General features: G+C 49.1%; 33 protein-coding genes, 2 tRNA genes and 1 pseudogene (1 of these 36 cut by a window edge). 31 read left to right on the forward strand and 5 right to left on the reverse strand.

Going from position 1 to position 41804, the window contains the following annotated elements; translation table 11 throughout:
- From nusA to AC3WQT_RS05745, 11 genes are all read left to right on the forward strand, one after another.
- Positions 1 to 1485: the 3' portion of a transcription termination factor NusA gene (gene nusA / locus AC3WQT_RS05695; protein ID WP_110253861.1), read on the forward strand. The gene continues 75 nt to the left of window position 1, outside the view; 1485 of the gene's 1560 nt are visible here — the last part of the coding sequence; the start codon falls outside the window, past its left edge; it ends in the stop codon at positions 1483 to 1485.
- Between the two features lie 47 nt (positions 1486 to 1532).
- Positions 1533 to 4442, forward strand: a complete 2910-nt coding sequence (infB, locus tag AC3WQT_RS05700) for a translation initiation factor IF-2 (protein ID WP_492702828.1) — start codon at positions 1533 to 1535, stop codon at positions 4440 to 4442.
- A gap of 57 nt (positions 4443 to 4499) precedes the next feature.
- On the forward strand, positions 4500 to 4889 hold the full coding sequence (gene rbfA, locus AC3WQT_RS05705; protein WP_492702829.1) for a 30S ribosome-binding factor RbfA: 390 nt from the start codon (positions 4500 to 4502) through the stop codon (positions 4887 to 4889).
- A gap of 46 nt (positions 4890 to 4935) precedes the next feature.
- Positions 4936 to 5868, forward strand: coding sequence for a tRNA pseudouridine(55) synthase TruB (truB, locus tag AC3WQT_RS05710; protein WP_492702830.1), 933 nt, complete (start codon positions 4936 to 4938; stop codon positions 5866 to 5868).
- A 481-nt stretch (positions 5869 to 6349) separates the two neighbouring features.
- Positions 6350 to 8182 (forward strand): translational GTPase TypA, encoded by a 1833-nt coding sequence (typA, locus tag AC3WQT_RS05715; protein WP_492702831.1) that lies wholly within the window; start codon positions 6350 to 6352, stop codon positions 8180 to 8182.
- 121 nt (positions 8183 to 8303) lie between these two features.
- Complete coding sequence (locus tag AC3WQT_RS05720; RefSeq protein ID WP_492702832.1) at positions 8304 to 9173, forward strand: DMT family transporter; 870 nt, start codon at positions 8304 to 8306, stop codon at positions 9171 to 9173.
- Between the two features lie 103 nt (positions 9174 to 9276).
- Positions 9277 to 10641: a prephenate-dependent tRNA uridine(34) hydroxylase TrhP gene (trhP, locus tag AC3WQT_RS05725; protein ID WP_492702833.1), complete on the forward strand. Its 1365-nt coding sequence runs from the start codon at positions 9277 to 9279 to the stop codon at positions 10639 to 10641.
- A 76-nt stretch (positions 10642 to 10717) separates the two neighbouring features.
- Positions 10718 to 11548, forward strand: a complete 831-nt coding sequence (locus AC3WQT_RS05730; RefSeq protein ID WP_492702834.1) for an amidohydrolase family protein — start codon at positions 10718 to 10720, stop codon at positions 11546 to 11548.
- Between the two features lie 30 nt (positions 11549 to 11578).
- A complete protein-coding gene (locus tag AC3WQT_RS05735; RefSeq protein ID WP_492702835.1) occupies positions 11579 to 11908 on the forward strand; it encodes a DUF1294 domain-containing protein in 330 nt (109 codons plus the stop codon).
- Positions 11909 to 11997: 89 nt separating this feature from the next.
- Positions 11998 to 12429, forward strand: coding sequence for a GNAT family N-acetyltransferase (locus tag AC3WQT_RS05740; RefSeq protein ID WP_492702836.1), 432 nt, complete (start codon positions 11998 to 12000; stop codon positions 12427 to 12429).
- 72 nt (positions 12430 to 12501) lie between these two features.
- Positions 12502 to 12891, forward strand: coding sequence for a cupin domain-containing protein (locus AC3WQT_RS05745; protein WP_492702837.1), 390 nt, complete (start codon positions 12502 to 12504; stop codon positions 12889 to 12891).
- A 266-nt stretch (positions 12892 to 13157) separates the two neighbouring features.
- Here AC3WQT_RS05745 and AC3WQT_RS05750 read toward each other — a convergent pair whose 3' ends face one another.
- Positions 13158 to 13622, reverse strand: a complete 465-nt coding sequence (locus tag AC3WQT_RS05750) for a DUF2846 domain-containing protein (RefSeq protein ID WP_492702838.1) — start codon at positions 13620 to 13622, stop codon at positions 13158 to 13160.
- 507 nt (positions 13623 to 14129) lie between these two features.
- Here AC3WQT_RS05750 and dusA point away from each other — a divergent pair.
- From dusA to AC3WQT_RS05790, 8 genes and pseudogenes are all read left to right on the forward strand, one after another.
- Positions 14130 to 15131, forward strand: coding sequence for a tRNA dihydrouridine(20/20a) synthase DusA (gene dusA / locus AC3WQT_RS05755; protein WP_492702839.1), 1002 nt, complete (start codon positions 14130 to 14132; stop codon positions 15129 to 15131).
- Positions 15132 to 15385: 254 nt separating this feature from the next.
- Positions 15386 to 15913, forward strand: a complete 528-nt coding sequence (locus AC3WQT_RS05760) for a hypothetical protein (protein WP_492702840.1) — start codon at positions 15386 to 15388, stop codon at positions 15911 to 15913.
- A gap of 167 nt (positions 15914 to 16080) precedes the next feature.
- Positions 16081 to 16156: transfer RNA gene (locus AC3WQT_RS05765), tRNA-His, on the forward strand.
- 687 nt (positions 16157 to 16843) lie between these two features.
- Positions 16844 to 17656 carry a Crp/Fnr family transcriptional regulator gene (locus AC3WQT_RS05770; protein ID WP_492702841.1) on the forward strand — a complete coding sequence of 271 codons (813 nt, stop codon included), beginning with the start codon at positions 16844 to 16846 and terminating at the stop codon, positions 17654 to 17656.
- A gap of 136 nt (positions 17657 to 17792) precedes the next feature.
- Positions 17793 to 18224, forward strand: a pseudogene (locus tag AC3WQT_RS05775) (CHASE3 domain-containing protein); the annotation flags it as partial.
- 117 nt (positions 18225 to 18341) lie between these two features.
- Positions 18342 to 20459 carry a hybrid sensor histidine kinase/response regulator gene (locus tag AC3WQT_RS05780; RefSeq protein WP_492703124.1) on the forward strand — a complete coding sequence of 706 codons (2118 nt, stop codon included), beginning with the start codon at positions 18342 to 18344 and terminating at the stop codon, positions 20457 to 20459.
- A gap of 45 nt (positions 20460 to 20504) precedes the next feature.
- On the forward strand, positions 20505 to 21329 hold the full coding sequence (locus tag AC3WQT_RS05785; RefSeq protein ID WP_492702842.1) for a response regulator: 825 nt from the start codon (positions 20505 to 20507) through the stop codon (positions 21327 to 21329).
- Between the two features lie 36 nt (positions 21330 to 21365).
- Positions 21366 to 22655: an NRAMP family divalent metal transporter gene (locus AC3WQT_RS05790; protein WP_492702843.1), complete on the forward strand. Its 1290-nt coding sequence runs from the start codon at positions 21366 to 21368 to the stop codon at positions 22653 to 22655.
- Here AC3WQT_RS05790 and AC3WQT_RS05795 read toward each other — a convergent pair.
- Positions 22649 to 23383, reverse strand: coding sequence for a tetratricopeptide repeat protein (locus AC3WQT_RS05795; protein ID WP_492702844.1), 735 nt, complete (start codon positions 23381 to 23383; stop codon positions 22649 to 22651). The genes AC3WQT_RS05790 and AC3WQT_RS05795 overlap by 7 nt on opposite strands.
- Positions 23384 to 23459: 76 nt before the next feature.
- On the reverse strand, positions 23460 to 25583 hold the full coding sequence (locus tag AC3WQT_RS05800; protein WP_492702845.1) for a bifunctional 2',3'-cyclic-nucleotide 2'-phosphodiesterase/3'-nucleotidase: 2124 nt from the start codon (positions 25581 to 25583) through the stop codon (positions 23460 to 23462).
- 366 nt (positions 25584 to 25949) lie between these two features.
- On the opposite strand from AC3WQT_RS05800, the gene AC3WQT_RS05805 reads away from it, so the two are divergent.
- Entirely contained in the window at positions 25950 to 26909 is a 960-nt protein-coding gene (locus AC3WQT_RS05805; RefSeq protein ID WP_492702846.1) for a patatin-like phospholipase family protein, read from the forward strand.
- Between the two features lie 118 nt (positions 26910 to 27027).
- Here AC3WQT_RS05805 and AC3WQT_RS05810 read toward each other — a convergent pair whose 3' ends face one another.
- Positions 27028 to 27525, reverse strand: a complete 498-nt coding sequence (locus AC3WQT_RS05810) for a C40 family peptidase (RefSeq protein ID WP_492702847.1) — start codon at positions 27523 to 27525, stop codon at positions 27028 to 27030.
- A 292-nt stretch (positions 27526 to 27817) separates the two neighbouring features.
- Between AC3WQT_RS05810 and AC3WQT_RS05815 the strand changes: the two genes are divergently transcribed.
- The 4 genes from AC3WQT_RS05815 (at position 27818) to greA (ending at position 33536) form a co-directional block, all read left to right on the forward strand.
- Positions 27818 to 28222 carry a GlcG/HbpS family heme-binding protein gene (locus AC3WQT_RS05815; RefSeq protein ID WP_492702848.1) on the forward strand — a complete coding sequence of 135 codons (405 nt, stop codon included), beginning with the start codon at positions 27818 to 27820 and terminating at the stop codon, positions 28220 to 28222.
- Positions 28223 to 28545: 323 nt separating this feature from the next.
- Entirely contained in the window at positions 28546 to 29700 is a 1155-nt protein-coding gene (carA, locus tag AC3WQT_RS05820; RefSeq protein WP_492703125.1) for a glutamine-hydrolyzing carbamoyl-phosphate synthase small subunit, read from the forward strand.
- A gap of 4 nt (positions 29701 to 29704) precedes the next feature.
- Positions 29705 to 32923 (forward strand): carbamoyl-phosphate synthase large subunit, encoded by a 3219-nt coding sequence (carB, locus tag AC3WQT_RS05825; protein WP_492702849.1) that lies wholly within the window; start codon positions 29705 to 29707, stop codon positions 32921 to 32923.
- Between the two features lie 136 nt (positions 32924 to 33059).
- Positions 33060 to 33536 (forward strand): transcription elongation factor GreA, encoded by a 477-nt coding sequence (gene greA, locus AC3WQT_RS05830; RefSeq protein WP_110254249.1) that lies wholly within the window; start codon positions 33060 to 33062, stop codon positions 33534 to 33536.
- Between the two features lie 150 nt (positions 33537 to 33686).
- On the opposite strand, the gene AC3WQT_RS05835 is transcribed toward greA, so the two are convergent.
- Complete coding sequence (locus AC3WQT_RS05835; RefSeq protein WP_110253841.1) at positions 33687 to 34163, reverse strand: YhbY family RNA-binding protein; 477 nt, start codon at positions 34161 to 34163, stop codon at positions 33687 to 33689.
- A gap of 32 nt (positions 34164 to 34195) precedes the next feature.
- Here AC3WQT_RS05835 and AC3WQT_RS05840 point away from each other — a divergent pair, with 32 nt between their 5' ends.
- The 7 genes from AC3WQT_RS05840 to AC3WQT_RS05870 form a co-directional block, all read left to right on the forward strand.
- The gene (locus AC3WQT_RS05840) at positions 34196 to 34840 is read left to right on the forward strand and encodes an RlmE family RNA methyltransferase (RefSeq protein WP_492702850.1); all 645 of its coding nucleotides are present in this window, start codon (positions 34196 to 34198) and stop codon (positions 34838 to 34840) included.
- Between the two features lie 123 nt (positions 34841 to 34963).
- Positions 34964 to 36853: an ATP-dependent zinc metalloprotease FtsH gene (ftsH, locus tag AC3WQT_RS05845; RefSeq protein WP_492702851.1), complete on the forward strand. Its 1890-nt coding sequence runs from the start codon at positions 34964 to 34966 to the stop codon at positions 36851 to 36853.
- An 85-nt stretch (positions 36854 to 36938) separates the two neighbouring features.
- Positions 36939 to 37778, forward strand: a complete 840-nt coding sequence (gene folP, locus AC3WQT_RS05850) for a dihydropteroate synthase (RefSeq protein WP_492702852.1) — start codon at positions 36939 to 36941, stop codon at positions 37776 to 37778.
- A 14-nt stretch (positions 37779 to 37792) separates the two neighbouring features.
- Positions 37793 to 39139 (forward strand): phosphoglucosamine mutase, encoded by a 1347-nt coding sequence (gene glmM, locus AC3WQT_RS05855; protein ID WP_492702853.1) that lies wholly within the window; start codon positions 37793 to 37795, stop codon positions 39137 to 39139.
- 113 nt (positions 39140 to 39252) lie between these two features.
- A tRNA-Arg gene (locus tag AC3WQT_RS05860) sits at positions 39253 to 39329 on the forward strand.
- Positions 39330 to 39456: 127 nt separating this feature from the next.
- Complete coding sequence (locus tag AC3WQT_RS05865) at positions 39457 to 40458, forward strand: hypothetical protein (protein ID WP_492702854.1); 1002 nt, start codon at positions 39457 to 39459, stop codon at positions 40456 to 40458.
- Between the two features lie 466 nt (positions 40459 to 40924).
- Positions 40925 to 41804, forward strand: an 880-nt coding sequence (locus AC3WQT_RS05870; RefSeq protein ID WP_492702855.1) for an MCP four helix bundle domain-containing protein, incomplete at its 3' end; no start/stop codon positions are given.

The raw sequence follows: 41804 nt of genomic DNA on the forward strand, positions 1-41804 counted from the left end.
TCGCTGGAGCATGCTTTGGCGCAAGCGACAAAAAAACGTTTTCCCGGTGAAGTCGATATTCGCGTAGAAATCGACCGTGATACTGGTGAATTCAGGTCTTTCCGCCGCTGGCACGTGGTGCCGGATGAGGCAGGCCTGCAATTGCCAGATCAGGAAATCCTGCATTTTGAAGCAGTGGAAGATGATCCTGAAATTCAGGTTGATGATTACATCGAAGAAGAAATTGAATCGGTCGATTTTGGCCGTCGTTTTGCGCAAGATACCAAGCAAGTCGTCTTGCAACGTATCCGTGATGCAGAACGTGAACAGATCCTGGCTGACTTCCTGGAGCGTGGTGATTCCCTGGTAACGGGTACCATCAAGCGCATGGAGCGTGGCGAAGCCGTGGTTGAGTCCGGCAAGATTGAAGCGCGTTTGCCACGTGATCAGATGATCCCCAAAGAAAATCTGCGTGTTGGTGACCGTGTGCGTGCTTATATCTTGCGTATCGATCGCAATGCACGTGGCCCGCAAGTTATTTTGTCGCGTACAGCGCCAGAATTCATCATGAAACTGTTTGAACTGGAAGTCCCAGAAATCGAACAAGGTTCTTTGGTGATCAAGTCTGCCGCACGTGACCCTGGTGTGCGTGCAAAAATTGCTGTGTACACCGCTGACAAACGTATTGATCCTATCGGCACTTGTGTCGGTATGCGTGGTTCACGCGTACAGGCTGTCACTGGCGAGCTGGGTGGTGAGCGTGTTGATATCGTGCTGTGGTCAGAAGATCCGGCGCAATTCGTTATCGGCGCACTGGCACCAGCCAATGTTTCATCCATCATGGTGGATGAAGAAAAACACGGCATGGACGTGGTAGTGGATGAGGAAAACCTGGCAATTGCTATCGGCCGCAGCGGACAAAACGTTCGCCTGGCAGCTGAATTGACAGGCTGGCAAATCAATATCATGACTGCTGAAGAGTCTGCGAATAAAGCCGAGCAAGAAACTGCCGGTATCCGCAGCCTGTTCATGGAAAAACTCGACGTTGACCAGGAAGTCGCTGACATTCTGGTGGACGAAGGTTTTTCCAGCCTGGAAGAAATCGCTTACGTACCTATCAGCGAAATGCTGGAAATCGAAGCCTTCGATGAAGATACCGTCAATGAGTTGCGTAACCGCGCTCGTGACGCTTTGTTGACAGAAGCAATTGCTTCTGAAGAGGGCCTCGAAGGTATGGAAGATGAATTAGTCAATCTCGAAGGTATGACCCGCGTGACGGCAGGTAAGCTGGGTTTGGCTGGTATCAAGACCCTGGCGGCTTTCGCTGGATTGGCTTATGACGAATTTGGCGCGATTCTGGCATTGTCTGCCGACCGCACACGTCAATTAATTAAAGATGCATTTGAAGATGTGACCGATGATGAGATGAAACTCATCGACGCTAAATATGATGATCAGGCCAAGGCTTTGTTAGCCAAAGCCTGGAAACTCGTAGAAGCTAAGTAATTCACGGGTTTCAATCTCATAACGCGCACATAGAAAAAGAGGACTGAATGGCGAGTAACAATGTAGCCCAATTTGCCACCGAGCTAACGATGTCAGCAGATTTGCTGCTCACGCAATTGCGTGCAGCGGGCGTCAGTAAGAGCTCGACGTCAGATTCGCTGACAAAGGAAGACAAAGATAAGCTCCTGGAGCATCTGCGTCGTTCCCACGGCGTTTCTGCGGACACCGAAAAGAAGAAAATTACCTTGACTCGTAAGGAAACGACCGAGATCAAGCAAGCCGATGCGACTGGGAAGTCTCGTACCATTCAGGTTGAAGTTCGTAAAAAACGTACCTTCGTTAAACGTGATGATGCTCCAGCGGATGAAGCGCAGGCTCCTGCACCGGTACTGGATGCAGCAGAACAGGCTCGCCTTGATGAAGAAGCGCGCCACGAAGCAGAGCTGATTGCACGCCAGGAAGCTGAGTTGCTTGAAAAACAAGAGCGTCTGGCCAAGCTGGAAGCTGAAAAAGAAGCCCAGGCGCAAGCCATGCGTGAAGCTGAGTTGGCAGAAGCTGCTAAAGCAGAGGCTGAAAAAGCCAGGGCGGAGCAAGCCGCTGCTGCTGCCAAAGCGCTCAATGCCAGCGCTAATACCAAGCCTGCTGATGCCAAACCTGCAGAGGTAAAACCTGTGCCGGCTGCTCAAACTGCTCAAGCTGCCGCTGACGAAGACAAAAAACGTATCGAAGCAGAAGATGCGAAGAAAAAAGCGGTAGCCGACGCTAAAGAAGCGACTGAGCGTGCTGCTGCTACTGAAAAAGCCAGAAAAGCTGTGGCTGATGAAGTTGCGCAAATCAAAGAAATGATGAACGCGGCACGTCGCCCGGCCAAAGCACCGGAGCCTGCTCCGGTAGTAGCCCCCAAGGTTGCTGAAGGTACTTTGCACAAGCCTGCTGATAAAAAAGTGGCTGAGAAAAAGCCTGGTGCTGCAGTAGAGAAAAAAGACGAGAAAAAACCAGCTGTTGGCGACAAGAAGGCAATCAAATCTGCCAATGTGTCCTCCACCTGGCAAGAAGACGCAGCCAAGAAACGTGGCGGCGGTCTGAAAACACGTGGTGATACCTCCGGTGGCCGTGATGGCTGGAAGGGCGGTCCTAAAGGTCGTCGCAATAGTCATCATGATGACCGCGAAAGCAACTTCCAGGTGCCGGTAGAGGCCATCGTTAAAGATGTGTTTGTGCCTGAAACCCTGACCGTTGCTGAGCTGGCGCACAAGATGGCAGTCAAGGCATCCGAAGTCATCAAGCATTTGATGAAACTGGGCCAGATGTGCACGATCAATCAGGTACTTGATCAGGAAACAGCAATGATCCTGGTTGAAGAGATGGGTCATAAAGCCTTTGCTGCAAAACTGGATGATCCTGAAGCGATGCTGACGGACACCACAGAGCACGGTGAATATGAGTCCTTCCCGCGTGCACCTGTGGTTACTGTCATGGGTCACGTTGATCATGGTAAAACATCCCTGCTGGATTACATCCGTCGCGCCAAAGTCGCGTCTGGTGAAGCCGGTGGCATTACACAGCATATCGGTGCTTATCACGTAGAAACACCACGTGGCATGATCACCTTCCTTGATACACCAGGCCATGAAGCGTTTACTGCGATGCGTGCCCGTGGTGCCAAGGCGACGGATATTGTTATTCTGGTGGTGGCAGCAGATGACGGCGTCATGCCGCAAACCAAGGAAGCGATTGCCCATGCGAAAGCAGCTGGCGTGCCTCTGGTGGTTGCTATCAATAAAATTGATAAGCCGGGTGCCAATGCAGACCGCGTGACACAAGAGTTGATCGCTGAAAGCGTTGTGCCTGAAGAATACGGTGGTGATTCGCCATTCGTGCAAGTATCTGCGAAAACTGGTCTGGGTATTGATTCCCTGCTGGAAAACGTGCTGTTGCAAGCTGAAGTGCTGGAATTGAAAGCGCCGAAAGATGCACCTGCCAAGGGCCTGGTAGTTGAGGCGCGTCTGGATAAAGGTCGCGGTACTGTTGCCACTATCCTGGTGCAGTCCGGTACCTTGAAACGTGGTGACGTGGTTCTGGCTGGTTCAGCCTATGGACGTGTCCGTGCGATGCTGGATGAAAATGGCGCGAATATCTCCGAAGCTGGCCCGTCCATCCCGGTAGAGATTCAAGGTCTGACAGAAGTGCCGTCTGCTGGTGAAGAAGTCATGGTCATGGCTGATGAGCGTAAAGCGCGTGAAATCGCCTTGTTCCGTCAAGGTAAATTCCGTGACGTCAAACTGGCGAAACAGCAAGCTGCCAAGCTCGAAAACATGTTCGAAAACATGGGCGAAGGCGAAGTCAAGAACTTGCCTATCATCGTCAAGACCGACGTACAAGGTTCGCAAGAAGCGCTGGTGCAATCCCTGGTCAAATTGTCGACCAGCGAAGTGCGTGTACAGGTTGTGCATGCAGCAGTTGGTGGTATTTCCGAATCCGACGTCAACTTGGCGGTCGCGTCCAAGGCTGTCATCATCGGCTTTAACACCCGTGCTGATGCGTCTGCCCGTAAATTGGCAGAGTCTAACGGCGTTGACATCCGCTACTACAACATCATTTACGATGCGGTAGATGAAGTTAAAGCAGCTTTGTCCGGCATGTTGGCTCCAGAGAAGCGCGAACAAATCATTGGTATGGTCGAGATTCGTCAAGTCTTCGTGGTCAGCAAAGTTGGCGCGATTGCAGGCTGCCTGGTTACTGATGGCATGGTCAAGCGTACATCTTCTGTCCGTTTGCTGCGCAACAACGTGGTTACCTGGACAGGCGAGCTGGATTCGCTCAAGCGTTACAAAGACGATGCAAAAGAAGTCAAAGCCGGTCTGGAATGCGGTCTTTCACTGAAAGGCTACAACGAGATTCAGGTTGGCGATCAGCTTGAAATATTTGAAGTACAAGAGATAGCACGTACTCTGTAACTCAAGATAACCCCGGACTAGTTCCGGGGTTGTGGTTTATGGAGATGTAAGAAAATTATGGCAAAACATAGCAAAAATATCCCAGGTCGTGGCCTGCGTGTAGCAGACCAGATTCAAAAAGACCTGGCAGAAATCATCTGGTCTGAATTGAAAGACCCGCGTGTAGGCATGATCACGCTGACTGAAGTACAGTTGACCCCTGATTATGCCCATGCAAAAGTGTATTTCACGACACTGGTGGACGATCCTGTGGCCGTCAAAAATACTGTTGAAGCCCTGGTCAAGGCATCCGGCTTCCTGCGCAATCAACTGGGTTTGCGTCTGCGCATCCATACCTTGCCGCAACTGCATTTCGTGCATGACACATCTACCATCCGTGGCATGGCCATGTCGAAACTGATCGATGAAGCCAATGCCACCCGCGCCAAAGACGACGGCGAAGAGTAAATTCTGAACGATACATTGTGCGGCCTGGTGACAGGCTGCTGACAACATGACGACTCCGCAGATTAAAAGAAAGCGCGTGCCTGTGCACGGTGTATTGCTATTGGATAAGCCAGTTGGTTTTTCCAGTAATGATGCGCTGATCAAAGCCAAGCGCTTTTTAAATGCCGCCAAAGCCGGACATACTGGCACGCTTGATCCATTTGCCACTGGCCTATTGCCTCTGTGCTTTGGTGAAGCCACCAAGTTTTCCCAGGATTTGCTCGAAGCTGACAAGACCTATACTACGGTAGTGCACCTTGGCATCACGACCACAACTGGTGACACTGAAGGTGAAGTGCTGGAAGAAAAGCCGGTAGCAGTCAGCCTGGAGCAAATTCAGCATGCTTTACGGCAATTCACTGGCTCCATACAGCAAGTGCCGCCCATGTATTCAGCGCTCAAGCGAGATGGCAAGCCCCTGTATGAATACGCACGTGCCGGTATCACACTGGAACGCGAAGCGCGCAGTGTCATCATTCATGAGCTGGAACTGCTGGCTTATGAAGCGCCTTTCCTGAACTTGAAGGTGAAATGTAGCAAGGGCACCTATGTGCGTGTGCTGGGTGAAGACATAGGTGCGGCATTGGGCTGTGGTGCGCATTTGAAGGAATTGCGACGTATTGGTGTCGGCCATCTGGTGTTGGAGAAATCCATTACCCTGGAGTATCTTGAAAGCTTGCCAGAGCCAGAACGCCTGGCGTTGCTGGACCCGGTTGATGCCTTATTGTCCAGCTTTGCCCCGGTTTACCTGACCGATGAGCTGTCCCGCCGCTTCCTGCATGGGCAGCGTCTGCCATTAAATAAAGAAGAAGTCGTTTTACCCATTGAAACTGGCCGCGTTCGCGTCTATCGTGAATCGGACGGGCAGTTGCTGGGTTCTGCCCAGTTACAGGAATACGGCATACTCGCGCCCGAGCGCCTGATTGCCACTGAACACTAGGGTGTGTTGATATATCTTTTAGACAAAGCGTTCCCCTCATATCGCGGGCTGGCAATGTGATGGAGCAGGGATTGCGGGCGGCATGCTGCCCGCCTGCGCAACGATGTGCGCCTACCAGCGCACATGCGCCCTGCATGGGCGGTGCAGTCAGGGCTGGTGCCCCTGACAAGACGCAGAATCTTGCAAACCCTGCAGTCCAGCGTGCGATATGGGGAGAACCCGGAGGGAATGGGTCAGAAACCTCGCCTGGCGTTGTTGTGCGTCGCTCACTTGGCTCGCCAGGCAGCGCTCCGTACGCCTAGCCAGACAAGGTTTCTCACCCATTCGTTTGACTGAAAGATATGTCAGCACACGCTGATTGTGTCATCGCGCGGTAGCAACTCCTTGAAATAATAGGAGTTTTTCTACTTTTGCGCTGCAGCATGTTATAATCGCAGGTTATCCGATTTACCTCATAGATTTACCCAATAAGAACGCTATCATGTCTACTTCAAAACGCGCTATTCGTAACATCGCCATTATCGCTCACGTCGATCACGGCAAAACCACTCTGGTTGACCAGTTATTGCGTCAGTCCGGTACTTTCCGCGACAACCAGCAGGTTGATGCCCGTGTTATGGATTCGAATGATATCGAAAAAGAGCGCGGTATCACTATTTTGTCCAAGAACTGTGCTGTTGAATACAAAGGTACACACATCAACATCGTCGATACGCCAGGCCATGCTGACTTTGGTGGTGAAGTAGAACGTGTTTTGTCCATGGTGGACAGCGTTTTGTTGCTGGTTGATGCGCAAGAAGGCCCAATGCCGCAAACGCGTTTCGTTACGCGTAAAGCGCTGGCTCTGGGTTTGAAACCTATCGTTGTCGTCAACAAGATTGACCGTGAAAACGCTGATCCACAAAAAGCCGTTAATGCGACTTTTGAATTGTTCGACAAACTCGGCGCAACCGATGAGCAACTCGATTTCCCTATCGTCTACGCATCCGGCTTCAAAGGCTATGCAGGTCTGGAAGACTCCGTGCGCGAAGGTAATATGGAACCATTGTTTGACGCTATCCTGGAACACGTTCCTGCGCGTGAAGATGATCCAGATGGTCCTCTGCAATTGCAAATCACTTCTCTGGAATACTCTTCTTACGTTGGTAAAATCGGCGTTGGCCGTATCCTGCGTGGCCGCGTCAAGGCATTGCAAGACGTAGTCTGGATGAATGGTCCAGAAGACAAGCCAACCAAGGCACGTATCAATCAAGTATTGACATTCAAAGGCCTGGACCGCGTTCTTGTTGATGAAGCGCTGGCTGGTGACATCGTCCTGATCAACGGTATCGAAGAAATCGGTATCGGCTCCACCATCTGCGCACCGGACACGCCTGAAGGCTTGCCGATGTTGAAGATTGATGAACCAACTCTGACCATGAACTTCATGGTTAACAGTTCTCCATTGGCTGGCCGTGAAGGCAAGTTCGTGACGACACGCCAAATCCGTGACCGTCTGGAACGTGAATTGAAATCCAACATGGCTTTGCGCGTTGTGCAGGCTGAAGGTGATGATTCTACGTATGAAGTTTCTGGTCGTGGTGAGTTGCATCTGACCATCCTGATCGAAAACATGCGTCGTGAAGGTTTTGAGCTGGCAGTATCCCGTCCGCGCGTTGTTTTCAAAATGGTTGGTGACGTACGTCATGAGCCATATGAAAACCTGACAGTCGATGTCGAAGAAGCCAACCAGGGTGGCGTCATGGAAGAGCTGGGTCGTCGTCGTGGCGATCTGCAAAACATGGAACCGGACGGCAAAGGTCGTGTCCGTCTGGAATACCGTATTCCAGCACGTGGCCTGATCGGCTTCCAGGGTGAATTCATGACTTTGACACGCGGTACAGGCTTGATGAGCCATGTGTTTGATGAATACGCACCAGTCGACAACTCCAAAGGTGAACTCGGTGGCCGTCGTAACGGCGTACTGATTTCCCAGGATGATGGTGCAGCAGTTGCCTACGCTATCTGGAAATTGCAAGACCGTGGCCGTATGTTCGTCAGCCACAATGACCCAGTATATGAAGGCATGATCATTGGTATCCATTCCCGTGACAATGACCTGGTTGTGAACCCGATCAAGGGTAAGCAATTGACCAACGTTCGCTCTTCCGGTACGGATGAAGCGGTGCGTCTGGTTCCACCTATCCAGTTGAACCTGGAATACGCGGTTGAGTTTATTGACGATGATGAACTGGTGGAAGTGACACCTAAGAGCATTCGTCTGCGCAAGCGTTTCCTGAAAGAGCACGAACGTAAAAAGGCATCACGCGAATAAGCTGATTTCCTTTGACTGGTGCGGCTGGTAATTTTGCCGCACGAAGATCAACCCGTTTTGCTCTAGCCAGTCTGGCCAGGGTCAAACGGGTTTTTTTATTTGGATCCATATGCAAAATAAAATGTCTCACCGCAAAGCGGTGATGCTGATGATTTGCGCTGCTACTTTGTGGAGTATTGCCGGTGTATTTACCCGTCACCTCGAAGTTGCGCGTGATTTTGAAGTTACTTTCTGGCGCAGCTTTTTTGCTGCAGTCTTTATTGCTGGCGTCATGGTGCGGCAATACAAGTGGGCCTTCATCCCGCGCCTTAAATTGCTTGGTAAGATAGGCTTTCTGTCTGGTTGTATGTGGGCCACCATGTATAGCTGCTTCATGATCGCACTGACCATGACGACAGTCGCCAACACTTCCATCATGGAAAGCCTGTCGCCTTTGTTCACGGCATTGCTGGCCTGGCTGGTCTTGCACCAGCGCATACCAGCACGTACCTGGTGGGCGATTGCAGCAGCCTGCGTAGGCATGGGCTGGATGTTTGTCGGCAGCATTTCTGAAGTGGATGAGCGCGGTTTGATTGGTATGCTCATCGCCTTTGGCATACCCTTGGCGGCTTCGGCCAACGTCATCATTCTCAAAAAGGGCGGCCATGCGGTTGATTTGGTGCCTGCGGTGTTTTTGGGAGGTACTATTTCTGCGCTGATGATGCTGCCATTTGCCTGGCCTTTTCATGCCTCGCTGCATGATATTGGCATCCTGGCGATACTCGGTTTCTTTCAATTGGGTTTGCCTTGCATGCTCATGGTCAGGGCATCGAATAGCCTGACTGCTCCGGAGATTGCCTTGCTGTCTCTGCTTGAAGTTTTGCTGGCGCCGATCTGGGCCTGGCTAGGGGCAGGCGAGGTGCCAGCTACTGCCAGTATCTATGGTGGCATAGTCGTACTGGTTGCGCTGGTGTTTAATGAGTTGACTGCCATGCGCAGCAATGATGCCTGACTATGCATGGTTGATGTACATCAAATAATGGGTAGGTAAATTTTACCTGACTGCTAGCATGGCACTAAAATCGCGGACATTTTTCTTTTCGGATTTTCTTGCCATGCTCAAAGCCCCAGAACTTCTCTTGCCCGCCGGTTCGCTGGAAAAAATGCATGCCGCTTTCGACTTTGGTGCCGATGCGGTATATGCAGGCCAGCCACGCTATAGCCTGCGTGCCCGCAATAATGAATTTTCTACTCTTGATGTATTGCAGCAGGGCATAGATGGTGCTCATGCGCGTGGCAAGTTGTTCTTCGTCGCCAGTAATATCTTCCCGCACAATAGCAAGCTCAAAACCTATCTGCGCGATATGGAGCCGGTCATCAACATGAAGCCGGATGCGCTTATCATGGCCGACCCTGGTCTGATCATGATGGTCCGTGAGAAGTGGCCAGAGGTGCCTGTGCATTTGTCAGTGCAAGCCAATGCCGTGAATTGGGCGGATGTAAAATTCTGGAAAAAAATGGGTCTGACACGCGTCATTCTCTCGCGTGAATTATCGCTCGATGAAATAGAAGAAATTCGCCAGCAATGCCCGGAAATGGAGCTGGAAGTTTTTGTTCATGGTGCCTTGTGTATCGCCTATTCAGGGCGTTGCCTGTTGTCCGGCTATTTCAATCACCGCGATCCCAACCAGGGCACGTGTACCAATTCTTGTCGCTGGGATTACAAGGTCGAAAACGCCACCGAAAATGAAACTGGCGACCTGGCACGCATCCCGGTCGAGAGTATCCAGTTCAATTATCAGCAGGCGCTGGAAGAAGCCAATCAGTCTTTCTCTGCCATGGGCGATATGCCACGTCACCCGCTCGCTGACCGACCTTATCTGATAGAAGAGGGCGGTAAACCTGGTCAGTTCATGCCCATACTCGAAGACGAACATGGTACCTATATCATGAACTCCAAAGATTTGCGTGCCGTTGAGCATGTCGAACGCCTGGCAAAAATCGGTATTGATTCACTGAAGGTCGAAGGGCGCACCAAGTCCTTGTACTATGTTGCCCGCACTGCCCAAACCTACAGGTGTGCGATAGATGATGCTGTCGCTGGTCGCCCGTTTAACACTGACTTGCTGGGCCAGTTGAATGGTCTCGCCAACCGCGGTTATACCGATGGCTTTTATCAGCGCCACCATACGCAAGAACACCAAAATTACATGGAAGGTGTATCAAAGGCGCACCGCAGCCAGTATGTGGGGCAAGTCTTGCAAGTGACAGATGGTTGGGCAGAAGTCGAAGTCAAAAACCGTTTCGCTGTTGGCGATGAGATAGAAATCATTTCACCGAATGGCAATGAAATGATTAGACTCACCGAGATGCGTAATGCTGAAAATCAGCCCCTGAATATCATAGGTGGGGCAGGGCACAAGGTGCGTATTCCACTGGATGCCAGGCATGAAAAAGCCTTGATAGCCAGGATGTTGTAATCAGGGAGTTGACGCTTCCTTCATAGGGTGTATTCTTGATTCAAAGGGATATCAAATTTGGCACTGGAGCATGGCTATGAAAAGGCAACTACAGAGTTTCTTATTGACCTGCTCCTTGGTCATGATGTCGGCTGGTGCGGCAGCAGCAGAACCTTTGCCCATATTCGATGCCCACATGCATTACAACACCGAAGCGCGCAGCACCTGGTCGCCGCAGCGTGTTATTGCCTTGTGGCGTCAGCTTGGCATACGTGCCGTGTTGGCGACCAGTCGCCCGAATGATGGTACGCTGGATTTGATTGCGCAAAATGCGCCTGACATCAAGATCGTCCCTTTCCTGCGCCCCTACAGAGTGCAGCCTGACAGACATGACTGGTTTGCCAATCCAGAGATAGAGCGCTTCGTTGAAAAAGAACTGCAGCGCGGCATCTATCGCGGCATTGGTGAATTCCATATATTTGGCAAGGATGCTGATGCACCCTATATGGCAAAAATTGCCAGGCTGGCCAGGGCGCGTGACCTGTGGCTGCATGCGCATTCCGATGAAGATGCCATAGAACGTATTTTGCATCACGCACCCGGTGTAAAACTGATCTGGGCACATACTGGCATGAGTACTTCGCTCGATAAAGTCGAGGTCATGTTTGCGCAATATCCAAACCTGCTAGGTGAATTATCTTTTCGCTCCGATCTTGAGCAAAACGGCAGCCTGAGTCCGCAATGGAAGCGCCTGTTTTTGCGTTACCCCGACAGATTCGTGCTAGGCACTGATACCTGGGTGACTTCGCGCTGGGATGATGTACCGCAGTTGATAGCCTTTTATCGTCGTATGCTAAGCGAGTTGCCAACAGATGTTGCAGAGCGCATTGCGTATAAGAATGGACTGGCGATGTTTGGTCTGCAATAATCCGGGCTCTTTCATCCCCCGCGCGATGGCATGGATTTTTTTGATCAAATTGCAGAAGTCTTATCCTCAGGACATGCCGACCAGAAACTGCAACTGCTGGGCTTGGTTATCATCTATGTCGCCATGAGCATCATCACCCTGATCATGTATGGTCTGGATAAGGCGGCGGCACGCAAACGTGAGTCAAGGATCTCCGAACGTAGCTTATTATTGTGTGGTCTGGCTTGTGGCTGGCCAGGCGCTGTCCTGGCGCAAAAAATATTTCGCCACAAGACCATCAAGCCCTCTTTCCGGCTGGCATTTGCCGGTACGGTCATTTTGAATTGCCTCGCAATTGGCATGCTTTTATTCTGCTCATAAGCTCACTTGAACTTATTGATGTAATATTGTCTAATTACTAAAGATATTATTGCAAGATGCCGATATGTAGATATGTCAGCGAGGACAAGATGATGGATTTGAAATGGGTCACTGTGCAAGATGGAATCGATTGGCAGGCGCTGTCCGAGCTATACAGGATTGCTCCACTTGGCAATAAACCCGCAAAAAATCTGGAAATCGTGTTTTCCAACAGCATGTATAAATGCTTTGTGTATGCCGGTGATCAATTGGTGGGTGTCGGCCGCGCCCTGGCAGATGGCCTTGATTGCTCATATATCTGTGATATCGCTATCCATCCTGAGTTTCAGGGCATCAAGCTGGGTAAGGCTATTGTGGATCACTTGGTGGAGAAATCGCAGGGTCATAAGAAAATCATCTTGTATGCCAATCCTGGCAAGGAAGGTTTTTATCAAAAGCTGGGTTTCCACCCCATGAAGACGGCCATGGCTATTTTTGCAGACCATGCGCAAGCAGTGACTTCAGGCATTATTACTGAGTAAATCAGCTGATAGTTATTGGTCAGCAATACCAAATATTTTTGCAGAAAATCCATATTTTTAAGGAGGCTAAACATGAAAATAGAACCTCAAAAAACCTATGTCGCATTAGCTGCCGATGGTATGGCGACCGTACTGACCGAGGGCCCGGCGTTCTGGAACTTGCCTGAGTCAGATATTGAGGCTTTTGGCAAGCACTGGCTGATCAGTGAATTCAGTTGCGAAGCTGACTGGCCCACTTGGGAAATGCATCCACGCGCTGATGAATTCGTGTATTTGTTATCGGGACTTGCTGATTTCTTGATTGAGGTGGATGATGCCGTTCAGCATATACATATGAAAGCAGGGGAGGCGGTACTGGTACCCAAGGGGCGGTGGCATACGGCAAAAATTTTTGCGCCTAGCCGCATGCTATTTATGACGCGCGGTGAAGGTACGCAGCACAAGCCTGTGATTAAAGCCTGATTAAAGTGATTAGCAGTTTGGTTTATTTACTGTTGATCTAATTGGTAGAGTTCAGGATTGTGATTCCTGTTGTCGTGGGCCGGACCCATCACTGCCTCCCAGAAGGGGGGGGCGGGCATTATGGTCGATGAGGAAGGCGAGCGGATGATCTGGCCTGTGTTGCACAGATGCGGTGTCGTGAGACGCCGCATATCAGGATATTTAAATCCACTGCGGCGTCAAGCTCAACTTTCAGGTCGGGCGTTCTGGTTCGTTTGAATCTACAATTATCTTGCTGCGCTACATTTGCCTGGTTTGGCCATTTCTAGCTTGGAGATACTTATTTTACCTTGCTCTTCAGGGATGCTCTCTAACCCTGCGCCACCAACAAAGACACCCAACTTAATGTACTGTCGAATAAAATATTTTTTACCAGCCTCGAACATTAATTCAAGAGTATTTGGTGAAAACTCAGATTCTGTATCGACTTTATGTTTTTTCCCGCCCTCGACTTCCGTATAAAAAAATACATCTGGCGCACTCTCGCCTATGCATTTCCCATCAACCCATACGTCTTTTTTCAAAGCCTTGCCAACGAAACTGTCGCGATAAATATAAACGCCAGCATTACCTTGACTAGGCGGATTGAATTCTTTTGCCTTTGATGATTCAGCTTTTGAGGCCATATCCACAGATGCACACCCAGAAATGAGAAGTGTGGTTGCAATTGTGAGAACGGTGATGATCTTCATTGAGTTGTTACCTTGATTGATTGTTGAAAGTTTGAGTTGATGTGCGCGGTAAAGGCGAATTGATGTCCAGCGTTAAGCAGACCAGATCGCAGTCCACAGATTAAATAAAACGGACGCATTGTTAGCGATTCCTGGTCGAGCGTCAAGTTCGACGCTTCATTCGGCCTGTCCTTTTTGAGCTACATATCGTCCCCTTGCAGGGCGCATGTGCGCTTGCAAGCGTACATCGTACGCAGGCGTCAGCATACTGCACGAATTCCCTGCTTTACTCTTGCCAGCCCGTGTTATGAGGCAAACGCATCTCACCCTATTTATGAAATAAGTTCTAATGTTTTTCGAAGAATTGACGAAGGGATCGTGCTTTCTGTTGTCGTGGGGCTGTGCTTGCTTTGAGTGTATTCAAAGGCGATTTTCCCATCACAGGTTACAATACGGCATTGTGAATTGCCGTCTTGTTTTATTGTGAATACAAAAGCACTACCCCCACGCCGCGTATCCGTGGCCCCAATGCTGGATTGGACTGACAGGCATTGCCGCCAGTTCCACCGTCATATTACCCGCAACTCCTGGTTGTACACTGAAATGGTGACGACAGGCTCGCTCTTGCATGGTGATGTACAACGGCATCTGGAATTTAATCCAGGCGAACATCCGGTTGCCCTGCAATTGGGTGGTAGCGAGCTGGTTGACCTGGCGCATGCAGCCAGGCTGGGCGAGCAATGGGGCTATGATGAAATCAACCTGAATTGCGGCTGCCCTTCTGAACGCGTGCAAAAAGGTGCATTTGGTGCCTGCCTGATGGCAGAGCCGCAACTGGTTGCTGATAGTGTCAAGGCGATGAAGGATGTGGTCTCTATCGATGTCACGGTCAAGCACCGAATAGGCATCAATGAAGTGGATTCTTATGAATTCATGCGTGACTTTGTCGGCACCGTTGCTGACGCAGGGTGCAAGACCTTTATCGTCCATGCGCGCAATGCCATACTCAAGGGTTTGTCGCCCAGAGAAAACCGTGAAATCCCGCCGCTGAAGTATGACTATGCCTATCGCCTGAAAAAAGAATTTCCAGAGTTGGAAATCATCCTGAACGGTGGCATCAAAACCCTGGAAGACATGGACTTGCATCTGCAACATGTCGATGGTGTCATGATAGGGCGTGAGGCATATCACAATCCCTATTTCATGGCCAGCTTCGATGAGCGATATTATGGCGATACCACTCCGGTGAAGAGCAGGGAAGAAATTTTGCAGCAGATGATTCCCTACATCTATCATCAACTGGAATTGTATGGCAATGGTGGCAAAGGCTTGCGCCTGAATACCGTCATTCGTCATATGCTGGGCTTGATGATGGGTCTGGTGGGCGCGCGCGTGTTCCGTCAGATACTGTCTGATAGCAAGAGACTCGCTTCCGGCAAGCCTGAATTATTACTGGAAGCGGCCCTTGCCATGCAAAGCGTTACTGCATTTGACAGAAGCCAGGACACGCAAGCCTCTATTGCAGTGTAGCAAGTAGTGGATTTGTGTGGATCACTCAAGTCTGATACATGAGCTAATTTGTAAATCAAACGCGAGTATTCGTAAGAATTTGTAATACATCATTGAGTTGGGTTCTTGTCGGAATATATTGCTTATGTTTCATTGCACGCTCCTTCAACTCACTACCTCAGTGAGATTTCGCCTACGCATTCATATGCGTGGGCTTTTTTATGCCTGGTGTCATGCTCAGTGCCTGGGCTTGTGTCTTTTTAGGCAGGAATGATATGCACTCCATTAACTTGCGCAACATCGTCTTTTCCGCTTGTTTTACCCTGTTTACCTCCCTCTCATATGCAACACCAGTCATGGAAGTACGTCTGGACAGTTTGCTGGCCAAAGCAGGGGAGTTAAAGAAGGAGCTGAACCTGAATGCCAATCAGCAAGTGCTATGGCAGCAGACCGAGAGCAAATTGTCGACCATGCTACATCAGCGCGATGTACGCAGGAACCGTATGCAAGCAGAACTGGAGTTGCGCCTGGAGCAAAATAATATCGAATTGCGTGACCTGAACCCGCAAATTGAGCAAGAAGAGCAAACCACCGTGCAAGAAAATAAGCAAATGCGCGAACTGGTACTGACCTTGAACGACGCGCTGGATGATAGGCAACGCCAGGCTCTGCAAATGTTTGTCAATGCATCCTTGCGCACCACGGTAGACGCGCCTAAAGCCAAACGCCCCGATAATGGTGAAGCGCCGCAACGTAAAAGCGGCATGGGTAGGCAGCGTGAGGGCGGCAGCAGCAAATTCTGATGAATCAGTTATGCTGGGTGTGGGCGGTAAGGCAGGTAGCAGAGGCTGTGTTGGCATAAGTTAAATGGGCCTGCGCCTGATTGCCCAAGAATGCTATTGCCAGCAAGCCAAATTCCTCGTATAATGCGTAGCTCTCTTGCACTGCAATATTAGTGCGCGATACAGTGGTGGCCGTAGCTCAGTTGGTAGAGTCCAGGATTGTGATTCCTGTTGTCGTGGGTTCGAACCCCATCGGTCACCCCAGAATTTCACTAAGTAAATCAACTGCTTAGTATAAAAAGCCTAGTCTAAACACTAGGCTTTTTTGTTTTTTCTGGAATTTGATTTTCCGGTTTGTTCTTTACTCTGTGGAATGTAATTTTTCCTGTGGATAGTCATGTATTCAGTTGCTAATTCTCTCATTGCTATTACACGTTTCCCTAGGCTGTGGCGATTCTTGATTTTGATATAACTCGAATATTTAAATGTAATTTAGTGTGTGCACCTGATATATACCTGCTACTCTGTGAATAGTAACTCTGCTGTTCAAAACGGAAATGCTTTTTTGCAATTCTGATCAGCCATGTCTTGCAAAATCTTTTACTCTCAGGAGTGTCGGAAGCGATCTGATGAGGTCGTGTGAGCAGTCTTGCTCAAATTAATACCGGATTTGTTGTTGTATGTGCGCCAGCGTACATAGTTATAATTTGAAAACAGCGATAGTGGCGTTATCGAGATGCGACCAGTGCTTGAGATTCCTGATTGCGCATTCAATAAATTAAGCAGGCCAGACTGTTTAATTTTCTCTGCATTATTTTCTACGTGTTTGATATCGAGCAGATGCTTTAAGTATGGGTACCTTTTAGAAAAGGCGCGCAAGGCATGCTGAGCAGATTTTCTGGGTAGATGTGGTGTCTTTTACTTCGCTCTAAAATTATGCGGAAATTCGATATGGATAGTCAGATAGACCCGAATCAAAACCATTTGCTGGCAGCATTATTGGATACAGAATTTGATCGCCTGGCACCCCATCTGGAACTGGTTTCCATGTTGCTTGGTGATGTTTTATATGAGTCGGGTGGCAAGTTGCAGTATGTGTATTTCCCGGTGACGGCGATTGTTTCACTGCATTATTTGCTGGAAAACGGCGGTTCCTCAGAAATTGCCGGTGTCGGTAATGAAGGTCTGGTCGGTATTTCCCTGTTCATGGGCGGCGATACCACACCCAGCCGTGCGATAGTGCAGACAGGTGGCTTTGGTTATCGTCTTAAGGCCCATATCTTGCTGGAAGAATTTAACCGTGCCGGGCCGGTGTTGCGGCTTTTGTTGCGCTATACCCAGGCATTGATTACTCAAATGTCACAAACGGCAGTATGTAATCGCCACCATTCGGTCGAACAGCAGCTTTGTCGCTGGCTCTTGTTGACGCTGGATCGCATGAAGAGCAATGATCTGACCATCACCCAGGAGTTGATCGCCAATATGCTGGGTGTGCGGCGCGAAGGAGTAACCGAAGCGGCAGGTAAATTACAAAACTATGGCTTTATCAGTTATCGGCGTGGGCATATCACTGTCGTTGACAGAGGCGGGCTGGAAGAGCATGTGTGCGAATGTTATGGCGTAGTCAAAAAAGAGTTTGCCCGCCTGCTGTCGGATGTTTTGCAGCGTCAGGGGAAAGCCATGTCTGTCGCGCCTGCCGCAATTGTCAGGAAAACTGGCTATGTACAGGGCGGCGTACAGAGCAACACACAGAGCAGCATATAAAGCAACATGGGTTTGTAAATGCTGGTCTGAATTTCGAAATTTACTGAAGGTTTGCTGTGAATGAAAATATATGAAGGCAATCTCGGTAGAGCGTCTGACCTTAATCGGCTTTGGTATCACCTTGCTGGCCTTGTTGATGATAGGTGGTATTGCCTGGAATATCGCGGTACCTTTTGATGCAGTCAAGTCTATAGATCATACCCGCAAGGTGATAGATGACCTCAGCGAATTGAGTGTCAAACTGTCTGAGGCGGAGAACGGGCAAAAAGCATATTTCCTGACCAAAGAAGATCGTTTCATCAGCCAGCGTAACAGCCGGCTCAAAGACATGGCGATAGTCGTCCAGCATTTGCATGCTTTGACACTGGATAATCCCCAGCAGCAGGCACGCATACAGCAATTGCAAAAAGCTGTTGATGAGAGGCTGGTTATCATGCACGAAAGCCAGAAGCAATTTGATGTTTCTGGCTTTAACGCTGCCCGGGTCTTGTTTAATGCGGGCTTGCTGGCATCTGCCAAGGTGCAAAATATTTTGACTGAAGCGATTGTCGACGAGCAGGTGTTGCTCGATGAGCGTAAATTAAAAGCAGCATTCCGCATCAAACTGGTGGTAGGCAGCGTTGGGTTTTTACTGGTATTTTTATTGCTATGGGCTTTACAGATACGTCGCGCCACATTGGGTCGTATGGCTGGTGAGCAAACCTCACTCAAGGTGCGTGAAGTATTGCTTAAGATGGGGGCCTTGCAGGATGCCATTTTTAATAGCCAGAATTTTTCCATTATTGCGACTGATGCCCAGGGGCTTATCCAGATTTTTAATGTTGGTGCCGAACATATGCTGGGCTATGACGCTGCCGATGTCGTCAACCTGATTAGCCCCGCTGATATCTCTGATGCTGACGAACTCGCCGCCAGAGCAGCTGCGCTGAGTGCAGAATTCAATACCCCGGTTGCCCTGGGTTATGATGCGCTGATTTTTAAAGCGATGCGTAGCCTGGAAGACAATCATGAACTGACCTATATCTGTCGTGACGGCAGTCGTTTGCAGGCCATTGTTTCAGTCACGGCATTACGTGATGCGCAGGGGGTTGTCATAGGTAGTCTCTTGATAGGCACAGACAATACCGCACGCAAGCAAGTGGAGGCAGAGCAGGCCTTGTTGGATCAGCGTTTACGTGATCAGCAATTTTATACGCGCTCATTAATTGAAGCCAATATTGATGCCTTGATTACTACGGACTTGAATGGCGTCATCAGCGATGTTAATCACCAGATGGAAGCCATCACTGGGTGTACGCGCGATGAATTGATAGGTGCGCCATTCAAAAATTATTTTACCGAACCTGCGGCAGCAGAACTGGCGATGAAGCGTGCGCTGCAAACTGGCAAGGTCAGTAATTGTGAACTGACTGCGATTGCAAAAGACGGTAAGGAAACTGAAATTTCCTACAATGCCAGCACGATATACGATCGTGAACGCAGGTTGCAAGGCGTGTTTGCGTCAGCCCGTGATGTCACTGAATATAAATTATTTGAACAAAGACTGCAGAATAACAATATAGAACTGGAATTGGCCAAGGCTATTGCCGAAAAGGCGAATCTGGCCAAGTCGGAATTTTTATCGAGCATGAGCCATGAATTGCGCACACCGCTCAATGCAGTGTTGGGTTTTGCGCAATTGATGGCATCAGATAATCCACCACCGTCAGACAATCAAAAATTATCTATAGACCAGATATTGCAGGCTGGCTGGTATTTACTGCGATTGATCAATGAAATCCTTGATTTGGCGATGATAGAGTCTGGCAAGGTCAGTATTTCAAAAGAATCCATCTTGCTTGCCGATGTCTTGCTTGACTGCCAGTCCATGATAGAGCCACAGGCGCAGACGCGCGGCATAGAAATGATTTTCCCTGTCATAGACATGCCATTGTATGTATTTGCTGACCGTACCAGGCTCAAGCAAGTCATGGTGAATTTGTTGTCGAACGCGATTAAATACAATCAGCACGAAGGCTCGGTTACGGTCGAATACGCCATGCGTGGCGAGGGTCGCATACGTATCAGCGTCAAGGATGCTGGCAAGGGATTGTCGCCTGAGCAGGTGGCGCAGTTGTTTCAACCCTTCAATCGTCTGGGACAGGATGCAGGTAATGAAGAGGGAACCGGCATAGGTCTGGTCGTGACCAAGCAATTGGTTGAACTCATGGGTGGCGTGATTGGTGTTGAAAGCAATGTCGGTGTTGGCAGTGTGTTCTGGATAGAGTTGGCTTTGGCCTCTGCACCGGCTTTGCATGATGAAGGTATGGATGAATTTGTAACTGAACCATGTGGCGAACAGCAGGCAGTTCATGCATCAGCGCAACGTAGTTTGTTATATGTTGAAGATAATCCAGCCAACCTGGCTTTGGTAGAGCAATTGATTGCGCGCCGCAGCGATCTCAAGCTGTTGACGGCAGTGGATGCTCATTTGGGCATCAGCACGGCACAGATATGCAAACCAGATGTGATTTTGATGGATATTAATCTGCCTGGCCTTAGCGGTTTTGGTGCGCTCAAGATTTTGGCAAACGACCCGTTGACGGCGCATATACCCGTCATGGCCCTGTCTGCAAATGCCATGCCGCGTGATATCGCAAAAGGTTTGGATGCGGGCTTTTTCCGCTACCTGACTAAACCCATCAAGGTGAGTGAGTTCATGGATGCGTTGGATCTTGCATTGCATCATGCAAAAGAACATGGCCTGGATCGTAAGACGGGCGAATTGGACAGCAAGACACAAAAAGATGTCGTTGAGATTTGATCTGAAAATGTAGTATTGAGGTGACAACGATTTTGAAAGAATGAAATGCTTGAAACAGTCGAAATTCTCAAGGCCAGCATCCTGATCGTTGACGATCAAAAAGCTAATGTGATGTTATTGGAGCAAATGCTGCGTAATATTGGCTATACCAATATCACCACAACCATGGATGCACGTACCGTGTGCGCACTGCATATAGAGCACAACTATGACCTGATATTGCTGGACCTGCAAATGCCCGGCATGGATGGTTTTGAAGTCATGGAAGAATTAAAGAACATCGCAGCTGATGCCTATTTGCCGGTACTGGTGATTACTGCCCAGCCGGGACATAAGCTGCGTGCCTTGCAGGCTGGTGCCAAGGATTTTGTCAGCAAGCCTTTTGACCTGCAGGAAGTGCAGACGCGCATACACAACATGCTGGAAGTGCGCTTGTTGTATCAACAGTTGGATAATTACAATAAGCGGCTAGAGCAAACTGTGCTGGAGCGCACGGCAGAGTTAAGCGCCAGTGAAGCACGCTTTAAAAGTTTTACCCAACTCTCATCTGACTGGTATTGGGAACAGGACCAGTTTGGTAATTTCACCAGTGTATCGGGGCCAGTATTTGAAATGTTGGGTATACAGGCAGAAGACATGCTGGGTAATGCACCCAGCGGTGGCATGGAAGGCTGGGACGTCGATGAGCGCGAACAACTCGACGATAATATCGCCAATCGCCGGCCATTTCTGGATTTTATCTACCGGCGCTGCAAACAGGATGGCACAATACAATATCTGCAAGTCAGCGGGGAACCCTTCTTTGACTCGGCCAGCCGGTTTGCCGGATACAGAGGTGTAGGTATGGATGTAACCCATCGACGACCATAAGATCAAAAGCAAACACTCGCATTCGAAAATCAGGATATGAATAAACCGACTTCAAGTGCGTCTACAGACTCCAAAGAATCGTCCCTGTTAAAAAAACTGGGGCCTGGCCTGATCACTGGCGCAGCAGATGATGACCCTAGTGGCATCGCCACTTATTCGCAAGCGGGTGCCCAATTCGGTTTTAATATGTTGTGGACGGTGTTGTTTACCTACCCCTTGATGGTGGGTATACAAATCGTCAGTGCCCGCATAGGCAGGGTCAGTGGTCATGGTCTTGCCACCAACATCCGTCGTCATTATCCTGCATGGTTATTGTATGCAGTGGTTGGTCTTTTGCTGGTCGCCAATACCATCAATATTGCTGCCGATATTTCTGCCATGGGTGAAGCATTGAAGTTACTCATAGGCGGCAAGGCACATCTGTATGCCATAGGCTTTGGCGTATTGTCTTTGCTGCTGCAGGTCTTTATTCCTTATCAGCGTTATGTGCGTTTCTTGAAATGGCTGACACTGGCTTTGCTGGCCTATGTCGCCACTGTCTTTGTCGTACATACGCCCTGGTCCAAGGTCTTGTTGAGTGCAGTCATGCCGCAACTATCGTGGAAAAAAGAATACATCACGACCGTGGTTGCACTGTTCGGTACCACCATCAGCCCCTATCTGTTTTTTTGGCAAGCCTCGCAAGAGGTCGAGGAGATGCGCGCTGATCATCAAGCGCGCCCGCTGATCCATGCACCTGAACAGGCACCAGCCAATTTGAAGCGCATAAAACTTGATACTTATGTAGGGATGGCATTTTCCAATCTGGTGGCTTTCTTCATCATACTGACCACTGCCGTCACTTTGAACATGCATGGTATTGCCGATATCCAGACTTCTGCCCAGGCGGCACTGGCATTGCGGCCCGTCGCCGGTGATTTTGCTTTCATGTTATTCAGTGCGGGTATTATCGGTACTGGTTTGCTGGCTATACCTGTACTGGCTGGTTCATCAGCTTATGCCATGGCAGGAGCCTTCAAATGGAAAAACAGCCTGGAAGATACGCCCATGCAGGCCAGGCAGTTCTACGCCATCATTGCGCTTTCTACCGTCATCGGCATTGTACTGGGGTTTACTGCAATTGACCCCATCAAGGCACTGTACTGGAGTGCCGTCATCAATGGTGTGATTTCTGTGCCTATCATGGTGGTCATGATGTTGATGGCAGTGAGGGCAGATATCATGGGTAAATTTGTGATTACCCGAAGGCTGACAATATTAGGCTGGTTAGCCACCGGTATGATGGCACTTGCTGTTACATCGATGTTGGCGACATTCTTTTATTGATACCTGTTCCAGCGCATCATGCGTTCGTCTGAAGCTTCCTTGATTAAATGCCTGGCTTTCAGCGGGTCTTTTTCCATATGCTTACTGCCGCTTTCCAGTTCCATTGCCAGCGCCTGAATCGCAACCGGGTATTCAAGTTCTGCAGATTCTTCCAGCCATTTTCTGGCCAATGCCTGATCTTGTTTGACGCCTTCACCCGCTGCATAGGCGTTCGATAGCAGGAACATGGCCTGGGCATTGCCTTGTTCGCTGGCTTTCTCCAGCCATTTGACAGACAGTACAATGTCTTGTGACGTGCCTTGACCATACTTGGCCATGCGTGCCAGCATAAAGCTGGCTTTGCCATAGCCATTGTTTGCAGCTGCTTCATACCATTTCCAGGCTTGCTGCTCATTCTTTGCCAGACCCAAGCGGCTTTTATAATAAGCTTCGGCCAATTGGAACTGGGCTTCCGCATCGCCACTTTGATTTTTTGCGGCGCGTTCAAGCCAATGCAATGCCAGGGCTTGCTGTTCAGGTTTGATCGCATACGCTAAACCCAACTCTCGCTGCGCCACTGCATTGCCAGCATCGGCCCATTTTTCCAGTGATGCGATGGCAGATGGCAGTTGCGCATGCAAGGCCTGTATGCCAGCGGATTCAATTTCTGCCGTGGTTGGTACCGGTGCGCAAGCGCATAGGCTGCAGGCTAATAAAATGCCTGCACTGATTTTAAATTTGTTCAACATAGTGTCGCCAAGAGAGCAGACGTGCACCTCACTTTGAGGTGCACGCTTATTCATTAATGCTGTTTTATGCAAATTTTTACTTGCTCAAATCTATCGCATATTTTGCAAAACCACTGGCATCCAGTGCGCCTTCAGACTTGACGCGACCCAGACCCAGTGCTTGTGCCACGGAGATTTTGCCTGGGGCGGAGCGCAAAATGACGGGGCCTTTGGTCGTTACTTTTACAAAACTCCAGCTTTGACCAGTGCCGTTCGCTGCAGCAGTAATCTTGCCTTGTTTTTTAACGAAGTCGCTGACCACTGCCTGGTTTGCGTCTGGTGACTTGATGATGGTTTTGCTGCCATCAATGCCTGGGAAGTTGCCTCCGCCACCGGCACGATAGTCATTCGTCGCAACGATAAAGTCGTCATTGTCACCTACGGCCTTGCCTGCATACGTCAGGTTGACGATACGTTTTCCTGCTGGCTGGGTAACGTCGATCTGGTAGGTCAGGGCATTATTGTCTGCATAGAATACATCGTAGTTGTAGATGGTTGAATAAGACGGTACCAGGTCTTGCTCTGTCGTCAGTGTCGGGTCTATCTGGCCGAATTGTTTTGCTGCAGTTTCCAGCCAGTTCTTCAAATCAGAACCCTTGATTTTCACTGCTTGCAGATTGTTATTGCCATACAGGTAAAGGTCACCCGGATTGCGCACTTGCAAACCAAATGGCGTAGCCGGGCTGGCACCAGGGGCAACATCAGTGAAGTCGGTCGGGCCATTGCGGCCTGCCTTGAATGGCGCGCTGCATGAAATGACAGGAATGGATTTGTAGCTGGCTATCGTCGCGTCATTCGACGTGGCGATGAATTTTTTCACATAATCGATTTGTGCCTGATTGACGATTTGTATCGCAGAGACATCGCCGACCAATGAAAAGTAGGCCGACATTTCAAAGTCTGTTGTCGTGCCCAGAGCTTGCGTTGCATAGTTGATGGTGGCTTTGTGCTCGGTATCAACCAGTGGCGCGATAGACGCATCAGCATCAACGATACTGGTGCCATCTTTGTATTTGAAGCCGCGCGCTTCTACATTGGTCAGGTCTTTTTGCACGACCCATTTACCGCTTTGGTATTTGAGCGTCATTTGTATGATACCCAGTCGGCGGCCCCAGCTTTGTGCCATGACGGCTGGCACGCCATTTACCAGACCCTTTTTTGTATCCACGATAGCGGCGGGCAGGGCAGCCAGAGATGCATCAATGGCTGGCGCGCCGACTTCTTTCGGTGCAGGGAAAATCAAATGAGCATGACCCAGCATCAGCGCATCAATACCGGTTGTGCTCAGGTGCAGGCTGCCGTTTTCCATTTTAGGGCTGTAGGGTGATGCATCCAGTCCGCCATGTGACAGGGCGACGACCAGGTCTGCCCCTTTGGCGCGTAGTTCGGGTACATATTTGTTGGCAGATTCTTGCACACCATTGACAACCACTTTGCCCGCCAGAGATTTTTGATCCCAGTCCATGATTTGAGGTGGTACAAAGCCCATGATGCCCACATTCAGTTTGACATTCATGCTGCTGCCATCAGGCTTGGTCGCAACGAACTGTTTGTTGATGATGGAAGTGGGGTTGAAGATAGGTTTCTGGCTTGTGGCACCGACAACGTTGGATAAAACCAGGGGAAAGTTAGGGGCACCGCAAGTGCCAGCTTTGCTGACATCTGGCAGGCCAAAGTCAGTATTGGTGATCTGGCTGAGGAAGCCCAGGCCATAATTGAATTCATGATTACCCAGGCCAGCACCATCGTATTTCAGTGCATTCATGACTTTGTAAATGGCCAGCGTGCCACTGCAAGTGACGGGCGCTGCCAGTGCCTGGTAATCGCCCAGCAAGGTACCCTGGATAACGTCACCATCGTCGAGCAAAATATTATTGGGATTTTCTGCGCGCGCATCTTTGATCAGGGATGCCGTTCTTTCCAGGCCCAGGCTGGTATCGGCTTTCAAACCGTAGTAGTCGTAGCTCAGTATGTTTTGATGGATATCCGTGGTCTCAAGCAAGGCGAGTTTGACGACCGTTCCCTCCGGGATGCTGTTAGGGTCAACCACGGGCGTTACATTGGTTGTAGCCGCTGGATTGCTGCTGCCGCAGCCTGCCAGGGCAATTGCTACCAGCGCCGCGATTGGAGTGAGTGGCGGTAACCAGGAAATTTTTTTCATAAAATCTTTCAAGTATAGCTTCAGACATCAAGTGTTTAACGAATGGCGTCATCGCAAATGGCGGGACTTTCCGGACAACTGGGTCGGTAATGACGCGACAAGTGCGGGATTATCAATACTAATTATTTCTATGGCATGACATATAAGTAAGCGAATGCTGTATATCATGATTTTGTGATATCTGACTTGTGGTGTGATTAATTAAATCGCTGTAAATCGCTGATTTCTCGTGGGTAAGCTGGCAGTGCAGCAGTTTTTTTAGACATGTCCTGTACTATGGCTCTTTTAGAAATATAATCACGCACCTGCAAAAAGTCCCGTTCGCCGGAACTTGCACCTCATTTACTGTTGAAACTTAGAAATCACATGTCGCGTATATTTTTCCGTCCACTAGCTTTACCTGCTGGCAAAAATTCTGTTCTTGCTCGTCTCGCCTTGCCGGTAATGCTGGCATTTGGCCTTTCTGCCTGTAATACTTCGCCACAACAAGTGACACCTGCCGTGGCGCCAGCCATACCAGTGGCTAAGACGCTCAAGCCTTTGCGCATAGGTCTCGCGCTAGGTGGGGGCGCTGCACGCGGCTTTGCACATATTGGTGTCATCAAGGCGTTGGAGTCGCAAGGTATTAATCCTGATCTTGTGGTTGGTACCAGTGCGGGCAGTGTGGTGGGGGCCATGTATGCTGCTGGTAACAACGGGTTTGCCTTGCAGAAAATGGCTTTGGATATGGACGAGGTAACTATTTCTGACTGGTCGCTGCCTTTGTTTTCCAAGTCCAGCGGGGTATTGAAGGGGGATGCCTTGCAAGCCTATGTGAACCGTCTCGTGGTGCAAGCCCCGATTGAAAAACTGCGCAAGCCTTTTGGTGCGGTTGCAACTGATCTGGCTACAGGCCATGCTGTGTTGTTCCAACGCGGTAATACTGGTGCGGCAGTGCGCGCTTCATCTGCAGTGCCTGGTGTTTTCCAGCCTGTGAAAATCAATGAACGCCTGTATGTCGATGGTGGCCTGGTATCGCCAGTGCCAGTGCGTTTTGCCCGTGAAATGGGGGCTGATCTGGTGATTGCAGTCAACATTTCTTCACCGCCAGAACCGCTGGTTTCAAATGCTACCCTTGATGTTTTGCTGCAAACAGTAGCTATCATGGGGCAAAGCATTAATCAGTTTGAATTGAAGCAGGCTGAGATTGTGATTCGCCCGGAATTGCCGGGCATGAAGGGAAATGATTTTAATGGCCGCAACCTGGCCATCCTGGCTGGTGAAAAAGCAGCGATGGCGATGATGCCTGAAATTAAGCAAAAAATTAAAGCAATGCAGGAACGTTGATCAACGGTTTGCTTGATTTGAATGAGGCAGGGCGTGAATTGCTCTGCCTTTATTTTTTTGAGGGCGGGGAAATGTGTTGTGAAAGTGGTGTTAAGGCTGCTTGGGCTAAATAATTTACTTATTTGACTTCATCATCATTGATGCGGCGTGCGCCATTGAAGCGTTTTTTCCAGTAGGCGATGTCCATGCTTTCTACTCTGACCTGGCCGCCTGCTGAAGGGGAGTGGATGAACTTGTTGTCACCCAGATAAATTCCTACATGGGAAAAGCCGCGTTTAAGTGTGTTATAAAAAACCAGATCACCCGGACGCAAATCCTTTTGTTCTACGTGTTCACCTACTTTGCTGATTTCTGCCGAGGTGCGCGGCAAATTGGCACCGACCACATCCTTGAATACATAGCGTACAAAACCACTGCAATCGAGACCGTTTTCCGGTGAGTTGCCGCCGCGCTTATAGCGTATGCCCATCAAATCCATGGCTTTAACGGTCAGGTCGGATGCGCGTTGCTTGATTTCCTGCAGTTTGGTATAGGCGGTCGAAGATTCGGGGAAGGGATTGTCTGCGCTCCAGGCTGGGTTGGCCGCTGCGGCTAGCAGCATAGTCGAGATAAGCACTAATTTGGCTTTCCTTGATAGTCTGGAAACGGTTATTAGCATCTTTGCACCTGGTTGGAAAAACCGGTCAACTGTAAGCGAACTCTGAAAAAATGTAAACTATTTGGGATGCCTTTCTGCGTAACAATAAGTTTCAGTCATTAATTAAAACAATGGCAATATGGTGGCAAGGTTTTGCATAAGTCACAATTGCTGCCCGTCGATTGACTCACTTAAATTGGTAAAAACTGTTTGTATACCTAAGCGCAATTGCTTGGCGTACAATCCGCTGACTTTTAATGGAGAGGTATTTATGCAAACAAAACCTGTGATGACATTGGATGATGTCAAAAAAATTGCTGCCGCTGCAGAAGCAGAAGCCAAAGCCAACAACTGGCCTGTTGTAATCGCCATTGTGGACGATGGTGGTCATTTGATGTGGTTGCAACGACTGGATGGCGTAGCCCCAATTTCCTCCCAAATCGCACCAGCTAAGGCGACTACTGCAGCCTTGGGTAAGCGCGAATCAAAAATCTATGAGGATATTATCAACAATGGCCGTTTCTCTTTCCTGAGTGCACCTCTGGAAGGCATGCTCGAAGGCGGTGTACCTATTATTGTTGACGGTCAATGTGTTGGTGCAGTCGGTGTTTCTGGTGTGAAGTCTGCAGAAGATGCGCAGATTGCCAAAGCAGGTATTGCTGCACTGGGCCTGTAATTTTTATCATCAGTATTTTTGGTAAACTGCGTTTCGGCAGGGATTCCAGAGGAAATAGTAGCGACTTGATTTGCGAACGCCCGTACTACTCTTGAGTTTGCAGACAATTTAACGGCCCATCAGGCATTTCGTATTTGCCTGATGGGCCGTTTCGCGCTATAATTCGAGGGTTTAACTAATCCGAAATCTCGCCGTAGCGCCTACCCAAATTCACATCGCTCCATCATCTTTCCAGGCCACGCGGCAATTCTTGCGCGGCCAGGGAAACGACAGCTTGGGGCGTCGCAGCGGCGGTAACAATACAGGAGTTGCCCTTGCTGCCCATTCCGCAGTCCCTTCTTCGTTCCGGCCAGGACACCGCTATACTTGCTCTCGCCGATGGAAGCATTTTCACTGGATATTCGATTGGCGCTGCCGGTCAGACCATAGGTGAAGTTGTCTTCAATACCTCAATGACCGGTTATCAGGAAATTTTGACTGACCCCAGTTATAGTTCCCAAATCGTTACCCTGACGTATCCGCATATTGGTAATACCGGCGTCAATGCCGAAGACGTAGAGTCTGACAAAATCCATGCAGCCGGTTTGATTATTAAAGACCTGCCTTTGCTGGTATCGAATTTCCGCTCTGAACAATCCCTCTCTGATTATCTCAAATCCCAAAACATCGTTGCTATTGCAGGTATTGATACCCGCAAGCTGACACGTATCTTGCGTGAAAAAGGTGCGCAGGGCGGTGCTATCCTGATAGGTGCCGATGCTGAAAAAGCCGTCGCACTGGCCAAGTCTTTCCCTGGTTTGTCTGGCATGGATCTGGCCAAGGTTGTGTCTGTCAAACAGGCTTACAACTGGACAGAAGCTGAATGGGTACTGGGCCAGGGTTATGGTCAGTTGGAAAATCCAAAATTCCATGTTGTTGCTTTTGACTTTGGCGTCAAGCGCAATATTCTGCGCATGCTGGCAGAGCGCGGCTGCAAGGTCACGGTATTGCCTGCGCAATCCAGCGCTGCTGATGTGCTGGCACTGAACCCGGATGGCGTGTTTTTGTCGAATGGTCCTGGCGACCCTGAGCCTTGCGATTACGCAATTGCTGCCACCAAAGAGTTGATAGAGAAGGGCATTCCTACCTTTGGTATCTGCCTTGGTCATCAAATCATGGCGCTGGCATCCGGTGCCAAAACCCTCAAGATGAAATTCGGTCACCACGGTGCCAATCATCCGGTGCAGGATCTTGATACCAAACAGGTATTGATTACGTCCCAAAACCACGGTTTCGCAGTGGATGCAGCAACTTTGCCAGCCAACTGCCGCGTCACCCACGTGTCTTTGTTTGATGGCTCGCTGCAAGGCTTTGCCCGTACTGATAAACCCGCTTTCTGCTTCCAGGGTCACCCTGAAGCCTCGCCAGGTCCGCATGATATTGCCTACCTGTTTGACCGCTTCACCGCGATGATGGCCAAGGCAAAGACAGGAGAATAAGAGAATGCCAAAACGTAACGACATAAAAAGTATCTTGATTATCGGCGCTGGCCCCATCATCATTGGCCAGGCTTGCGAATTCGATTATTCCGGCGCACAGGCTTGCAAGGCTTTGCGTGAAGAAGGTTACCGCGTGATCCTGGTCAACAGCAATCCTGCGACCATCATGACTGATCCGGAAATGGCCGATGTGACTTACATTGAGCCTATCACCTGGCAAGTTGTAGAACGCATTATCGATAAAGAAAAACCGGATGCGATCCTGCCCACCATGGGTGGCCAGACTGCATTGAATTGCGCACTGGACCTGCATCGTCATGGCGTATTGACCAAATACAATTGCGAACTGATCGGCGCTTCACCAGAAGCCATCGACAAGGCTGAAGACCGCTTGAAATTCAAGAATGCCATGACCAAGATTGGTCTGGGTTCTGCGCGTTCTGGTGTTGCTCATTCCATGGATGAAGCCTGGACTGTGCAAAAGGATGTCGGCTTCCCGGTCATCATCCGACCATCATTCACCATGGGTGGCACTGGCGGTGGTATTGCCTACAACCCTGAAGAATTCGAAACAATTTGCAAGCGCGGTCTGGAGGCATCTCCTACCAATGAATTGCTGATCGAAGAATCGCTGATAGGCTGGAAAGAATATGAGATGGAAGTCGTGCGCGATAAGGCCGACAACTGCATCATCGTCTGCTCCATTGAAAATCTGGACCCTATGGGTGTGCATACCGGTGACTCCATCACGGTTGCACCAGCGCAGACACTGACCGATAAAGAATACCAGATCATGCGTAATGCCTCTTTGGCAGTGCTGCGTGAAATTGGTGTGGATACTGGCGGTTCCAATGTACAGTTTTCCATCAACCCTGCTGATGGGCGCATGATTGTCATTGAGATGAATCCGCGTGTGTCGCGTTCATCTGCACTGGCATCCAAGGCAACTGGTTTCCCTATCGCCAAGATTGCTGCCAAGCTGGCAGTTGGTTTCACGCTTGATGAATTGCGCAATGAAATTACTGGTGGTGCTACACCTGCTTCTTTCGAACCTTCGATTGATTACGTCGTCACCAAGATACCGCGTTTCGCATTTGAAAAATTCCCACAGGCAGATAACCGCCTGACGACACAGATGAAATCTGTTGGTGAAGTGATGGCGATAGGCCGTACCTTTCAGGAATCCTTCCAGAAAGCCCTGCGTGGCCTGGAAGTTGGCGTCGACGGTATGAATGAAAAAACCCAGGATCGCGAGACCCTGGAAAAAGAACTCGGTGAGCCTGGTCCGGACCGTATCTGGTATGTCGGTGATGCTTTCGCTCAAGGCTTCACACTGGAAGAAGTGCATCAACTGACGCATATCGACCCTTGGTTCCTGGTGCAAATCAAGGACATCGTCGATATCGAATTATGGCTGGATGAACAGTCACTCGACAGCGTTGATAAAGCCCTGATGCTGCAACTGAAGCAAAAAGGTTTCTCTGACCGTCGCCTGGCAAAACTGCTGAAAACGACTGACACAGCGATTCGCGAAAAGCGTAAAGCTCTGAACGTGCGCCCAGTCTACAAGCGCGTTGATACTTGCGCCGGTGAATTCGCAACGAATACAGCCTACATGTATTCGACGTACGAAGAAGAGTGCGAGTCCAACCCAACCGACAAGAAAAAAATCATGGTATTGGGCGGTGGCCCTAACCGTATCGGCCAGGGTATTGAGTTCGACTATTGCTGCGTACACGCAGCGTTTGCGATGCGCGAAGATGGCTATGAAACCATCATGGTCAACTGTAATCCTGAAACTGTTTCTACTGACTACGATACATCCGACCGTCTGTACTTTGAACCACTGACGCTGGAAGATGTACTGGAAATCGTCGACAAAGAAAAACCAGTTGGCGTTATCGTGCAATACGGTGGGCAGACACCTTTGAAGCTGGCACTGGATCTCGAAGCCAATGGCGTGCCTATCGTTGGTACTTCGCCAGACATGATCGATGCTGCGGAAGACCGCGAACGCTTCCAGAAAATGCTGCAGGACCTGGGTTTGCGTCAGCCGCCCAATCGCACTGCGCGTACTGAGGCCGACGCTTTGGCACTGGCGCAAGAAATCGGTTATCCGCTGGTGGTGCGTCCGTCTTATGTACTCGGTGGTCGTGCGATGGAAATCGTGCATGAGCAGCGTGATCTTGAGCGTTACATGCGTGAAGCCGTCAAGGTGTCACATGACTCTCCAGTCTTGCTGGACCGCTTCCTGAATGATGCGATTGAAGTCGACGTCGATTGCCTGTCTGATGGTGAGCGTACCTTCATTGGTGGTGTCATGGAGCATATTGAACAGGCTGGTGTTCACTCTGGTGACTCTGCATGTTCCTTGCCACCATATTCCCTGTCACAAGAAACCATTGCTGAACTCAAACGCCAGACTGCGCTGATGGCAAAAGGTTTGAATGTCGTCGGCCTCATGAATGTGCAGTTTGCGATCCAGCAGCAAGAGGGCAAAGATGTTGTGTTCGTGCTGGAAGTGAATCCGCGTGCGTCACGTACCGTCCCTTATGTATCCAAGGCCACTGGCTTGCAACTGGCAAAAATTGCTGCCCGTTGCATGGTTGGTCAGTCTCTTGATTCACAAGGCATAGGTGCAGAAGTCGTGCCACCTTACTTTAGTGTCAAGGAAGCGGTATTCCCATTCGTTAAATTCCCTGGTGTTGATACCATCCTCGGTCCGGAGATGAAATCGACCGGTGAAGTCATGGGTGTGGGTAAAACCTTTGGTGAAGCTTTCGTGAAATCACAATTGGGTGCGGGCGTGAAATTGCCAACGTCTGGCAAGGTATTCCTGAGTATCAAAAACAGCGATAAACCACGTGGCGTCAAAGTGGCGCGTGATCTGGTTGAGATGGGCTTCTCTATTGTTGCTACACGTGGTACGGCAACCGCGATTGCTGCTGAAGGCATCCCGGTTTCTATCGTGAACAAGGTTGTCGAAGGCAGGCCACACGTTGTAGACATGATCAAGAACAATGATATTGCCATGGTCATCAATACAGTAGAAGAAAAGCGTAACGCCATTACTGATTCACGCGCTATCCGTACCTCTGCATTGATTGCCCGTGCAACAACGTTCACCACCATTGCAGGTGCCGAGGCTGCGGTTGAAGGCATGCGTCATCTCAATGAATTGCATGTTTATGATTTACAAGGTCTGCATAAAACCTTAAACTGATAGAAATAACAGTGTCCCTGAGTACTGACTGCAAGCCCAGGGAAGCTTGAACTTCGATACAGAGGTCACAAAAGGCATCGGTAATGCTGGTGTCTGACGTGGCCTCTGTATTTTTACTTTTATGAGTGTGAATGATATGAGTACAGTACCTGTCACCAAGTTCGGCGCAGAATTGCTTAAAAAAGAATTGCATCTTTTAAAGACCAAAGAACGCCCGGATGTTATCAATGCGATTGCAGAAGCACGCGCACAAGGCGATTTGTCTGAAAATGCAGAATATGATGCCGCCAAAGAACGCCAGGCATTTATCGAAGGTCGTATTGCTGAACTGGAAGGTAAGCTGGGTTCTGCGCAAATCATCGATCCAACTACACTGGATGCAGAAGGCCGCGTTGTGTTTGGCTCTACCGTACATCTGGAAGACCTGGAAACTTCACAAAAAGTCAGTTACCAGATCGTTGGCGAAGATGAGGCAGACTTGAAATTGAGCAAAGTCTCCATCACTTCTCCTATCGCACGTGCCTTGATTGGCAAGTACGCTGGTGACGTGGTTGGTGTGCAAGCGCCAGCTGGCGTGCGTGAATATGAAGTGCTGGATGTACTGTACGTCTGATATTGACGTTTTTAATTCATATTCATTCAATGAATATGAATGGATGTAAAACGATGTAGCGTGACTTGAAAGATGTATTTTCTGGCAGAAATGTTACCCGGCCTGGTTTGGCCGGGTTGAGTACTGATCGGATATCAGAAGTATTCAGGCTTAGCTGTTGGCTAGAGATGATTTTTTTGCACTACTTTGACGTGGTTTGGCGCGTTTGATGTTGCCGCCCTGGGTAACGCGTTCATTGCCTTTAACCATGACTTTGGATACAGTCGGTTTTTTGGTTCCACTTGGGCTAGGCTTGACGATAGTGACTTCGCGCATGCCTTTACCTTTTTTAACCAGTTTGGTTTCTTTCGTGCCTTCCAGTTTTGGACGGTAAACTACCAAAAGTTTTCCAATATGTTGCACTGGGGCTGCATTCAGCTCGGCGCAGATGGTATCGTACATACCTATACGTGCTTCTCTATCATCGCCAAATACGCGTACCTTGATCAGGCCATGGGCATTCAGGCCAGCATCAATTTCTTTGATCACAGCAGGAGTCAATCCAGCTTCGCCGATTAATACGATAGGTTTCAGTGCATGTGCTTCGGAGCGGAGTTCGCTTCTTTCAGCGGGCGTAAGTTTTAACATAGTAATTCCTTTAAAAGCAGTATTTTACGCGAATGGCAAAGAATAAATTCAATCAAAATTGGGTTCACGACCATATTAATGATCCTTATGTGAAACTTGCACAAAAGGAAGGCTATCGTGCGCGCGCCGTTTACAAGCTAAAAGAAATAGATGAATCAGAAAAACTGATACGACCAGGGCAGGTGATTGTTGATTTGGGTGCAACACCAGGTAGCTGGTCACAGTATGTAAGGAATAAGCTGGCAGGTAAAGAAGGTGGCGGCATCATGGGTGAAATTTTTGCCCTGGACCTGTTGCCTATGGAGCCTATCGCTGACGTGCAATTCATACAGGGCGATTTTCGTGAAGATGAAGTGCTGGATCAATTGGAATCTAAATTGTTAGGCCGCAAAGTTGACTTGGTTTTATCAGATATGGCCCCAAATCTGTCAGGTAACTCAACTGTTGACTCTGCCCGTGTCGAATATATTATCGAATTGGCAGTTACTTTTTCCAAGGCACATCTCAAACCAGGCGGTGCTTTGCTGGTGAAATGCTTCCATGGGCCTAGCTATAACAACATTTTCACACTATTTAAAGATGAATTCAAAACGGTGATCAACAAGAAGCCAAAAGCCAGCAAGGACAAGTCTTCCGAGATATTTTTGCTTGGCAGAGGCTTGAAAAACCCTGAATAATTGCATGTACCTCTTGATAATCATCAATATCGCCAACATATGCTGGCTAGCAAGCTCTACCCAATGGGGGTAGAATGAACGTTTACAGTATCAAATGGCGCATCCTGCCTTCAAGGAGTTCTCGTGAATAATATGTTTTCAAAAGCTGCTATATGGGTGGTGGTTGCCCTGGTGCTTTTTACACTTTTTAAGCAGTTTGATGGAAAAGGTATCGGTGCTGGCGTCAAGTCCATCCCGTATTCCGAGTTCCTGGATGAGGTCAAATCCAAACACATCAAGGATGCCACCATCGATGAGGCTAATCGCTCCATCGTTGCGACCAATTCTGAAGGCATTAAAGTCAAATCCCAGATTACAGTCCTCGACAAGGGCTTGATTCGTGATCTGGTGGACAGTGGCGTCAAGTTTGATGTCAAACAGCCTGAAGAGCAGTCTTTCCTGTCACAAGTCTTCATTTCCTGGTTCCCGATGCTGTTGCTGATTGGCGTCTGGGTGTTCTTCATGCGCCAGATGCAGGGCGGCGGTAAAGGTGGTGCGTTCTCTTTTGGTAAATCCAAGGCCAGGATGCTGGACGACACTAATAATAATGTCACCTTTGCCGATGTCGCCGGTTGCGATGAAGCCAAGGAAGAAGTCAGCGAAATCGTTGATTTCCTGCGTGACCCAACCAAATTCCAGAAGCTCGGCGGCCGTATTCCTCGTGGCGTGTTGATGGTTGGTCCTCCTGGTACTGGTAAAACTTTGATTGCCCGTGCGATTGCGGGTGAGGCGAAAGTACCTTTCTTCACTATCTCTGGTTCTGATTTCGTTGAAATGTTCGTTGGTGTAGGTGCTTCGCGCGTTCGCGACATGTTTGAAAATGCCAAAAAACATTCACCTTGCATTATTTTCATCGATGAGATTGATGCTGTTGGCCGCCATCGTGGTGCTGGTATGGGCGGCGGTAATGATGAACGTGAACAAACTCTGAACCAGATGCTGGTTGAGATGGATGGTTTTGAAGCTAATTCTGGCGTCATCGTGATTGCTGCAACCAACCGTGCAGACGTGTTGGATAAAGCCTTGTTGCGCCCAGGTCGTTTTGACCGTCAGGTGTCTGTTGGTTTACCCGATATCCGTGGCCGTGAACAAATCCTCAACGTTCACATGCGCAAAGTACCAATCTCTGCTGATGTTAAGGCAGATATCCTGGCGCGTGGTACGCCTGGTTTCTCTGGTGCTGACCTGGCCAATCTGGTCAATGAAGCAGCCTTGTTCGCCGCAAGACGTAACAAGCGTCTGGTCGAAATGATGGATTTTGAAGATGCAAAAGACAAAATCTTCATGGGACCAGAGCGTCGTTCCATGGTCATGCGTGAAGATGAGCGCAGAAATACTGCTTATCATGAATCTGGTCATGCCGTAGTTGCCAAATTGATGCCTAAGGCTGATCCTGTTCATAAAGTCACCATCATGCCACGTGGATTTGCTCTGGGTCTGACCTGGCAATTGCCGGAGCATGACAATATCAGTGGTTATAAAGATAAGATGCTGGAGGAAATTTCCATCCTGTTTGGTGGCCGTATTGCAGAAGAAATTTTTGTTGGCCAAATGTCTACGGGTGCTTCCAACGACTTTTCCCGTGCTACCAAGCTGGCACGCTCGATGGTGACACGCTTTGGTATGTCCGACAGCATGGGCGTGATGGTCTATGAAGATAGTCAGAGTGAAGGTTACTTTGGCGGCCCATCTAAAACCATTTCCGAGGCAACCCAGCAAAAAGTGGATGCCGAAATCCGCAGCATTCTCGATACACAATATGCCTTGTCTCGCAAACTCCTGGAAGAAAACCGCGACAAGGTAGAAGCCATGACCAAGGCTTTGCTGGATTGGGAAACAATAGATGCAGACCAGGTCAATGACATCATGAATGGTGTGGACCCACGTCCGCCAAAACAAGGACAAACAAGCAGCCGTCCTTCTTCTGGTAATTCTTCTGGTGGTGTATCTCCAAGCGCAACTGCACCGGCCTGAGTTACTCTACAAATATTGCACAATTAATTTTTGAATTTCATGTAAAAGGGTGGGGATTATTCCTCACCCTTCGTCTTTTTAAAAAATGAAATATTTCCAATGTGGCCGTTTTCGCTACCCTTTGAGCGGAGCACAATCCAGAACTCTCGTCATGGGCGTGCTGAATATCACGCCTGATTCTTTTTCCGATGGCGGCAAATACCTGAATCTGGAAAGTGCCATCGCCCGCGCTGAACAGATGATAGAAGATGGTGTCGATATCATTGACATCGGTGGCGAATCCAGTCGCCCAGGCTCTGCCCCTTTGCCGCTGGATGAAGAGTTGAATCGGGTCATGCCCGTCATCTATGCTTTGCGTGATTGCGGCAAACCCTTGTCCATAGACACTTACAAGCCACAAGTCATGCGCGAGGCCTTGATTGCCGGTGTTGATATGATCAATGACATTCAGGGTTTTCGCTCACCTGAATCCATTGCTGCAGTGCAAAATGCAGATGCTGCCTTATGCGTCATGCATATGCAAAATACGCCAGAAAACATGCAGCTCAGCCCTGAGTATGCTGACGTCAATCAGGAAGTGAAGATATTTTTACGTGAGAGGCTTAGCGCGCTGGAAGATGCAGGTGTGGAAGCCAATCGCATATGCCTTGATCCTGGTTTTGGTTTTGGTAAAACTTTGGAACATAATGTGGCCATGTTCAGGCACTTGCCGCAATTTCAGCAAGAGTTGGGTTTGCCTGTGCTGGTTGGGGTGTCCCGCAAATCCATGATAGGCGGTTTGACGGGCAGGGTAGCACCAGAGCGCATGGCAGGCAGCATTGCTGCAGCCCTGCTGGCAAAACAAATGGGCGCAAACATTATCCGTGTGCACGACGTGGCAGAAACTGTCGATGCATACAAAATCTGGGATGCATTATCCCCTTGATGAGCAGGAAGACTATGAGTAGAAAATATTTTGGTACAGATGGTATACGCGGCAAAGTGGGTGTTGCACCAATTACGCCTGATTTTGTCATGCGTCTGGGTTTTGCAGCAGGCAAGGTGCTGGCGCAAGCCAACGTTACTGGCGATGCCCGCCCCACAGTCTTGATAGGCAAGGACACACGCATCTCAGGCTATTTGCTGGAAGCATCGCTGGAAGCCGGCTTCGCCGCTGCGGGCGTGGACGTTATGTTGTCTGGTCCGGCCCCAACCCCGGCAGTGGCCTACCTGACGCGTGCATTGCGCCTGTCCGCAGGTGTCGTGATCTCCGCTTCGCATAATCCATTTGACGACAATGGCATCAAGTTTTTTTCGGCGAACGGCAACAAGCTGGCTGATGAAGTTGAGCTTGCTATCGAAGCCGAACTTGAGCGTCCCATGCAATGCGTCAGCTCAGAGAAATTGGGCAAGGCGCGCCGTTTGAATGATGCCAACGGGCGCTACATCGAATTTTGCAAAAGCACTTTTCCGGCAGAGCTGGATTTGCGTGGCCTGAAGATCGTTGTTGATTGTGCTCACGGCGCCGCCTACGATATCGCCCCGCATGTCTTCCATGAACTGGGTGCAGACGTCATTGCCATTGGTAACCAACCGAATGGCCTCAACATCAATGACAAAGTTGGTGCAACATCACCTGATGCCCTGTCCCTGGCCGTGCGCGCCAATCATGCTGATCTGGGGATTGCCCTTGACGGCGATGCTGACCGCTTGCTGATGGTGGATAAGCACGGCAAAATTTATAACGGCGACCAGCTCCTGTATCTGATGGTGCTGGACCGCATGGCGATAGGCAAGGTTGAAGGTGTCGTCGGCACTTTGATGACGAATATGGCTGTCGAAGTCGCTTTCAAAAAGCTGGGTATAGGATTTGCCCGCGCCAAAGTCGGTGACCGCTATGTGCTTGAGCAAATGCAAGAGCGTGGTTGGCTGCTGGGTGGTGAAGGCTCTGGCCATCTTCTGTGCCTGGACAAGCATACAACTGGCGATGGCATCGTTTCAGCCTTGCAAGTGCTATCTGCGTTAAGGCGCAATGGCAAAAGTCTGGATGCATGCTTTGATGATCTGGAATTATTTCCGCAGACCTTATTGAATATTAAAGTTCCCGCCGGTTTCGACTGGCAAAAAAATGAGAAGCTGGTTGCCGAGAAACAAATGGTCGAAGCCGAACTGGCAGATCGGGGCAGGGTATTGATACGCGCATCCGGCACCGAACCCTTGGTACGTGTCATGGTTGAAGCAGAAGACACAGAGCTGGCTTCTACCAGCGCTCGCCGCCTGGCAGATTGCATTCCACCAGCAATCTAAGTAAATTAGCTGTCAGAAGTGGTTTCATTCTTGAAAGTGAGGACGATACCATGTACTATTCAGCCTTCAGTTTTTGGGCTCGCAAACATCTTTTTTGTTAGCCATTGACAAGACTGTCCATAGCTCAGTTGGATAGAGCACGAGCCTTCTAAGCTCGGGGTCGCACGTTCGATTCGTGCTGGACAGGCCAACAGATTCAACAAAAAGCCCCTGAGCTTACTTCAGGGGCTTTTTGTTTTTGCAAACTTGTCAAACAGTTGCCTTGTATGAATTAATTTGCGACTATTCACCAATTGCTAAAGTCCGGACCCTCAAAAATGAAATTTAAAAAAATAAGCCTGAGTATTGTCTTGTCTTTGCTGGTATTGGCTGCACAGTTTGCGCAGGCAGATGAAATTGCTGATCGTGAAAAGATAGGGTGGAAGGTCATAGAATTGTCTGTGGACGAAAATTTCGCCGAACTGGAAAGTATGGCAAAAACTTTTCGTACGTCCAAAGCTCGTACATCAAGCGGATTGTGGAAGCTGACACTTTTTTATGTGGGTCTTTCGGGGTCATTCAGGTACGAAAAAAATGATGCGCTGGTATGGTCCAAAATGGAGGACCGTATTAAAAGGTGGCAAATTGCTTATCCTGATTCTGCTGTTGCACATTTGGCGTATGCGGATATGCTGATGAATCGAGCATGGACTATCAGAGGAGGTGGTTACGCTGTCGATGTTAAAGAAAAAAATTGGAAGCCTTTTTACGAATATGTGGAAAAAGCCAGAATCTATCTGGAAGAGCATAAGAAGGCAGCCGCAAAAGACCCGTATTGGTATCAACTCATGGGAAACATTGCCAGATTTCAGGGCTGGCCTGAGGATAAAATGGAAAAACTGGTTAACGAAGGTCTTACCAAAGAGCCTTTGTTTTATCAGTTGTACTTCGGCGCTATTGATTATTACGTCCCAAAATGGGGTGGTAACGCTTACGCCGTAGAAAAATTTGCTCGGAAAGCAATGGAGAGGACCAAGCCCCAGGAGGGCTTTGGAATGTATGCGCGCATCTATTGGTATGCTTCGCAGACGCAATACGGTAATAAACTGTTTTCTAATTCCCTGGTTGATTGGCCCATCATGAAAAAGGGTATAGATGACGTGCTAAAAAAATACCCCGATGCATGGAATATCAATCATTTTGCCAAGTTTGCATGCTATGCCAAGGACAAGGATAAGACTGCAGAACTGATCGCAAAATTGAAAACTGAAGTGCTGCCTGATGTTTGGGGTTCGCAAATTAACTTTGAAAACTGCAAACGATGGGCCAATCTGATTTAAGCTAATTGTGAAACATTGCAACGAAGATGGCGCGGTAAACAGCTTTGGCAAGCATGCTTGTAGTTCACGAACCTGCCGATTGAAGCTGGTTATTTCAGTTGGTGCTTAAGCAGGCTTGTCTGAAAGCTATAAACAATCCTTATTGCTTAATCGCATCTGTGTGTCAAACCGATGTTGCAATTCGCCATCATTGCCACATTTGCTCAGCCTGTCTTTCAGGCTATACTCTGATCAAGCAATACCTCTTGTGAAGCAGAGAATTTGATCAAAATTCAATGCAAGCATAATCAAACTGCTATTACTCATTGCATTTTGAAGCAGGGTTTTTCTGAAGTTTTTCATGTTGAAAATATAAAAATCAGAATACATGGAGACATAAAAAGAGGGTGAGCATGCCCCGCGATTTTTTCTTTTCATGGCAGTCTGATTTCCACCTTCCGTCTTTTTCGGACACTCAGGAAAATGTATGAATCAATTGTCGCGTTTGAAGATTAGTGGTCGCCTGGCCTTGGGTTTTGGCCTGGTCATTTTGTTGTCCTGTGGTCTGCTCGTCCTTGGTTTGTTCCGGCTAAGTCAGTTGCAGGCTTCGACGGACTATATTTTCAATACCAAGGTTGCCAGTCTGGACGCTGCTACCGACATGCGCGAGCAAGGACGAGCCTTGGCCCTGGTGCTGCGGAAAATGACTGCGCCCAGTGATATGGCTGAAGCAGAGCGTGAAACCAAAAGGCTGGCCAAGATACTGGAAAGCTACGATGCTTCCGAGCTGGCAGCAAAAAAACTGATCGACGATAAAAACGGAAAAGATACGCTGCAAAATTCCGTTGATCAAAAACGTCAAGTCCTGGCAATTGCCAACAAGATCAAGGGCCTGGTCGCCGAAGGAAATTATTTCGATGCTGCATCTGTATTGCAGACAGAATTCAATGCTCCCAATGAAAAATGGATGTTGGCTTTAACTGAGCTGGCCAGCCAGCAGCACAAGGCCATGAAGGCGGCATATGATGAATCTCTGACCAACTACAAAAATGCCAGGCTTGGCATGCTGATCATCGGCGTTCTGACGATAGTGATAGGCTCCATAGCTGCCTGGCTGATTGCAAGAACCATTGCTGGTCCCATCAAACGTGCGGCCATTATCGCGGATCAAATTGCCAATGGTGATTTAACTCAGCACGTGGAAGCCAGTGGCACGGATGAAATTGGTGATTTGCTGCACTCGCTGCAGATGATGCAGGAAAACCTCTTGAATACGATTTCCAAGATCAAGACAGGTACAGAAACCATCACCGTTGCCTCTCAAGAGATCGCCTCAGGCAATGCCGATTTGTCGAGCCGCACAGAAT

The organism is Undibacterium sp. FW305-107 (assembly GCF_058788535.1).

Coding starts and splice junctions, on each gene's coding strand:
- infB (WP_492702828.1), top strand. CDS start 1,533: ATGGCGAGTAACAATGTAGCCCAATTTGCCACCGAGCTAACGATGTCA.
- rbfA (WP_492702829.1), top strand. CDS start 4,500: ATGGCAAAACATAGCAAAAATATCCCAGGTCGTGGCCTGCGTGTAGCA.
- truB (WP_492702830.1), top strand. CDS start 4,936: ATGACGACTCCGCAGATTAAAAGAAAGCGCGTGCCTGTGCACGGTGTA.
- typA (WP_492702831.1), top strand. CDS start 6,350: ATGTCTACTTCAAAACGCGCTATTCGTAACATCGCCATTATCGCTCAC.
- AC3WQT_RS05720 (WP_492702832.1), top strand. CDS start 8,304: ATGTCTCACCGCAAAGCGGTGATGCTGATGATTTGCGCTGCTACTTTG.
- trhP (WP_492702833.1), top strand. CDS start 9,277: ATGCTCAAAGCCCCAGAACTTCTCTTGCCCGCCGGTTCGCTGGAAAAA.
- AC3WQT_RS05730 (WP_492702834.1), top strand. CDS start 10,718: ATGAAAAGGCAACTACAGAGTTTCTTATTGACCTGCTCCTTGGTCATG.
- AC3WQT_RS05735 (WP_492702835.1), top strand. CDS start 11,579: ATGGATTTTTTTGATCAAATTGCAGAAGTCTTATCCTCAGGACATGCC.
- AC3WQT_RS05740 (WP_492702836.1), top strand. CDS start 11,998: ATGATGGATTTGAAATGGGTCACTGTGCAAGATGGAATCGATTGGCAG.
- AC3WQT_RS05745 (WP_492702837.1), top strand. CDS start 12,502: ATGAAAATAGAACCTCAAAAAACCTATGTCGCATTAGCTGCCGATGGT.
- AC3WQT_RS05750 (WP_492702838.1), bottom strand. CDS start 13,622: ATGAAGATCATCACCGTTCTCACAATTGCAACCACACTTCTCATTTCT.
- dusA (WP_492702839.1), top strand. CDS start 14,130: ATGCTGGATTGGACTGACAGGCATTGCCGCCAGTTCCACCGTCATATT.
- AC3WQT_RS05760 (WP_492702840.1), top strand. CDS start 15,386: ATGCACTCCATTAACTTGCGCAACATCGTCTTTTCCGCTTGTTTTACC.
- AC3WQT_RS05770 (WP_492702841.1), top strand. CDS start 16,844: ATGGATAGTCAGATAGACCCGAATCAAAACCATTTGCTGGCAGCATTA.
- AC3WQT_RS05780 (WP_492703124.1), top strand. CDS start 18,342: ATGGCTGGTGAGCAAACCTCACTCAAGGTGCGTGAAGTATTGCTTAAG.
- AC3WQT_RS05785 (WP_492702842.1), top strand. CDS start 20,505: ATGCTTGAAACAGTCGAAATTCTCAAGGCCAGCATCCTGATCGTTGAC.
- AC3WQT_RS05790 (WP_492702843.1), top strand. CDS start 21,366: ATGAATAAACCGACTTCAAGTGCGTCTACAGACTCCAAAGAATCGTCC.
- AC3WQT_RS05795 (WP_492702844.1), bottom strand. CDS start 23,383: ATGTTGAACAAATTTAAAATCAGTGCAGGCATTTTATTAGCCTGCAGC.
- AC3WQT_RS05800 (WP_492702845.1), bottom strand. CDS start 25,583: ATGAAAAAAATTTCCTGGTTACCGCCACTCACTCCAATCGCGGCGCTG.
- AC3WQT_RS05805 (WP_492702846.1), top strand. CDS start 25,950: ATGTCGCGTATATTTTTCCGTCCACTAGCTTTACCTGCTGGCAAAAAT.
- AC3WQT_RS05815 (WP_492702848.1), top strand. CDS start 27,818: ATGCAAACAAAACCTGTGATGACATTGGATGATGTCAAAAAAATTGCT.
- carB (WP_492702849.1), top strand. CDS start 29,705: ATGCCAAAACGTAACGACATAAAAAGTATCTTGATTATCGGCGCTGGC.
- greA (WP_110254249.1), top strand. CDS start 33,060: ATGAGTACAGTACCTGTCACCAAGTTCGGCGCAGAATTGCTTAAAAAA.
- AC3WQT_RS05835 (WP_110253841.1), bottom strand. CDS start 34,163: ATGTTAAAACTTACGCCCGCTGAAAGAAGCGAACTCCGCTCCGAAGCA.
- AC3WQT_RS05840 (WP_492702850.1), top strand. CDS start 34,196: ATGGCAAAGAATAAATTCAATCAAAATTGGGTTCACGACCATATTAAT.
- folP (WP_492702852.1), top strand. CDS start 36,939: ATGAAATATTTCCAATGTGGCCGTTTTCGCTACCCTTTGAGCGGAGCA.
- glmM (WP_492702853.1), top strand. CDS start 37,793: ATGAGTAGAAAATATTTTGGTACAGATGGTATACGCGGCAAAGTGGGT.
- AC3WQT_RS05865 (WP_492702854.1), top strand. CDS start 39,457: ATGAAATTTAAAAAAATAAGCCTGAGTATTGTCTTGTCTTTGCTGGTA.